Source organism: Mesorhizobium sp. B2-4-19, assembly GCF_006441315.1.
GTDB lineage: Bacteria > Pseudomonadota > Alphaproteobacteria > Rhizobiales > Rhizobiaceae > Mesorhizobium.
In genome coordinates, this window is record NZ_VFUV01000003.1 from 110,939 (window position 1) to 166,049 (window position 55,111).

55 protein-coding genes, 2 tRNA genes and 3 pseudogenes (2 of these 60 cut by a window edge) are annotated in these 55,111 nt (G+C 63.1%); 32 read left to right on the plus strand and 28 right to left on the minus strand.

What is annotated here, in order from left to right; genetic code table 11:
• Positions 1-482, minus strand: the 5' end (the start) of a protein-coding gene (locus FJ546_RS06560) for a sterol desaturase family protein (RefSeq protein ID WP_140888904.1). It extends 514 nt beyond the left edge of the window; only the first 482 of its 996 coding nucleotides appear in the window; the start codon lies at positions 480-482; its stop codon lies beyond the left edge, outside the window.
• A gap of 306 nt (positions 483-788) precedes the next feature.
• On the opposite strand from FJ546_RS06560, the gene FJ546_RS06565 reads away from it, so the two are divergent.
• The 6 genes from FJ546_RS06565 (at position 789) to FJ546_RS06590 (ending at position 7,304) form a co-directional block, all read left to right on the plus strand.
• On the plus strand, positions 789-2,093 hold the full coding sequence (locus tag FJ546_RS06565) for a M23 family metallopeptidase (RefSeq protein ID WP_140888606.1): 1,305 nt from the start codon (positions 789-791) through the stop codon (positions 2,091-2,093).
• A gap of 302 nt (positions 2,094-2,395) precedes the next feature.
• Complete coding sequence (locus FJ546_RS06570; RefSeq protein WP_140888607.1) at positions 2,396-3,559, plus strand: ROK family transcriptional regulator; 1,164 nt, start codon at positions 2,396-2,398, stop codon at positions 3,557-3,559.
• Positions 3,559-4,323: an ATP-binding cassette domain-containing protein gene (locus FJ546_RS06575; protein ID WP_019857729.1), complete on the plus strand. Its 765-nt coding sequence runs from the start codon at positions 3,559-3,561 to the stop codon at positions 4,321-4,323. Before FJ546_RS06570 ends, FJ546_RS06575 begins: the two co-directional genes overlap by 1 nt.
• A gap of 40 nt (positions 4,324-4,363) precedes the next feature.
• Positions 4,364-5,404 carry a sugar ABC transporter substrate-binding protein gene (locus FJ546_RS06580; protein WP_140888608.1) on the plus strand — a complete coding sequence of 347 codons (1,041 nt, stop codon included), beginning with the start codon at positions 4,364-4,366 and terminating at the stop codon, positions 5,402-5,404.
• A gap of 120 nt (positions 5,405-5,524) precedes the next feature.
• Positions 5,525-6,520, plus strand: a complete 996-nt coding sequence (locus FJ546_RS06585) for an ABC transporter permease (protein WP_140888609.1) — start codon at positions 5,525-5,527, stop codon at positions 6,518-6,520.
• Positions 6,521-6,533: 13 nt separating this feature from the next.
• Positions 6,534-7,304 (plus strand): SDR family oxidoreductase, encoded by a 771-nt coding sequence (locus tag FJ546_RS06590; RefSeq protein WP_140888610.1) that lies wholly within the window; start codon positions 6,534-6,536, stop codon positions 7,302-7,304.
• Between the two features lie 228 nt (positions 7,305-7,532).
• Here the strand turns inward: FJ546_RS06590 and FJ546_RS06595 are convergent, their stop codons facing one another.
• Positions 7,533-8,174, minus strand: coding sequence for an inorganic diphosphatase (locus FJ546_RS06595; protein WP_246686765.1), 642 nt, complete (start codon positions 8,172-8,174; stop codon positions 7,533-7,535).
• Between the two features lie 24 nt (positions 8,175-8,198).
• Here FJ546_RS06595 and FJ546_RS06600 point away from each other — a divergent pair, with 24 nt between their 5' ends.
• Positions 8,199-8,408 carry a hypothetical protein gene (locus FJ546_RS06600; RefSeq protein WP_140888611.1) on the plus strand — a complete coding sequence of 70 codons (210 nt, stop codon included), beginning with the start codon at positions 8,199-8,201 and terminating at the stop codon, positions 8,406-8,408.
• Positions 8,409-8,551: 143 nt separating this feature from the next.
• On the opposite strand, the gene FJ546_RS06605 is transcribed toward FJ546_RS06600, so the two are convergent.
• Positions 8,552-8,755, minus strand: coding sequence for a hypothetical protein (locus FJ546_RS06605; protein ID WP_140888612.1), 204 nt, complete (start codon positions 8,753-8,755; stop codon positions 8,552-8,554).
• 209 nt (positions 8,756-8,964) lie between these two features.
• Positions 8,965-9,040 (minus strand) — tRNA-Val (locus FJ546_RS06610).
• A 217-nt stretch (positions 9,041-9,257) separates the two neighbouring features.
• Here FJ546_RS06610 and FJ546_RS06615 point away from each other — a divergent pair.
• Together FJ546_RS06615 and FJ546_RS06620 are read left to right on the plus strand one after the other, a co-directional pair.
• Positions 9,258-9,334 (plus strand) — tRNA-Asp (locus FJ546_RS06615).
• Positions 9,335-9,709: 375 nt separating this feature from the next.
• Entirely contained in the window at positions 9,710-10,225 is a 516-nt protein-coding gene (locus FJ546_RS06620; RefSeq protein WP_246686766.1) for a hypothetical protein, read from the plus strand.
• A gap of 170 nt (positions 10,226-10,395) precedes the next feature.
• On the opposite strand, the gene rbsK is transcribed toward FJ546_RS06620, so the two are convergent.
• Genes rbsK through ugpC form a run of 3 tightly spaced genes read right to left on the minus strand, consistent with a single transcriptional unit; the run spans position 10,396 to position 12,865 of the window.
• Positions 10,396-11,325: a ribokinase gene (gene rbsK, locus FJ546_RS06625; protein WP_140888613.1), complete on the minus strand. Its 930-nt coding sequence runs from the start codon at positions 11,323-11,325 to the stop codon at positions 10,396-10,398.
• 4 nt (positions 11,326-11,329) lie between these two features.
• Positions 11,330-11,782 carry an RbsD/FucU family protein gene (locus tag FJ546_RS06630; protein ID WP_140888614.1) on the minus strand — a complete coding sequence of 151 codons (453 nt, stop codon included), beginning with the start codon at positions 11,780-11,782 and terminating at the stop codon, positions 11,330-11,332.
• A 27-nt stretch (positions 11,783-11,809) separates the two neighbouring features.
• The gene (gene ugpC, locus FJ546_RS06635) at positions 11,810-12,865 is read right to left on the minus strand and encodes a sn-glycerol-3-phosphate ABC transporter ATP-binding protein UgpC (protein WP_010915660.1); all 1,056 of its coding nucleotides are present in this window, start codon (positions 12,863-12,865) and stop codon (positions 11,810-11,812) included.
• A gap of 287 nt (positions 12,866-13,152) precedes the next feature.
• Here ugpC and FJ546_RS06640 point away from each other — a divergent pair, with 287 nt between their 5' ends.
• The 3 genes from FJ546_RS06640 (at position 13,153) to FJ546_RS06650 (ending at position 16,969) form a co-directional block, all read left to right on the plus strand.
• Positions 13,153-14,820, plus strand: a complete 1,668-nt coding sequence (locus FJ546_RS06640; RefSeq protein ID WP_140888615.1) for a sugar ABC transporter substrate-binding protein — start codon at positions 13,153-13,155, stop codon at positions 14,818-14,820.
• A gap of 89 nt (positions 14,821-14,909) precedes the next feature.
• Positions 14,910-16,040: a sugar ABC transporter permease gene (locus FJ546_RS06645; RefSeq protein WP_140888616.1), complete on the plus strand. Its 1,131-nt coding sequence runs from the start codon at positions 14,910-14,912 to the stop codon at positions 16,038-16,040.
• A gap of 11 nt (positions 16,041-16,051) precedes the next feature.
• A complete protein-coding gene (locus FJ546_RS06650; RefSeq protein WP_010915657.1) occupies positions 16,052-16,969 on the plus strand; it encodes a carbohydrate ABC transporter permease in 918 nt (305 codons plus the stop codon).
• Positions 16,970-17,029: 60 nt separating this feature from the next.
• On the opposite strand, the gene FJ546_RS06655 is transcribed toward FJ546_RS06650, so the two are convergent.
• Together FJ546_RS06655 and FJ546_RS06660 are read right to left on the minus strand one after the other, a co-directional pair.
• Positions 17,030-17,773 carry a creatininase family protein gene (locus FJ546_RS06655; RefSeq protein ID WP_140888617.1) on the minus strand — a complete coding sequence of 248 codons (744 nt, stop codon included), beginning with the start codon at positions 17,771-17,773 and terminating at the stop codon, positions 17,030-17,032.
• 3 nt (positions 17,774-17,776) lie between these two features.
• On the minus strand, positions 17,777-18,403 hold the full coding sequence (locus FJ546_RS06660; protein ID WP_246686767.1) for an SIS domain-containing protein: 627 nt from the start codon (positions 18,401-18,403) through the stop codon (positions 17,777-17,779).
• Positions 18,404-18,523: 120 nt separating this feature from the next.
• Here FJ546_RS06660 and FJ546_RS06665 point away from each other — a divergent pair, with 120 nt between their 5' ends.
• Complete coding sequence (locus FJ546_RS06665; RefSeq protein WP_140888618.1) at positions 18,524-19,546, plus strand: aldo/keto reductase; 1,023 nt, start codon at positions 18,524-18,526, stop codon at positions 19,544-19,546.
• Positions 19,547-19,622: 76 nt separating this feature from the next.
• Here the strand turns inward: FJ546_RS06665 and FJ546_RS06670 are convergent, their stop codons facing one another.
• The 4 genes from FJ546_RS06670 to clpP form a co-directional block, all read right to left on the minus strand.
• Positions 19,623-19,895 (minus strand): HU family DNA-binding protein, encoded by a 273-nt coding sequence (locus FJ546_RS06670; RefSeq protein ID WP_023674657.1) that lies wholly within the window; start codon positions 19,893-19,895, stop codon positions 19,623-19,625.
• 197 nt (positions 19,896-20,092) lie between these two features.
• Complete coding sequence (gene lon, locus FJ546_RS06675) at positions 20,093-22,504, minus strand: endopeptidase La (RefSeq protein ID WP_140888619.1); 2,412 nt, start codon at positions 22,502-22,504, stop codon at positions 20,093-20,095.
• A gap of 273 nt (positions 22,505-22,777) precedes the next feature.
• Positions 22,778-24,052 (minus strand): ATP-dependent Clp protease ATP-binding subunit ClpX, encoded by a 1,275-nt coding sequence (clpX, locus tag FJ546_RS06680; RefSeq protein ID WP_010915651.1) that lies wholly within the window; start codon positions 24,050-24,052, stop codon positions 22,778-22,780.
• Positions 24,053-24,347: 295 nt separating this feature from the next.
• Positions 24,348-24,977, minus strand: a complete 630-nt coding sequence (clpP, locus tag FJ546_RS06685; RefSeq protein WP_095770397.1) for an ATP-dependent Clp endopeptidase proteolytic subunit ClpP — start codon at positions 24,975-24,977, stop codon at positions 24,348-24,350.
• A gap of 338 nt (positions 24,978-25,315) precedes the next feature.
• Here clpP and FJ546_RS06690 point away from each other — a divergent pair, with 338 nt between their 5' ends.
• Positions 25,316-25,906: a hypothetical protein gene (locus FJ546_RS06690; RefSeq protein ID WP_140888620.1), complete on the plus strand. Its 591-nt coding sequence runs from the start codon at positions 25,316-25,318 to the stop codon at positions 25,904-25,906.
• On the opposite strand, the gene FJ546_RS06695 is transcribed toward FJ546_RS06690, so the two are convergent.
• A complete protein-coding gene (locus tag FJ546_RS06695) occupies positions 25,903-27,006 on the minus strand; it encodes an FAD-dependent oxidoreductase (protein ID WP_140888621.1) in 1,104 nt (367 codons plus the stop codon). The genes FJ546_RS06690 and FJ546_RS06695 overlap by 4 nt on opposite strands.
• Positions 27,007-27,108: 102 nt before the next feature.
• Between FJ546_RS06695 and FJ546_RS06700 the strand changes: the two genes are divergently transcribed.
• A complete protein-coding gene (locus FJ546_RS06700) occupies positions 27,109-28,359 on the plus strand; it encodes a cytochrome P450 (protein WP_140888622.1) in 1,251 nt (416 codons plus the stop codon).
• Between the two features lie 193 nt (positions 28,360-28,552).
• On the opposite strand, the gene FJ546_RS06710 is transcribed toward FJ546_RS06700, so the two are convergent.
• The 7 genes from FJ546_RS06710 to FJ546_RS06740 all read right to left on the minus strand — a co-directional run bounded on the left by FJ546_RS06710 (position 28,553) and on the right by FJ546_RS06740 (position 33,652).
• Complete coding sequence (locus FJ546_RS06710) at positions 28,553-28,897, minus strand: cupin domain-containing protein (protein WP_181167837.1); 345 nt, start codon at positions 28,895-28,897, stop codon at positions 28,553-28,555.
• A gap of 6 nt (positions 28,898-28,903) precedes the next feature.
• Positions 28,904-30,184: an O-acetylhomoserine aminocarboxypropyltransferase gene (locus tag FJ546_RS06715; RefSeq protein WP_140888625.1), complete on the minus strand. Its 1,281-nt coding sequence runs from the start codon at positions 30,182-30,184 to the stop codon at positions 28,904-28,906.
• 160 nt (positions 30,185-30,344) lie between these two features.
• Entirely contained in the window at positions 30,345-30,866 is a 522-nt protein-coding gene (locus FJ546_RS06720) for a CoA-binding protein (RefSeq protein WP_140888626.1), read from the minus strand.
• Entirely contained in the window at positions 30,863-31,618 is a 756-nt protein-coding gene (locus FJ546_RS06725) for a GNAT family N-acetyltransferase (RefSeq protein ID WP_246686768.1), read from the minus strand. Before FJ546_RS06725 ends, FJ546_RS06720 begins: the two co-directional genes overlap by 4 nt.
• 8 nt (positions 31,619-31,626) lie before the next feature.
• Positions 31,627-32,406: an AAA family ATPase gene (locus FJ546_RS06730; protein WP_140888628.1), complete on the minus strand. Its 780-nt coding sequence runs from the start codon at positions 32,404-32,406 to the stop codon at positions 31,627-31,629.
• Positions 32,406-32,828 (minus strand): VOC family protein, encoded by a 423-nt coding sequence (locus FJ546_RS06735; protein WP_140888908.1) that lies wholly within the window; start codon positions 32,826-32,828, stop codon positions 32,406-32,408. Before FJ546_RS06735 ends, FJ546_RS06730 begins: the two co-directional genes overlap by 1 nt.
• Before the next feature lie 2 nt (positions 32,829-32,830).
• Positions 32,831-33,652, minus strand: a complete 822-nt coding sequence (locus tag FJ546_RS06740; RefSeq protein WP_140888629.1) for an enoyl-CoA hydratase — start codon at positions 33,650-33,652, stop codon at positions 32,831-32,833.
• 152 nt (positions 33,653-33,804) lie between these two features.
• Here FJ546_RS06740 and FJ546_RS06745 point away from each other — a divergent pair, with 152 nt between their 5' ends.
• From FJ546_RS06745 to FJ546_RS06770, 6 genes are all read left to right on the plus strand, one after another.
• Positions 33,805-34,254 (plus strand): PaaI family thioesterase, encoded by a 450-nt coding sequence (locus FJ546_RS06745; protein WP_140888630.1) that lies wholly within the window; start codon positions 33,805-33,807, stop codon positions 34,252-34,254.
• Entirely contained in the window at positions 34,251-34,403 is a 153-nt protein-coding gene (locus FJ546_RS06750; RefSeq protein ID WP_140888909.1) for a type II toxin-antitoxin system HicA family toxin, read from the plus strand. The genes FJ546_RS06745 and FJ546_RS06750 overlap by 4 nt, the downstream gene beginning before the upstream one ends.
• Positions 34,404-34,434: 31 nt before the next feature.
• On the plus strand, positions 34,435-34,833 hold the full coding sequence (locus FJ546_RS06755; protein ID WP_140888631.1) for a type II toxin-antitoxin system HicB family antitoxin: 399 nt from the start codon (positions 34,435-34,437) through the stop codon (positions 34,831-34,833).
• Positions 34,834-35,090: 257 nt separating this feature from the next.
• Entirely contained in the window at positions 35,091-35,555 is a 465-nt protein-coding gene (rplM, locus tag FJ546_RS06760; protein WP_010915638.1) for a 50S ribosomal protein L13, read from the plus strand.
• Position 35,556: 1 nt separating this feature from the next.
• Entirely contained in the window at positions 35,557-36,039 is a 483-nt protein-coding gene (rpsI, locus tag FJ546_RS06765; protein ID WP_027028580.1) for a 30S ribosomal protein S9, read from the plus strand.
• A 652-nt stretch (positions 36,040-36,691) separates the two neighbouring features.
• Positions 36,692-37,477: a class I SAM-dependent methyltransferase gene (locus tag FJ546_RS06770; RefSeq protein ID WP_140888632.1), complete on the plus strand. Its 786-nt coding sequence runs from the start codon at positions 36,692-36,694 to the stop codon at positions 37,475-37,477.
• A 90-nt stretch (positions 37,478-37,567) separates the two neighbouring features.
• Here the strand turns inward: FJ546_RS06770 and FJ546_RS06775 are convergent.
• From FJ546_RS06775 to FJ546_RS06790, 4 genes and pseudogenes are all read right to left on the minus strand, one after another.
• Positions 37,568-37,768 (minus strand): annotated as a pseudogene (locus FJ546_RS06775) (hypothetical protein); the annotation flags it as partial.
• Positions 37,769-37,777: 9 nt separating this feature from the next.
• Positions 37,778-37,933 (minus strand): annotated as a pseudogene (locus tag FJ546_RS06780) (DNA polymerase III subunit chi); the annotation flags it as partial.
• On the minus strand, positions 37,933-38,991 hold the full coding sequence (locus FJ546_RS06785) for a glycerophosphodiester phosphodiesterase family protein (RefSeq protein WP_140888633.1): 1,059 nt from the start codon (positions 38,989-38,991) through the stop codon (positions 37,933-37,935). The gene FJ546_RS06785 and the pseudogene FJ546_RS06780, both read right to left, overlap by 1 nt.
• Positions 38,992-39,087: 96 nt before the next feature.
• Positions 39,088-40,296 carry an acyltransferase gene (locus tag FJ546_RS06790; protein WP_140888634.1) on the minus strand — a complete coding sequence of 403 codons (1,209 nt, stop codon included), beginning with the start codon at positions 40,294-40,296 and terminating at the stop codon, positions 39,088-39,090.
• 123 nt (positions 40,297-40,419) lie between these two features.
• Here FJ546_RS06790 and speB point away from each other — a divergent pair, with 123 nt between their 5' ends.
• From speB to FJ546_RS06805, 3 genes are read left to right on the plus strand one after another with little or no spacing between them, the layout of a single operon-like run.
• Complete coding sequence (gene speB / locus FJ546_RS06795; RefSeq protein ID WP_140888635.1) at positions 40,420-41,427, plus strand: agmatinase; 1,008 nt, start codon at positions 40,420-40,422, stop codon at positions 41,425-41,427.
• A gap of 29 nt (positions 41,428-41,456) precedes the next feature.
• Positions 41,457-42,383 carry an N-acetyl-gamma-glutamyl-phosphate reductase gene (gene argC, locus FJ546_RS06800; RefSeq protein WP_140888636.1) on the plus strand — a complete coding sequence of 309 codons (927 nt, stop codon included), beginning with the start codon at positions 41,457-41,459 and terminating at the stop codon, positions 42,381-42,383.
• On the plus strand, positions 42,380-43,222 hold the full coding sequence (locus tag FJ546_RS06805) for an aminoglycoside phosphotransferase family protein (protein WP_210243099.1): 843 nt from the start codon (positions 42,380-42,382) through the stop codon (positions 43,220-43,222). Before argC ends, FJ546_RS06805 begins: the two co-directional genes overlap by 4 nt.
• A 19-nt stretch (positions 43,223-43,241) precedes the next feature.
• On the opposite strand, the gene FJ546_RS06810 is transcribed toward FJ546_RS06805, so the two are convergent.
• Complete coding sequence (locus tag FJ546_RS06810; RefSeq protein ID WP_246686769.1) at positions 43,242-44,402, minus strand: COX15/CtaA family protein; 1,161 nt, start codon at positions 44,400-44,402, stop codon at positions 43,242-43,244.
• A gap of 152 nt (positions 44,403-44,554) precedes the next feature.
• On the opposite strand from FJ546_RS06810, the gene FJ546_RS06815 reads away from it, so the two are divergent.
• On the plus strand, positions 44,555-44,770 hold the full coding sequence (locus FJ546_RS06815) for a DUF2842 domain-containing protein (protein ID WP_095770414.1): 216 nt from the start codon (positions 44,555-44,557) through the stop codon (positions 44,768-44,770).
• A 62-nt stretch (positions 44,771-44,832) separates the two neighbouring features.
• Here FJ546_RS06815 and FJ546_RS06820 read toward each other — a convergent pair whose 3' ends face one another.
• The gene (locus FJ546_RS06820; protein ID WP_140888638.1) at positions 44,833-45,891 is read right to left on the minus strand and encodes a polysaccharide deacetylase family protein; all 1,059 of its coding nucleotides are present in this window, start codon (positions 45,889-45,891) and stop codon (positions 44,833-44,835) included.
• 90 nt (positions 45,892-45,981) lie between these two features.
• Here FJ546_RS06820 and FJ546_RS06825 point away from each other — a divergent pair, with 90 nt between their 5' ends.
• The 3 genes and pseudogenes from FJ546_RS06825 (at position 45,982) to FJ546_RS06835 (ending at position 48,403) form a co-directional block, all read left to right on the plus strand.
• Positions 45,982-47,211 (plus strand): GNAT family N-acetyltransferase, encoded by a 1,230-nt coding sequence (locus FJ546_RS06825; RefSeq protein WP_140888639.1) that lies wholly within the window; start codon positions 45,982-45,984, stop codon positions 47,209-47,211.
• A gap of 5 nt (positions 47,212-47,216) precedes the next feature.
• Positions 47,217-47,561, plus strand: a pseudogene (locus FJ546_RS06830) (aspartate/glutamate racemase family protein); the annotation flags it as partial.
• Between the two features lie 5 nt (positions 47,562-47,566).
• A complete protein-coding gene (locus FJ546_RS06835; RefSeq protein WP_140888640.1) occupies positions 47,567-48,403 on the plus strand; it encodes a GNAT family N-acetyltransferase in 837 nt (278 codons plus the stop codon).
• Between the two features lie 29 nt (positions 48,404-48,432).
• On the opposite strand, the gene FJ546_RS06840 is transcribed toward FJ546_RS06835, so the two are convergent.
• Positions 48,433-50,715: an exopolysaccharide transport family protein gene (locus FJ546_RS06840; protein WP_140888641.1), complete on the minus strand. Its 2,283-nt coding sequence runs from the start codon at positions 50,713-50,715 to the stop codon at positions 48,433-48,435.
• A gap of 255 nt (positions 50,716-50,970) precedes the next feature.
• On the opposite strand from FJ546_RS06840, the gene FJ546_RS06845 reads away from it, so the two are divergent.
• The 4 genes from FJ546_RS06845 to FJ546_RS06860 form a co-directional block, all read left to right on the plus strand.
• Complete coding sequence (locus tag FJ546_RS06845) at positions 50,971-51,534, plus strand: polysaccharide biosynthesis/export family protein (protein WP_027046744.1); 564 nt, start codon at positions 50,971-50,973, stop codon at positions 51,532-51,534.
• Positions 51,535-51,544: 10 nt separating this feature from the next.
• Entirely contained in the window at positions 51,545-52,675 is a 1,131-nt protein-coding gene (locus FJ546_RS06850; RefSeq protein WP_140888642.1) for a glycosyltransferase family 4 protein, read from the plus strand.
• Between the two features lie 89 nt (positions 52,676-52,764).
• Complete coding sequence (locus tag FJ546_RS06855; RefSeq protein ID WP_140888643.1) at positions 52,765-54,300, plus strand: undecaprenyl-phosphate glucose phosphotransferase; 1,536 nt, start codon at positions 52,765-52,767, stop codon at positions 54,298-54,300.
• Positions 54,297-55,111: the 5' portion of an O-antigen ligase family protein gene (locus tag FJ546_RS06860; RefSeq protein ID WP_140888644.1), read on the plus strand. It continues 457 nt past the right edge of the window; 815 of the gene's 1,272 nt are visible here — the first part of the coding sequence; it begins with the start codon at positions 54,297-54,299; its stop codon lies off the right edge, out of view. The genes FJ546_RS06855 and FJ546_RS06860 overlap by 4 nt, the downstream gene beginning before the upstream one ends.

A 55,111-nucleotide genomic window follows, 5' to 3' on the forward strand; every position in this document is an offset into this window, starting at 1 on the left:
ATCACCTCGGCCGAGTGATGCACCTTGTGCAATTCCCAGAGCACCGGATAGCGGTGCTGGGCGACGTGATAGAGGTAATAGGAAATATCGTAGGCGAGCAGCATGGTGATGGTGAAGATCAGCACCGTCACCGGGCCTGCCGGTCCCTCGACCAGCGGCGGCTGGAACTGGAAGAGTGTCGAAAACAGCCAGTTGGTTGCGTAGCCCACCGCCGAGACGAAGACTATTCCGGCGGGCAGCATCAGGAAGGGCATCAGGGCCTTCTTCGTGACCCAGAACAGCAGGTCGGCCCTCGCCGAGGGATGGGTGATGACCTCGTGCGGGATGACGAACTCGAAGAACTCCTTCCAGCTCTTCTCCTCGACCGTGCGCCAATAGGCGACGAGCGCGCTGACAAAAGCAGTCAGCAGCAAAAGCCCGGTCGCCAGCAAACTGGTGCCCGAGATCTTGTCGAGGATCTTGCCAGCCAGATCGCCCAGCATTCCTACCGCCATAGTGAATCCCAAACCCCGGTACTGCTTCTAATCGAAAACCGTCAATTAAAAGCAATCGAAGACAGTTAAGGAAACCTAGACCTTGATCGCGACCGACAGGCCGCTCGGCTGGCAGGAGATTGGCGCTCATCGCCAATGATTCACGGCATTACGCGCGCTTCCTTGGCCATCTTCATACAACCCTATGCGCGCGCCGCGTGCTTTCGGCATCGGGCGATCGGCCCGGCAAGCCTTTGTTAACCCTAATAATGTGTAATCAAGCTGTCGTGGTGTCGTAAACGAAAGCTTGGTCCCGTGAACGCAACCGGTCAGTCCGCAGTCTTCGGCAGGCGCAAGGAACCGCACACGGTCATCATCGCCCGCGGCAACGAGATCAGGCATTTCACGATCCGGCCCTGGCTGGCGGCATTCATCGGCTCGGCACTCGCCGCCATTGCCATCGGCTACCTCCTGGCCACCTCCTATCTCGTGCTGCGCGACGACCTGATCGGCGCCACCACCGCGCGCCAGGCGCGCATGCAGCAGGCCTACGAAGACCGCATCTCGGCGCTCCGCGCCCAGGTCGACCGCATCACCAGCCGCCAGTTGCTCGACCAGCAGTTGATGGAAAACAAGGTCAGCGAACTGATTGAACGCCAGACACAGCTCAGCCAGCGCCACGGCCGTCTCGGACCATTGCTCGATCGCGCCGAGAACGAGGTGGGAGCAGCGCCCGCCGAGGACCCGGCCGCGGCCGCCAAACCGGACAAGCACGCCGAGGTGACCGGCAGCATCAGCCAGCCCGCGCGGAATTATGCGGTCGCAAGCCTTGGCGCCGACCTGGGTGCTGCCGATACCAGGCCGTTCTCCTTGTGGTCGACCCGCACCGATCCGCTGCCTAGCGATACAGCCGCCGATCGTGCCGACAAGCTGTTCGTCTCGATCAACCAGTCGCTGAAATCCATCGAAAACGAACAACTCACACGCATCAGCACGCTTGCGGACAATGCCTACAAGAGCGCCGATGCCATCCAGCAGGTGCTGCAGGCGGCCGGACTGCCGGTCGACAGCGATTTCGGCAAGAACGAAAGCGATGTCGGCGGCCCGCTGATCCCGCTCGACAGTTCGATGATCTTCGACAGCAAGGTCAAGGAACTGGACGAAGCCCTGGACACGCTCGACCAGTTGAAGAAGGAGGCGCGCCAGCTGCCGCTTGCCAACCCCGCCCCTGGCCACCCCGTCACCAGCCCGTTCGGCGTGCGCACCGATCCCATCCTCGGCACCGCAGCACTGCATTCGGGCATGGATTTCAGGGCGCCCATCGGCACGGCGGCCAAGGTCACGGCGCCCGGCATCGTCACCAAGGCCGGCTGGAACGGTGGCTATGGCCGCATGGTGGAGGTCGACCACGGCAACGGCTTTGCCACCCGCTACGGGCATCTCAGCGAAATCGACGTGACCGTGGGCGAGAAGCTGGACGCGGGCGCCATCATCGGCAAGACCGGCAGCAGCGGCCGCTCGACGGGCCCGCATCTGCACTATGAAGTGCGCCACAATGGCGAAGCGATCGATCCCTTGCGCTTCCTCACCGTCGGCAAGAAGGTGGCCCAGTACCTCTGAGGCGCGCCAGTCCTGACCTGATTGGCACATACCTCTCGAATGGATCTTCCCGCTTTGATTTCGAGGTGAGTGATCGCCATTCCGTGCGGCCTTTCGGCCGCCTGTTTCGCCTCTTGGGCCTTCCCAGCAGACGCATCATCCCACGCGCCGGCAAGGCGACTGGGTCCACGGCCTTAGGCCCCAGTCTAGCCCGGTGCGGCTTGCAGCCTTCCCGGTGTGATGTTGCTCCCGAATTATTTTTGAATTCCATTTGACTAAATAAATCTTTGGTGCGAACCTTGCGTCAATCGGGAGCGCAAGGCATGGCATTGCGGGGGACCAATCAGGAGTTCGGGAGGCCGTACAACCGGCGCATCGTGCTTGAGTCCATCCGCCTGCATGGGCCGATCGCCCGCGGCGAAATCGCCAGCCGCGTCGGCCTGACCGTCCAGACCGTATCGACCATCGTTCGCGAACTGGAAGACCAGGGCTACATCCTCTCCCTGCGCGAGGAGCCCAGGGGGCGCGGCCTGCCGCCGGCGACGCTGCGCATCAATCCCGAGGGCGGCTATGCCGTCGGCATCCATATCACCCCACTCGGTATCGATGCCGCTTTGATCAATCTGAGCGGCGACGTGATCGAGAGCATTTACCGCGAGGCCCCGAGCGCGACGCCCGACCATGCCTTCGAGCTGATCGGTGCGATGGTGATTGAATTGACTGGACTACGGGCCGGCGGACGGGTGCTTGGGGTCGGCCTGGCCCTGCCCGGACCGTTCGGCGTCGAATCCATGAGCTTCGTCGGCCCGACGACCATGACCGGCTGGAAGGATGTGGCGCTGCGCGAGCGGCTGGCAGCCTCGACCGGACTGCCGGCCTTCTTCGAAACCGATATGGTTGCGGCGGCCATGGGCGAGCGGCTCTACGGCCTCGGCGCCCAATTCTCCGACTATTACTATCTCTATTTCGGTGTCGGCCTCGGCGGCGTCATGGTTCACGACGGCTCCGTGCAGCGCGGCGCCTGGGGCAATGCCGGCGAGGTCGGACACATCCCTGTCGTTCCGGGCGGCGAGGCCTGTCCCTGCGGCAACCGGGGCTGCCTCGAAAGATACCTCTCGCTCGAGGCGCTTCGGCGCTGGAACGGCACAGAGGCCGACTGGGTCGCGGAAGTCGCGCCGATCTTCCACAATGCCGTCGCCGTCATCGAGAACCTGTTCGACCCCGAAACGGTCATCCTCGGCGGGCTGGCGTCCACCGACCTGCTCGAACGGCTGGCCGGTTCGACCGGCGGCCTGCTCAACTCCGTCTCGGCGCGCAAGGACCGCATCGCGCCTCGGCTGATGGTCGCGCGCGGCGGGCAACATTCGGTGCTGCGCGGCGCCGCCGCGCTTGCGGTCTCGGGAGTGCTGTCGCCGCGCTTCGGCCAGATGTTCGCCGCCGAGCGTGAGCGCGGCCGCGATCCTCTGACGGCCAAGGAGGTTGCCTGATGAGCGAACCGCTGCTGGTGCTCGACAACGTCACCAAGAACTATGGCGCGATCGAAGCACTGAAGGGGATCAGCTTCTCCATCGGCAAGGGCGAGGTCGTGGCGTTGCTGGGTGACAACGGCGCCGGCAAATCCACGCTGGTCAAGATCATATCAGGCGGACTGGAGCCGACCTCGGGCCGCATGCTGTTCGAAGGCAAGGAGTTTCTCGCGAGGTCGCCGGCCGAGGCCAAGGCGGCGGGCATCGAAACCGTCTACCAGGACCTGTCGCTCTGCACCAATGTCGACGTGGTGGCGAATTTCTTCATGGGCCGCGAGATCACCAGGAAGGTGCTCGGCATTCCGGTGCTCGACGAGCGCGCCATGGAGGCCGTCGTCTCCAAGGCGCTGGCCAGCGCCGGCACCCGCATTCCGTCGCTGCGCACCAATGTCGAGCATCTCTCGGGCGGCCAGCGGCAAGCCATCGAACTCAACCGTTTTGTCCACTGGGGCGGCAAGCTGGTGCTGCTCGACGAGCCTTTCGCGGCGCTGGGCGTCGAGCAGACGCGGCGCGGTCTCGACATGATCCGCCAGGTGGCGAGCCAGGGTATCGGCGTCGTCATCATCACCCACATCATGCAGCAGGCTTTTCAGGTCGCCGACCGGATCGTGGTGATCCGGCAAGGCGTCGTGGCGGGTGATGTCGCCAGAAACAAGACAAGTCCCGATGCGGTGATCAACATGATCACCGGGGAGACGCTTGCCGGTGCCGGACCGGCGGGCTGAGGGATACAAAGAGGGGTCCGGCTCAACAGGAGCGAACGACATGAAGCGAATACTTCTTGCTGTCTTCGGTATCCTGGCACTGGCCGTTGCCACGCTCACGCCGGCATTCGCCCAGTCCAAGGGGACCGTCTACTATCTGGTGCCGACATTGCTCGATGAGTTCCAGACCGGCTCGGTCACCGCGCTGGAGCTGTTCTTGAAGCAGGTCGGCTACGACACAAAGACGCTGAACGCCGACAACAAGACCGACGCGCAGCAATCGCAGATGAACGACGTCATCGCGCTGAAGCCGGCGGCGATCATCCTGGCGGCGGTCGACTTCAATGCGTTGAAGCCGTCGATCGAGGCCGCGCGCGCCGCCGGCATCCCGGTGGTCGAGTTCGACCGCCAGATCACCTCGACGCCTTCCGACTTCACCTCGGTGGCGGGTACCGTCGAGATCGGCCATATCGCCGCGGACCAGGCCGAAAAACTGCTGAAAGCCAAGAACGGCTCCGTGAAGGGCAAGGTGCTGCAGGTGCTCGGCGATCCCGGCGATCCCTATACGCTCGACATCCAGAAGGGTTTCGAGGAGAAGATGAAGGCGTTCCCGGACGTCAAGATCATCTCGCTGCCGGCCATGCAGTGGGAGGCCAGCAATGCCGGCACCATCGTCGCCGATCAGATGCTGGCAAACCCAGACATCGACCTGATCTTCAGCCATGCCGCGCATCTCTCGGTCGCCGCCGTCGCCTCGATCGAGGCCGCCGGCAAGAAGCCGGGCGACGTCATGCTGATGAGCTCGAACGGCGCTCCGGTCGGCCTCGACCTGATCCGCAAGGGCTGGCTCAATGTCGAAGTCGAACAGCCGCTCTACGCACAGGCCGCGGCCGTCGCCATGTTCATGGACAAGGTCGTCAAGAAGCAGGAGATCAAGCCCGGCGACTATGACGTGCTTGGCCTGAAGTCGGTCGTGACCAAGGAAGCCTGGGGTCCGAACATCAAGATCCCGGGTGCGGCCATCACCAAGGAAAACGTCGACAATCCGGCCTTCTGGGGCAACCAGAAGCCGCCGACGGACACCGTCAAATCGGTCGAATAGACCGACGCGTAAGCCGCTCCGGGCCACTCTGGTCCGGAGCCACTCCGCCGCAATTCCAATCCGCGCAAGATCGTCACCGAAAATCGAATTTTCGGGGTCATGCGCCAGCCGGATCAGTCCATGACCCTCCGCACCCGCCAAGCCCTGGAGTTCGCCCTCGACAACCTCGTCTGGTTCATGTTGGTCTTCGTGCTGGTGGTCTTTTCCATCTTCATCCCGAACTATTTCCAGCTCGGCATCTTCGCCAACATCATCGAGGCATCGAGCGTACTCGGCGTCATGTCGATCGGCCTGGCTCTGGTCATCATCGCCGGCCACATGGATCTGTCGGTCGAATCCGTCGCCGCACTCAGCGCCATGGCGGTCGGCATCCTGTTCTGCTCGTCAGGCATCGGCCTTGGCGTTCAACTGCATCCCGAATGGCTGATGGTCCCGGTGTCGCTGCTGCTGGCGCTGACCGTGGGCGGCCTGATCGGCGCCTTCAACGGGTTTCTGGTCGTCAGGGTCAAGATGAGCGCCTTCATCATCACGCTGGCGTCCTACATCTGGGTGCGCGGCCTGGTGCTGGTGATTTCGGGCGGCCGCTCGGCGCAGGATCTTGCACCGGCGATCCGCTGGTTCGGCATCCAGCGGCTGATCGGCCTGCCGCTCACCGCCTGGATCGCCATCGCCTGTTTTGTCGTCTTCTCGCTGATCATGGCCAAGACACCGTTTGGCAGGCACCTGGTGATGATCGGCGGCAACGAGACGGCGACCTTCCGGGCCGGTATCCGGGTGAACCGAAACCTCGTCATCGCCTTCGTGCTTGCCGGCGCCATTGCCGGCCTTGCCGGTTGGCTGCTGGCGATCCGCACCTCGGGCGCCACCGCAAATCTCGGCGTCGGCCTTCTGTTCAACGCCTTTGCCGCGGTCGTCATCGGCGGCGTCAGCCTGAAGGGCGGTGTCGGCACCTTGCCCGGCGTCTACGCCGGCGTGCTTCTGCTCTCGGCCATCAACACGGCGATCAATCTCATGGGACTACCGGCCAATTTCACCCAGGTCATCCACGGACTGCTGGTATTGGCGGCCGTGCTGCTCGACGCATTCAAGCAAACCATTCGCCAGAGACTGGCATGACAGGACCGCTCGCATGGCTGGACGATTGAAAGACAAGGTGGCGCTGATCATCGGCGGCGCGCGCGGCATCGGCAAGGGCATCGCACTGCGCTTTGCCGAAGAAGGCGCAATGCTGGTGCTGGCCGACAGCGAGGCTGAGTCCGGGCAAGCGACCGCGGATGAACTCGGTGTCCCCTTCATCGGCACCGACATTTCGCAAACGCGCGACGCCGAGGCCGCGGTGGCATTGGCGCTGAAGCAATACGCCCGCCTCGACATCATCATACAGAATGCCGGGATCTATCCCTGGCAATTGATCGAGAACACCAGCACCGACGACTGGGATCGCGTGATGGCCGTCAATCTGCGCGGCACCTTCAATGCCACCCGCGCAGCCCTGGTGCCGATGAAGGCGCAGCGCTCCGGACGCATGCTCTACACCTCCTCCATCACCGGGCCGCATGTCACCAGCCCCGGCCACGGCCATTATTCGGCGACAAAGGCAGGCATCAACGGCTTCATCCGGGCAGCGGCGCTGGAATTCTCCGGCTACGGCATCACCGTCAACGGTGTCGAACCCGGCAACATCCTGACCGAAGCCATCCAGCAGCATCGCGGCGCCGCCTATATCAAGAACATGGAGGATTCGATCCCGCTCGGCCGGCTCGGCAGTCCGCGCGATGTCGCCAATGCCTTCCTGTTCCTTGCCTCGGACGACGCCAACTACATCACCGGCACGACCATTGTCGTCGATGGCGGGCAATTGCTGCCCGAGGGCAAGGATTTCCGCATGGTGCCGCCTTGAGAAATCAGGTCTTCGGGCGACGCGGGAAAGATCAACTCAAAGGAGGCGCCAGGACGCTCGCCTGCCGTGGCCTGCAACCTCAGATCCATCAAAAAACCCGCCACGGGAGCGGCCCGCGGCGGGCTTTTGGAGTGGCTACATCCCGGGGGAATCGACCGCTGCTGGTTGTACTGTGTACCGCGTCACCATTTCAGCCTATGGTGTGATCGCGGAAGAAGGGGCCAGCCATCACCTGTTGTCGCGCCGAAAAGCCCTCGCACCCTTGCCGAGCGACCTGGCAGCCTCCTCGGCATCCCGCCAGCCTTTCAGCTTGATCGTCTTGCCCGTGCCCAGCACGGAGGACAAAAAGAACTGCTCGATCTCCCGACGCAAATCCTGCGGCAAATGGTCGGCAGCGACGGGCTTGTCCGGCGCATCCTCCTTACGCGGGCAGAAAATATAACGATCGTTGCGGATGACCGCCCCATCCGGGTCTTTCTGCTTCACCCGCAATGCACCGAGCAGATCGCATTTGATGACCACGCCGGGTGCTGTCGCGGCCTGATGGATCACCATCCCGTCGAGCGGATCACCATCCTCCCCGACGGTGGAAGGTACGAACCCCCAATCATAAGGGTATGTGTTGCCGATCGGCAGCGGCCTTGAATATTGAAAGACGCCCGTCTTGGCGTCGTAGGCGAGCTTGGCGGCTGCTCCGCGCGGCGTTTCGACGACAACGCGAAACAGCTTCCGCGACTTGGCAGGGAGTTTCAGAAAGTTTGTCATGGCTCGTGCATCCAGTGCCCAGATCGCAGTAGCACGCGTGAACAGGCAAAAGGTTCCCGCGTGGCCAACCGACGAACGGAACCTGGCGCCGATACAAATGTTCAATATTGGCGTGGAAGGGAGGGTTTGATGGCTAAGGTTTCGCCGCATACGCTGAAAGGTATCGGCTATGTGGTCTCGACGGTAAGCGTCATTTTGCTGGCGGTGGTCAGCTGGAAAAGTGCCTCGCAAGACCCGGTGCTTGCGGCATGCCTGCTTGGTGGCGCCGCGACATCGATCGGGGGCATGTGCTGCCGCTGGACATCCTATGCTATCGAAAAGCGGCAGAAAAAAATGTAGCGCGCCGGCCTTGTTCAGTCGACCTCGCGGGCAGCCTTGGCCCTGGTTGCGCGCCGCGTAAACAAGGACACTGAAATGGCTCATTGCAGGCGCGCCGATACGCAAACAGCATCCTGCCCAAGCTGCGCAGCCGAGCTTGGCCTTCACTCCATAACGATATCAAGCAAAGCTGCCTTCTTCGTGACGAGGGCTTTCAGATCCGCGTCAGAACGGTCGGTTCCCGTTCTTTGACGAAGCACTTCGATAAATTCGGCCATCGATAGAAAGGCAGGGGCGTCATGCTCTGCGAGCATCGTATCGACCGCCTTGGCCACGTCGACGGTATCCGGTCCAACTGTCGTCTTCATTTGCCACCTCCGCGCAAGATCGCCTTAGCGGTCAAGAAACCTCGAAGCCCTGCTAACGTTCCCATCGGCGAAATCGCAACTTGCGAAAAGCCTGTTTGCGGGAAGACGGCAGGGTCGGGAGAACGGGCGGGAGACCGCATTGCATTGGATATTGAAAACACGCCCGGACGAGCCTTGGGGCCAAATCGCATTTTCAAGACGACGTGGGATGGTGGGCGATGACGGGCTCGAACCGCCGACATCTTCGGTGTAAACGAAGCGCTCTACCAACTGAGCTAATCGCCCGCTCCGGCGCGGACCTTTAAGCGGTCGGGACCGGCTTCGCAAGGCCAAATGAACAGGTGACGCCCTGTCCGCAGGCCCGATTTGCGAACAAAACGCCGGCTGTCAAAAAACCTTCTCCAGTTTGTTGTTATGATGGTTTGGTGCGCTTGACACCCGGTGGCGAACCCCTTATCCAGCGCCCCAACGACGAACACGGCTGACACGTGCTCGTCAATGCGCGGGTGTAGCTCAGTTGGTTAGAGTGCCGGCCTGTCACGCCGGAGGTCGCGGGTTCGAGCCCCGTCACTCGCGCCATTTCCCTCAAGGATCGCAATCCTTGGCACAGGGAAATGCCGACATGAATTGTCAGAATCCACTTTCAGAAATGAAGTGCCAAGGCGCGGGCTTTTGCGCCCTATCGCTGTCGATGAGCATTCGTCGCCGCCGCGCGAATCGTTGGCGGCAGACTGTTTCGCAGCCGGCTTCAAAAATTCAGCCACGCCCGCGCGGCAATCTGGCAAACGCGACGCCACTCCAATAGGCTGAAAAGCAGCTCCTGGAACGACTCGGGCTTGAGCCGCGTTTTGACGTTGTGAATCCCACTTGCGGATCTGCCCATAAAGCGCTGGATTCATTTCGCAGGTAGCGGAGTTGCACTAGCAGGCTGCCTGAACGGCATGGAGGACTATCGTGTCAATCGCACCAAACATTCCTATGCGCACATTATTCACGCTCATGTACCTGGGCGGCGCGACGATGGTCGCCACCGCCCTTTTCCCGGCGACCGCGTCGGCCGACCGGTTGCAGCAATGCGCGCGCGAGGGCGGACTCTGCCGTCTGCCGTATCCCGCCGAAGTGGTCTACGGCGCCCGGGGCCGCACGACCTCGCGCTATTTCGAGCGAGACGCGGTGCCGTGTTCAAATCGCGTTTTTGGCGACCCGGCGCCGGGTGCCGCAAAGTCGTGTTTCATCGTGATGCGCGGCCGGGACCAGTCGGATGACAATTACGACGAACCCCGCCGCGAGAGATGGGCAGCCTGTGCCGATGAAGGCGATTACTGCGATTTCTATGGCCGCAAGGTGGTCAGGTACGGGGCACGCGGCCAATTCACGCAGGACGTGTTCCGCAACGGCGTCCAATGCGACAATGATACGTTCGGCGATCCCGCTCCCGGTCGCGGAAAGCGCTGCTACGTCAGGCAATAGCTGATCGGGCTATCGCCGGATGGACATCCAGGGCAGTTTGTCGTTTCACGGACGCGGCGAACTGCCCTAACACTTTGTTTTGGCGCAATTTCCAGGGGAAAGCGCTACGCACATTTCGTGGGATTGCCCGGGGATTGGAGCAGCCTGATGGTCTGGCTGCCCCGCGTGCCTCACCCCTTCGCCAGCAATGCCTCGACCTCTTGCAGCGTCGGCATCGACGGCGCGGTGCCGGGTCGCGTCACCGAGATGCCGGCGACGGCGCAGGCGAAGCGCACCGCCTGCAGCGGCTCCACGCCTCGCGACAGCGCCGCGGCGAAGCCGCCGTTGAAGGCGTCGCCCGCGCCGGTGGTTTCGACCACCGGCCCGGCGCTGATGGCGGGGACATGCTCGGAGCGTCCCTTCGAGTGCAGAAGCGCGCCCTTGTCGCCGAGCGTGACGATGACCATGCCTACGCCCTTTTCGAGCAGCTTGCCGGCGGCGGCCCGCGCCTCATCGACCGAAGAGACCTTCAGTCCGGTCAATTCCTCCGTCTCGGTCTCGTTCGGCGTGAGATAGTCGCAGAGCGCGTAGATTCGGTCGGGAAGCTTTGTCGCGGGAGCAGGGTTCAGGATGGTCGTCACCCCTGCCCCGCGCGCGATCTCCAGCGCCCGCATCGCGGCATCGATCGGCTGTTCGAGCTGGGTTACGAAGACGCCGGCACCACGAATCAAGGCGGCATTGGCCTCGATATCGGCCGGCGAGATCAACATGGCCGCACCCGGGCTGACGATGATGGCGTTGTTGCCGCTTCCCTCCTCGACGAAGATGTAGGCAGCGCCTGTATAGCTGTCCGGCGTGTCGATGACGGCGCTTTTCACGCCGGCATCCTGCCAGGTCCGCTTGGCCATGTCGGCGAAGGCATCTACGCCAAGGCGGGTCAGGAAAGTGATGTCGGCGCCGAGCTTGCCTGCGGCCACCGCCTGATTCGATCCCTTGCCGCCCGGGCCCAGCTTGAACGAATTGCCGAGGATCGTCTCGCCCATGCGCGGCTGGCGATCGGCGCGATAGGCGGTATCGGCGACGAAGACGCCCAATATGACGACAGGCTTTACGGCTGCCATATCGCTACTCCGCATCCGGCGGTATGACGCCCTTGCGGAAGGCGAAGCAACCGTAAAAACGGCGTTCGCCGGTCTGGATGACGCAATAGGCCTGCTTGGCACGCTCGTAGAAGGCGTAGCGCTCGACCGGCAGCATCGGCCAGGACTTGCCCTCGGCGGCGTCGATTTCCTTTTGCACTTCCCTCTGCACGGACGGAATCTCGTCCGGCTTGCCGACGATTTCCATGCGCGCGGCCGCGTCGTCGACGAACGTATCCAGCGGATAAAGCGACAGCACTGCCTTCACTACTTCCGCGGCCGACGCATCGATGCGCAGCAGCCGGCCGAGTGCCGTCTGGCGCGCAACCGAATCGGAGGGGAAGTTGGTGTCGGCGATGATCAGGTCATCGCCATGGCCCATCGCCCGCAATGCCTGGAGCACGTCGGCATTGAGCAGCGGATTGATGCCTTTGAGCATGATGGTCCTCGTGAAGTCCGTTTGAGATCAGAGACGCTTGCCGGTCTCGGCATCGAAAAGATGAATCTGGTCGAGCCTGGGCTTCAGGGTCAACGTGTCGCCGGGCTTGAAGTCGTGGCGCTCGCGAAACAACGCCACCATCTCGCGGTCGCCAAAGCGCAGGAACACAAGCGTTTCCGAGCCGGTCGGTTCGACCACCGAAATCTTCGCCGGCACGCCATCGGGATGAATTTCCAGATGCTCCGGGCGCACGCCATAGACGACGGCCTGCCCGTCCTGCGCGGCATTGTCGGCAATCGGAAACAATGTGCCTGATATGTCGACGCCGGGCTTGTCGCCCTTGCGCACAACACCCTTGAGCAGGTTCATCGACGGCGAGCCGATGAAGCCGGCGACGAAGAGATTGGCCGGCCGGTCGAACAACTCCAGCGGCGCGCCGACCTGCTCGATGCGGCCGTCGCGCATGACGACGATCTTGTCGGCCATGGTCATGGCCTCGATCTGGTCGTGGGTGACGTAGATCGTGGTGGTCTTCAGCCGCTGGTGCAATTCCTTGATCTCGGTGCGCATCTGCACGCGCAGCTTGGCGTCGAGGTTCGAGAGCGGCTCATCGAACAGGAACACCTGTGGATTGCGGACGATGGCGCGGCCCATCGCGACGCGCTGGCGCTGGCCGCCGGAGAGCTGCCGGGGATAGCGCTTCAGATAGGGGTTGAGGTCGAGGATGTCGGCGGCGCGCTTGACCCGCTCGGCGACCACGGCCGGATCGGTTTTCCGCAGCTTGAGGGCAAAGGCCATGTTCTGCTCGACCGTCTTGTGCGGGTAGAGCGCGTAGTTCTGGAACACCATGGCGATGTCGCGCTTTGCCGGCGGCAAATGGTTGACGACGCGGTCGCCGATGGCGATCGTGCCGCCGGAAACGGTCTCCAGCCCGGCCACCATCCTGAGCAGCGTGGACTTGCCGCAACCCGAGGGGCCGACCAGCACCACGAACTGTCCGTCAGCGATGTCGACGCTGACTTCGTGCAGAACCTTGACGGTACCAAACGCCTTGGCCACCTTGCTGATTGCGACTTGAGCCATCTCTCCCCCATCGGCTCCAACTGGCCGTAGGCGCAGAAGCTAACCAACGCGCCCTGCCAGGGCAAGTCGGTCTCTTATAGACAAAAACCGTTCTCGTTGACACGGCGTTTGGTTGCGAGAATAGTGGTCGGCGCTGGTCCAAATGTCGGCACCGATCCGCAATCGGAACCTAAAATCGACGCAGGGTGGGGTCCTGCCTAATTCGTATCCGAGCCGGTAGCACCGTTGTGCTTCAGCGTCCGACAGGCGGCCACATACATTCACACTGATTCTGGGAGGAATAGTCGATGAGAACAGGTCTTTACGATAGGCTGGTCCGTGCCGGCGCCACACGGCGCGACGTCTTGAAGGGTGCCGCCAGCATGGCCGCGATCGCGGCGGCATCCGGCGCCGGGCTCGGCGCCTTGACGCGTCCAGCGTCCGCCGCAAGCGAATTGCGGTCGAAGATCCTGCAGATTCCCGGCGTTGGCAAAGGTCAGCCGACCGATGCTGATTTCCAGAAGGTCGGCGAACTCTGCCTCGAGGCGACCAAGGCCAATGTCAAGCAAGGCGAATTCGCCGGCGTTGAGTTGACCTTCATGGGCCTCAACAACCAGAACCTGCACAATGTGCTGTTCCGCGGCTTCCTGAAGCCGTGGGAGGCCTATACCGGCGCCAAGATCAGCTGGATCGACCTGGCGCAGGCCGACTACAACGCCCGGCTGCAGCAATCGATCGCCACCGGCACCGTCGACTTCGACATCATCGAAATGGGCGCGCCCTTCGAAGGCGATGTCTGCGGCAAGGGCCTGACCTCGGAGATGCCCGACTGGGTCAAGAAGCAGATCGATTTCGACGATCTGGTCAACTATCTGAAGCCGCCGGTCGGCACCTGGGACGGCAAGCAGTATCGCGTCACCATCGACGGCGACACGCACAATTTCAACTACCGCACCGACGTGTTCGCCGATGCCGACCTCGCCAAGCAGTGGAAGGATGGCGGCGGTAAAGGCGAATGGGGCGTACCGAAGACCTGGCAGCAGGTGCAGGCCGTCACCAAGTTCCTCAAGGGCAAAAAATTCAAGGGCCAAGACGTTTACGGCTATCTCGACGCGCCCAAGCCATGGGGCGGTTTCGGCTTCTATTTCCTCGGCAGCCGCGCCACCGCCTACGCCAAGCATCCCGACGACAAGGCCTGGCTGTTCGACGCCGACACGATGAAGCCGCGCATCAACAATCCGGCCTGGGTGCGCGCCATCCAGGACGTGATCGACGCGCTGCCGTCGGAACCGGCGGACCAGATCAACGCCGACCCGAACACCACCGGCTTCCAGCAGTTCCTGGCCGGCACCGGTTCGATGATCCCCTGGTGGGGCGACATCGGCTCCAACGTCAAGACCAACGATTCGTCGGTTATCGGCGACGTCACCGGCTTCTCGATCCTGCCGGGTTCGGACGATGTCTACAATTCCAAGACCGGCAAATGGGAGAAGCTCGCCAGCGGGCCGAACTATTCGCCGAACTGCGCCTATCTGGGCTGGGGCGTCTACGTCATGGCCCGCGTCGACAAGGACGAGAAGAAGAAAAAGGCGGCATGGTCCGCCGCCGCTCATCTCGGCGGCAAGGACCTGTCGATCTGGACGGCGATGTACCCGTCCGGCTTCCAGCCCTACCGCAATTCGCATTTCGACATTCCGGAATGGGTGGCGGCAGGCTACGACGAGGCCTTCATCACCTCGTATCTGAAGTCGGAAGGCGACAGCTACAACCATCCGAACGCGGCGATCGAGCCACGCATCCCCGGCATCTTCCAATATTACAGCGCCGCCGAGGACATTCTCGCCAACACTTTCGCCGGCAAGATGAAGGCACAGGAAGGCGCCGATGCCATCGCCGCCGCCTGGGAAAAGCTCACCGACCAGATCGGCCGCGAAAAGCAGATCAAGCTCTACAAGGCCTCGCTCGGCCTGGCCTGATCGCAGCGTGAACCCAAGGTCCGGCGACGAAAGCCGCCGGACCCTGAATTGACCGGCACCGCCGGTCGCGAAGTGCCTACTGCAACTGGATGAGACGCGTGGCTGACCAGATTTTGCCCACCAATGATTGGCCGGCAAACGCCGTCCCATCCGACCTGATACCGCCAGGCCGCAAACGCTTGGGCTGGGCGGTGATGGCCGCTGCGACGCTCGGCCTGCTGGCCACGATCCTGGTCCAGATCCTCTACAAGAGCGAGGTCGACACGATCGGCTTCGAGACATGGCGTCCCGTGGTCTATGCCTATGTGCTGTGGGGCGTGGCACTCGGCATCGGCCAGGTGCTGACGCGTGGCGAGGACGGCCAGCGCGCGCTGTTCCTGCTGCCGGCGCTGCTGTTCACCATCGCCATGGTGATCTTCCCGACACTGTTCGGCTTCTACATCGCGCTCACCGACTGGAACCTCTCCTCCTTCAGCGGCCGCAGGTTCAACGGGCTCGACAATTTCTGGCAGATGCTGGGCGATCCCTACTATCGCAATGCGCTGTTCAACATGGTGCTCTATGTGCTTGCCGTGCTGGTCGAATATGTCATAGCCTTCGGGCTGGCGCTGCTGCTCAACGCGCAGATCCGGGCGCGCAAATTCTTCCGCGTCGTCTTCCTGATGCCGCTGATGCTGTCGCCGGTCGCAGTGTCGTGGATGATCGGCAAATCGCTGATGGAGTACCGGTTCGGACCGGCGGCAACACTGGCGCGCCATCTCGGCTGGGACAATCCCGCCTTCTTTTCCGATCCCATCATCGCCCGCATATCGATCATGATACTGGATGCCTGGACCTTCATCCCGTTCATGATGATCATGCTGCTCGCCGGCCTGCAGGCGATGTCGCGCGAGGTGCTGGAGGCCGCGCGCGTCGACGGCGCGACCACCTGGCAGACCTTCTGGCAGGTCACGTTCCCGCTGATGTTGCCGGTTTCGGTGACGGCGGTGATCCTGCGCATCATCTTCAAGCTGAAGCTGGCCGACATCATCATCACGGTGACCTCGGGCGGCCCCGGCGGCGCCACCGATTCCGTCTCCAGCTTCATCTACCGCGAATACCGCGACCGCTCCAATGTCGGCTACGGCACCATGCTGGCGATGGCCTATCTGGTCATCATCGTCGTGTTCGTGACCTGGCTGTTGAAGCTTGCCAGCCGCTTCGTGCGCAACGTCAATTGAGTGGCCGGATCATGAGCGTTCAGACCACCGAATACACCGTCTCCGAAATCCGCTCTCCGGCGAGCTTCATCACTAGCCGCGTCTTCATCTATGGCGCGCTGGTGTTCTGGGCCTTGATCTGCCTGTTCCCGATCTACTGGACGATAACGACCTCGTTCAAATCGGCGGTCGATGTCACGCAAGGCCATCTGATCCCCTTCGTCGACTTCCAACCGGACTGGAAAGGCTGGCGTTCGCTCGGGCTGTCGCCGGATTCGATCTTCCAGACCTCCACGGTGCGCGATGAGTTCTTCAAGCGCTTCATGAACTCGGTCATCACCTCGGTCGGCGCATCGAGCCTCGCCATCGTCATCGGCAGCCTCGCCGCCTACGGCCTCACGCGCTACCGCTACAAGTTCGCCTGGTTCAAGAACGAGGACATCTCCTTCTTCTTCCTGTCGCAGTTGATCCTGCCGCCCGTGGTGCTCGCCCTGCCCTTCCTGGTGCTCTACCGCGAAGTCGGCCTGCTCGACACGCGCATCGGGCTGGTCCTGCTCTACACGCTGATGGTGCTGCCGATCGTCATCTGGATCATGCGCGACCAGTTCAACTCCATCCCGGTCGAACTGGAAGAAGCAGCGCTCGTCGACGGCCTGTCGATCTGGGGGGCGTTCTTCCGCATCGTCATGCCGATCGCGCTGCCGGGCATGGTTGCCGCCTTCATCCTGGCAATGGTGCTGTGCTGGAACGAATATTTCTTCGCTGCCCTTCTGACCTCGACCGATGCCAAGACCATTCCTGTCATGGTGGCGAGCCAGACCGGCTCGCAAGGCATCAACTGGTGGTCGATGGCAGCCCTTGCCACCGCCGCGATCGCGCCGCTGGCGGTCATCGGCATCGCGCTGGAACGCTATCTCATCATGGGCATGACGGCGGGAGCCGTGAAGTAGGCCGCCCTGTCTTCCCTTCTCCCGTGCAAAGCCCTCACAAGAGGAGAAGGTCGAACCGCGCTAGGCCTTCAGGATAGCGCGCAGGTGATCCATGATCATGGCGACGCCCTTGTTCCCAAGTTCCGCCGATGCATCCTTGGCGCTCGCCGTGTACCAGCCGGTATTGTCGGCGAAGCGGGCGGCGTCGACCGCCTCCGGACACAGCGCCAGCATCAGTGACGTCTCGCCGATGCCGGCATGGTCGAACGGATACTTGCCATTCATGGCGGCCGGCATCAGCGGATGCACCTGCACCCAGTTGAAGAAATTTTCACCGGCGGCGTGTCCGGCATAATAGTCGGCCATGTCCTTCGAGCCCCACCAGCCCTCGCCGCGCTGCTTCTCGAGGAAGCGGAAGATCGCCTGGCGGCCGGCGGTCTTGAAGGCGAGATCGGTCGGCATGCCGGCGGCGAAATTCTCGGTCTGGTGGTGGATGATGGCGTGGATGTTGCGGAAACCGATGCGCAGCAGGCTGTAGAACAGTTCCTCGCCGAACGGCGCCAACTGGTTGCCGCCGACCTGCACCGAGCCCGAACCTTCCGGCGGCGCCACTGCGTAGCTCGCGGCACCGTAGTAGAAGGGCGGCAGGATGACGACATCCCCCTCCTTCTCGAACAGTTCCAGCGTCTTGATGACGGCCAGCGTATCCATGCCGACGGCCATGTGCTCGCCATGGTACTCGAGCACGCCGAGCGGCAGGGCGACCGGCCAATTCTCGGCAATCGCCTTGCGGATCTGGTGCGGCAGCATCAGTTCATAGTGCATGATCTATTCCATATTGGTGTGGCGGGCACGCATGGCCTGGGGCGAAGCACCGGTCAGGGATTTGAGCTTCAGCACCATCACCTCGAACAGCAGGAACAGCGCACCTTCGAACACCGAGCCCATCGGCAGGACCGAAGTCCTTTGCGGCCCCTGGTCATTGGCCATGGTCTGGGCCGGAATGAGCAGCGTGGCATCGGCCAACCCCGCCGCGCTGCCGCCGGCCTGGGCGGTCAGCAGCAGATTGGTCGCGCCGACATCGCGCGCGACGCGCATCAAGGTCAGCACCGTCGAGGTTTCTCCCGGTCCGGAACTGGCCAGGAAGACGTCACCAGGCCCCAAGGGCGGCGTGGTCATGTCGCCGACCACCGAGACCGGCAGGCCGAGATGATAGAGCCGCATGGCGAAACCCTTGACCTGCAAGGCCTCGCGGCCGCAGCCATAGACGGCGATCTGCCTGGCTTCGGCCAGCAGCTTGCAGGCCGCGTCGATCTGGCTGTCATCCACGCGCGCCAGCACGCCGCCGAGTTCGTCGAGCGCGGTCTTGAACAGATTTTCGTCCCGGTCGCTCACGACAAAACCACCCTCGAAATCCTGCTCGGACTTTTTCACGAACAGCTTGATTTCGTCCATGCTAGCAACCGCGAAAATGCGTGTCCAACGCCGCGCAGCGCTTTTGCCTGGTCGCAGGCATGATAGTGTCATGTCAGATAAATCAGCTCACACAGATCAACCCCGGGAAAATTGCAGGACATGAAGACACGGCATTTCGACCGCATCGGCAATGGCGGCCTCACCTTTACGGAGCTCGGCTTCGGCACGGCACCGCTCGGCAATCTCTACCGCGCCGTTTCGGACGAGGATGCCACGGCCACGCTCGACGCCGCCTGGGCGACCGGCTGCCGTTACTACGACACCGCGCCGCTCTACGGGCTTGGCCTGTCGGAAACACGCCTCAACCCCTTCCTGCGCGGCAAAAAGCGCGACGACTATGTGCTGTCGAGCAAGGTCGGCCGCCTCATGCGCGCCTGCCCGCCGGAGCAGCGCACGGGCATCGGCAAGTTCTTCGACACGCCATCACGCCAGGAGGTCTACGACTACAGCTATGACGGCGTCATGCGTTCGTTCGAGGCCTCGCTCGAGCGACTTGGCGTCGACAGGATCGACATACTGTTCGTGCACGATGTCGACATCTTCACCCATGGCAGCAAGGAGGCGTCCGACCGGCGCATCGAAGAATTCATGCGCTTGGGCTACTACGGACTCCTGTCGCTGCGCGACCAGGGCGCGATCAAGGCGTTCGGCGGCGGCATCAACGAATGGCAGGTTGCCCAGACATTGGCCGAGCGCGGCGATTTCGACCTGTTCCTGCTGGCTGGGCGCTACACGCTGCTGGAGCAGGAGGCGCTGACATCCTTCCTGCCGCTCTGCCAGAAGCGCGGCATCGGTATCGTCCTTGGCGGCCCCTACAATTCCGGCATCCTGGCGACAGGACCGAAGCCCGGCGCCTACTACAACTATTCCGAGGCGCCGAAGGACATTCTCGAGCGGGTCGCCGGCATCGAGGCTGTCTGCAACCGCCATGGCGTCAGGCTGATCGAGGCGGCGCTGCAGTTTCCGCTGCTGCATCCCTCGGTCGTCTCGGTGATCCCCGGAGGCCAGCGGCCGAGCGAAGTCGAAAGCAACCGGGCACTGCTCGACGCGAAACTGCCGGCAGCACTGTGGGCCGACCTCAAGAAGGAGGGCTTGATGCGCGACGACGCGCCGACCGCATAGGAGCGTTGCCGCCCCCAATTCGGGTCCAGAAAAGCCGGGCAAGCCCGGCTTTTCTGTCTCTAAAAAGAAAAAACGCTTAGTTGACTGCGTCCTTCAGGCCTTTGCCGGCCGAGAACTTCGGCACGGTGCGTGCCGGGATCTTCACTTCGGCGCCGGTCTGCGGGTTGCGGCCGGTCGAGGCCGCACGCTGTGACACGGTGAAATTGCCAAAGCCGACAAGCCGGACATCGCCGCCCTTCTTCAGTTCGCCGGTGATGACGGAAAATACCGCATCGACCGCCGACTGCGCGTCACCCTTCGAAATGCTCGCGGCGTCGGCGACAGCGGACACCAGTTCGTTCTTGTTCATAAAAATTCCCTTCCATGAGAACACCGGAACTAACGACTCATCCGGCAGGAAACGGACTTTAGAAAGAAGCGTTGCCGCAACCAAGTCGAAAAGCCTGGAAAAAATGGAAAAAAGCCCGGAAATCCGGGGTTTTTCACATGAAAAAGCCGGGCGCGAGGCCCGGCTTTCCGTTTGTGCACTGCAACCTTAGAAGAAATCTAATGTGCGAGCGACTTTCCAGCATCGTCGGCACTGTCGGTCGTGGCCGGCGGATTGACCGGTTCGACCCATTCGATCGGCTCCGGCATACGCACCAGTGCGTGGCGCAACACCTCACCGACGCGCGAGACCGGAATGATCTCCATGCCGTTCTTCACATTGTCCGGAATCTCCGCCAGATCCTTGGCATTGTCTTCCGGGATCAGCACCTTCTTGATGCCGCCGCGCAGAGCGGCGAGCAGCTTCTCCTTGAGGCCGCCGATCGGCAAGATGCGGCCGCGAAGCGTGATCTCGCCAGTCATCGCCACATCGGCCCGGACCGGAATGCCCGTCAGCACCGACACAATGGCTGTAGCCATGGCCGCACCAGCGGACGGACCATCCTTCGGCGTGGCGCCTTCCGGCAAGTGCACGTGGATGTCGCGCTTGTCGAACAGCGGCGGCTCGATGCCGAAATCGAGAGCTCTCGAGCGGACATAGGAGGCCGCCGCCGAGATCGATTCCTTCATCACGTCGCGCAGATTGCCGGTCACCGTCATGCGGCCCTTGCCGGGCATCATGACACCTTCGACCGTCAGCAATTCGCCGCCGACTTCCGTCCAGGCAAGACCGGTGACGACACCGACCTGATCGTCGGCCTCGACCTGACCGAAGCGATAGCGCTGGACACCGAGGTAGTCGGCGAGGTTCGCCGCCGTGATGCTCACCGTCTTCTTCTTCGTCTTCAGGATCTCGGTCACGGCCTTGCGCCCGAGCTTCATCAGCTCGCGCTCCAGGCTTCTGACACCCGCTTCACGAGTGTAGGTCTGGATGATGGCGCGGATCGCATCCTCGCCGACGGAGAACTCCTTCGGCTGCAGCGCGTGATCGCGGATCACCTTGGGCATCAGGTGCCGCTTGGCGATCTCGATCTTTTCGTCCTCGGTGTAACCGGCGATACGGATGATCTCCATGCGGTCCATCAAGGGCGCAGGGATGTTCAGCGTATTGGCCGTCGTCACGAACATCACGCTCGACAGGTCGTACTCGACCTCGAGGTAATGGTCCATGAACGTCGAGTTCTGTTCGGGATCGAGCACCTCGAGCAGCGCCGACGATGGATCACCACGGAAGTCCTGGCCCATCTTGTCGATCTCGTCGAGCAGGAAGAGCGGGTTGGACTTCTTCGCCTTCTTCATCGACTGGATGACCTTGCCGGGCATCGAACCGATATAGGTGCGCCGATGGCCACGGATTTCGGCTTCGTCACGCACGCCGCCGAGCGCCATGCGGATGAATTCGCGACCGGTTGCCTTGGCGATCGACTTGCCGAGCGAGGTCTTGCCGACACCGGGAGGGCCGACGAGGCACAGGATCGGCCCCTTCAGCTTCTTCTGACGGCTCTGCACGGCCAGATACTCGACGATGCGGTCCTTGACCTTGTCGAGACCGAAGTGATCGGTGTCGAGCACGTTCTGGGCGTAGGCCAGGTCCTGCTTGACCTTGGAGTTCTTGCCCCACGGGATCGACAGCAGCCAATCGAGGTAGTTGCGCACGACGGTCGATTCCGCCGACATCGGCGACATCGTCCGCAGCTTCTTCAACTCGGCTTCCGCCTTTTCGCGGGCCTCCTTGGAGAGCTTGGTCTTCTTGATGCGCGCCTCGATCTCGGCGGCCTCGTCGCGGCCGTCCTCGCCCTCGCCGAGCTCCTTCTGGATCGCCTTCATCTGCTCGTTGAGGTAGTATTCGCGCTGCGTCTTCTCCATCTGGCGCTTGACGCGCGAACGGATGCGCTTCTCCACCTGCAGGACGGAGATTTCGGCTTCCATGAAGCCCATCGCCTTTTCCAGCCGCTCCTTGACCGAGAGCGTGGCCAGCATTTCCTGCTTTTCAGGGATCTTGATGGCGAGATGCGAGGCAACCGTATCGGCGAGCTTGGAATAGTCGTCGATCTGGCTGGCGGCACCCACCACTTCAGGCGAGATCTTCTTGTTCAGCTTGACGTAGTTCTCGAAGTCGGTGACGACCGAGCGGGCCAGCGCCTCAACCTCGACCTCTTCCTCTTCCGGCTCGACCAACGCGGTGGCGCGGGCCTCATGGAAATCGGGACGTTCGGTGAACGAAACGATCTTGGCACGCGAAGCACCCTCGACCAGCACCTTGACGGTGCCGTCGGGCAGCTTCAGCAATTGCAGCACATTGGCGAGCGTGCCGATGTCGAAGATCGCATCGGGCTCGGGATCGTCATCGGCAGCATTCATCTGGGTGGCAAGCAGGATCTGCTTTTCCTGACCCATCACCTCTTCCAGCGCCTTGATCGACTTTTCGCGCCCGACAAAGAGCGGAACGATCATGTGCGGGAACACCACGATGTCGCGCAGTGGGAGGACTGCGAAGACGCCGTCGCTGGGAGCCTTTGATATTTTGGCCATTGTCCAACCTTTCATGTCGCGGTCGCCATCAGGCCAACCGCGAATCTTATATTAACGACCGGGGATCGTTCCGCCTACCACCGTTTGTGACGGGAGTTTTACAGCACAGAAATCGGGCACCTCGGCCTTCTCGTGTTAGGTGGATGCAAGCAGGGCAAAGATCAAGAGTTAACATCGCCTGCACTCCATTCCATCACCGAGGTCGCGTGCCCTACACAGCAAAACGGCGCCGCGACGGCGCCGTTCCACAAAAATATGCGGTGAAGTGCCATGTCAGGCGCTGACGTTGCCCTTCTTTTCCTTTTGTTCGGAATAGATGTAGAGCGGCCGGGCGCTGCCGGTCACCACTTCTTCCGAAATCACCACTTCGCGGACGCCTTCGAGCGCCGGCAGTTCGAACATGGTGTCGAGCAGGATCGCTTCCATGATCGAACGCAGGCCGCGCGCGCCGGTCTTGCGCTCGATGGCGCGCTTGGCGATGGCCGACAGGGCGTTCTCGTGGAAGGTCAGGTCGACATTTTCCATCTCGAACAGCCGCTGGTACTGCTTGACCAGCGCGTTCTTCGGCTCGGTCAGGATCTGGATCAGCGCCGGCTCGTCGAGGTCCTCCAGCGTCGCCAGGACGGGCAGACGGCCGACGAACTCCGGAATGAGGCCGAACTTCAGCAGATCCTCGGGCTCGACCTGGCGGAAGATGTCACCGGTGCGGCGGTCCTCCGGCGAGGCGACCGTGGCGCCGAAACCGATCGAGGTCTTGCGGCCGCGATCCGAGATGATCTTGTCCAGGCCGGCAAAGGCGCCGCCGCAGATGAACAGGATGTTGGCGGTGTCGACCTGCAGGAATTCCTGCTGCGGATGCTTGCGGCCGCCCTGCGGCGGCACGGAAGCGACGGTGCCTTCCATGATCTTCAGCAGCGCCTGCTGCACGCCCTCGCCCGACACGTCGCGGGTTATCGAAGGATTGTCGGACTTGCGTGAAATCTTGTCGATCTCGTCGATGTAGACGATGCCGCGCTGGGCCCGCTCGACATTGTAGTCGGCCGACTGCAGGAGCTTCAGGATGATGTTCTCGACGTCCTCGCCGACATAACCGGCTTCGGTCAGCGTCGTGGCGTCGGCCATGGTGAAGGGCACGTCGATGATACGGGCCAGCGTCTGCGCGAGCAGCGTCTTGCCGCAACCGGTCGGGCCGATCAGCAGGATGTTGGACTTGGCCAGCTCGACATCGTTGTTCTTGCCGGCATGCGCGAGGCGCTTGTAGTGGTTGTGAACGGCCACCGACAGCACGCGCTTGGCGTAGGGTTGGCCGATGACATAGTCGTCGAGAACCTTGAGGATCTCCTGCGGTGTCGGCACGCCCTCGCGCGACTTCACCATCGAGGTCTTGTTCTCCTCGCGGATGATGTCCATGCAGAGTTCGACGCATTCGTCGCAGATGAAGACCGTCGGACCGGCGATCAGCTTGCGCACCTCATGCTGGCTTTTGCCGCAAAACGAGCAATAAAGCGTGTTCTTCGAGTCACCGCTGTTGTTGCCGACCTTGCTCATTTTCCTGTCCTTTCATCGCCGCCCGCCGATGGTCTGGCTGAAAGGGCGCATACTCTATTTATCGCGGGAATCCGCCGCCGCCAGTGTCCCGGCTCCCGCAACGTATTCCGTACGAAACACAAATCAGAAAACGTGGCAATGATTCGCAGCAACCCCACACAAAGCTAAGCCGTCGAAAATCAACATAGCCTTAACGTAGGCAATCCCGACCGTCGAGGGAACAGCCAATTGTGGCCGAAATGCCGCAAGACGCGCCAAAAGCGCGTGATGGTGTCATCCAACTGCCACCAAGCCCTTATGCCACGGCGCTCTCAACCGGCTCGCGCGACGAAATGACCTTGTCGATGAGGCCGAAATCCTTGGCTTCGTCGGCGGTCATGAAATGGTCGCGGTCGAGCGTGCGTTCGATCTCCTCGTAGCTCTTGCCGGTGTGCTTGACATAGACCTCGTTGAGACGGCGCTTCAGCTTGACGATATCCATGGCATGGCGCTCGATGTCGGAGGCTTGGCCCTGGAAGCCGCCGGACGGCTGGTGAACCATGATGCGGGCGTTCGGCGTGGCGAAGCGCATGTCCTTATGGCCGGCGGTCAAAAGCAGCGACCCCATCGAGGCTGCCTGGCCGATGCAGAGCGTCGACACGGCCGGCTTGATGAACTGCATGGTGTCGTAGATCGCCATGCCCGAAGTGACCACGCCACCCGGCGAATTGATGTAGAGGTTGATTTCCTTCTTCGGATTTTCGGCTTCGAGGAACAGGAGCTGCGCGCAGACCAGCGTCGCCATGCCGTCCTCGACCGGACCGGTGATGAAAATGATGCGCTCCTTGAGGAGGCGCGAGAAGATGTCGTAGGCCCGCTCGCCGCGATTGGTCTGTTCGACCACCATCGGAACGAGGTTCATGTAGGTTTCGACGGGGTTTTTCATCAGTTGTCTCTTATCTCGCGGTGGGATTCCGGCGCCGGGAATGCTGGCAGATCGGGCAGAATCGGTTCTGGATCGTTGTTCCGTAGATAGGATGCCGGCTCATCCTTGTGCAAGGCCGACCCGTCCTAGCCATCTGGGTAAGTCGAATCAAGCTTTACGGCCAAGGATTCGCATCGCTGACGCCTGCGCCGGTCCAGGGCAGACGCTACCGGCCCGCAACGTAGCAGTTTCTTAACCGCGTCACTTAACGAAATGCGCCAAAACCGCTTTTCCGAGCGGCGTCTTTCCCTACAATTCAACGTTGAACTTTTGCCTGCAGTTCAAACAGGGGGAGTGTCATGTTCAGGAGAAGCGCATCCTTCGCCATCGCCGGGCTGGCCATGCTCGGCACGACTTCGCAGACGGCGGCCGGCGGCCGCGCGGTGGAATGCTACGAACCGGTCCGCACGCCTGACCTCTACGACACGGTCTATGAAGACGTGATGGTCAGCCCGCCGGGCCAACAGGTCGACTATACCCCGCCCATCTACGGCTCACGCGAACGCGTCGTGATGACCGCTCCGGCGCAGGTGACCTACGACATCGTGCCCGCCGTCACCCGCACCGCCTACCACACGGTGAGGGTCGACGACGGCGGCTATTCCTGGGAATGGCGCGTCATCCATGGCCGCAAGGTGCTGTGCAAGGTCTGGCACAAGGCACGCTATGAACGTGTCGCCGAGACGGTGGTGATCCAGCCTGAACGCACGCGGCGGGTCGTCATCCCGGCGCAATATGACAGGATCGCCGAGGAAGTCCTGGTGCAGCCGGAGCAAAGGCGCGTCATCGACGTCCCTGCCTCCTACCAGACCGTCGCGCGGCGCGTACTGGTCCGCGAAGGCTCGTCGGGCTGGCGGCGCGTGCATATTCCGAGGCACTGCCAGGATTAGGCCACTTCCGCCCGGAGCCACGCCTTCAGGCCGGCGATGTCGCCATCGCCAACGGCGGCGGCTACGCGCCTGCCGACCGCGGCACCGAACTTGTAGCCATGGCCCGAGCAGGCCGAGACGACAAGGCACTTGCCCTTCGCATGCGCCATGAATTTCTCATCGGCGGTGAAGGTGTAGGCGCAGGTGACCACCTCGGACACCTCATACTCCTGGATGCGGGCGATCGGCGGCGAAAACAGGTTGCGGATCGCCTCCCCCTCGCCCGACACAGGCTGACGGTTCCAGTCGGCGTCGCTGGTCGGCACCCTGTGCAGACCAGAGCCGAATTTCATGCCGGCACCGCCGGAGGGCGGAATGACGTAGCCATCGACAGCGCCGCCGACGTCGAGGACGACCGGTGCCGCCTCCCAGACCGCCTTCAGGTCGGCCGGCGGTTCGACATAGGCAAGGGCTGTCCGATAGGTCTTCAACTCGCCGTCCAGTTCCGGAAACAGTTTCAGCACCCAGGCGCCGGCAGCGACGACGATGCGGTCGGCCTGCATGGCTTCGCCGCTCTCGAGCACGATGCGGCCAGTTTCGGAGTCGATCGCGGTCACCTTGCTGTGTTCGTAGACATTGGCGCCGTTGGTGCGCAGCCAGGCGGCAAGGCCGGAAGCGATCTTGCGGCAGTGGAGCGCGCCGCCCTCCGGCGAATAACAGGCATAGCGGAACGTGCCCGGCTCGAGGAAAGGCCAGCGCTTGACCGCAGCGTCGGGCTCGAACAATTCGAACGGAAAATTCCCCTCTTCCAGGCCCTCGCGGTATTCCTCGGCTTCGTCGCCCGGTTCGCGCGAAATGCAGACGAATCCGCGCGCATCGAGGTGGCTTTCGCCGAGATCGGCCCACATCTCGTCCCAGGCCCCATAGGCTTCGGTGATCAGCCGGCCGTAGCCGGTTCCGGCACGGTAGGCGCGGCGGATGATGCGGTGATGGTCGCCGGACGCGGCCAGCGGGTTGGGGATCAGCCCCTGCTCGACGATCGACACGCTGTGGCCAGCCTTGACCAGCGACCACGCCGTGGATAGCCCGGCAATCCCCGCGCCGACAACGATCACGTTCATTCGCTCAGACCTTCCGCGCGTATTGGCTGGCTCAATTCATCGGAGTGCGGGCGCCAACATACGGTCTGGAATGCGGCTGGCAAGCCGCGCTATGGGTCTGGCATGACCAATACGACGCTCCCCTATCTGGCCTTTGATCCAGCCACTCTCCGGTTGCGGCTCGACCCGCACGAGCCGGCTTTCTTCCTGAACCCGTGTAAGGCTTACGCCTTCCTGCACGGCGTCTCGAACGCCTTCTTCTGGGAGGAATTCGGCTTCTGGTGCTTTGGCGGCTTCGACGATGTCAACCGACTGCTGCGCGACCGCCGCTTCGGCCGCCAGAACCCGGCCGGCATTCCCGACAGCCGTGGTGTCGGCCAGGACCGCAGCCATCTCAAGGCGTTCGACGGCATTGAAGCCAACTCCATGCTCGAATTGGAACCGCCGGTGCACACGCGGCTGAGAACCTTGGTCAACCGGGCCTTCGTCTCGCGCCAGGTCGAGCGGCTGCGGCCACGGGTCGAGGCGCTCGCCAACGAACTGATCGACCGTTTTGACCCGGCCGGGCCGGTCGACCTTTTGCCTGCCTTCGCTTCTCCCCTGCCGATCACCATCATCGCCGAAATGCTCGGGGTACCGGTCAAGATGGGCCCGCAACTTCTCGACTGGTCCCATCAAATGGTCGCCATGTACATCCATGGCCGCACGCGCGAGACCGAGGAGACGGCCAACCGCGCCGCGGGCGAATTTGCCGATTTCCTGCGCGGCTGCGTCACCGAGCGGCGCCAGAATCCCGGCGACGACCTCCTGTCGCTGCTGATCTCGGCGCAGGAGGACGGCCAGAGGCTGTCCGAGGACGAAATGGTGTCCTCGGCCATCCTGCTGCTCAATGCCGGCCATGAAGCGACCGTGCATCAGACCGGCAACGCGGTGCGTTCGATCCTGGCGCAAGGCGGCGATCCCAGCCGCTTCTTCACCTCGGCGGAAGCGACCGCCGCGACCGTCGAGGAATGCCTGCGCTTCGACGCGCCGCTGCACATGTTCACGCGCTACGCATACAAGGAAATCGAGATTGCACCCGGCATCGTCGTGCAGCCGGGCCAGACCATCGGGCTTTTGCTCGGCATGGCCAATCATGATCCGCACGCTTTTGCCGAACCGCAGGCCTTCCGGCCGGACCGGAGCGACCAGAAGAACGTGTCCTTCGGCGCCGGCATCCATTTCTGCATCGGCGCGCCGCTGGCCCGGCTCGAACTGCAGGTGTCGTTGAGGACTTTGTTCGAGCGGCACCCGCGGCTGCATCTTGCCGAAACCCCGCGCTTCCGCGACACTTACCACTTCCATGGGCTGGAATCGCTCACCGTCGGCTTCTGAACGATCGCGGACCTGGGGCTGCGCGATGAGGCTTTTTTGGAGACCGGCGACGGCGTTCGCATTGGCGTTGCTGTGCGCCTGCCTGGGGACCACAGCACGCGCCCACGCCGATATCGAAGTCCAGGACGCCGATCCGCTGACGGCGCATGACAAAGCGTCGGAAGCCCGCCTCAGCCAGTTTCCGGCGAAGTGATCACAGCTTGATCACATACTCCTTGCGAGTCGTTTCAAGCACTTCCCAGCTGCCCTTGAAGCCCGGCCTCAGCACGAAACTGTCACCGGCCTTGACGGTGCGCGCTTCGCCCCCGTCTTCCGCGATCACCGAAACGCCGGACAGGATGTGGCAGAACTCCCATTCGTCATAGACGATGCGCCATTTGCCGGGGGTCGATTCCCAGATGCCCGCATAAAGGCCGCCGTCCCGCTCCTCGACGTTCCAGGTGCGGAATTTTGGATCGCCCGAGATCAGGCGATCCGGCGCGGGCGCGCCGGATTCGGGTTCGACGCTCTTGGTGTCGACGGAAAGGAAAGCGGCCATCAGCAATCAGACCTTGGCGAGTGCCTGTTCGAGATCGGCGACGATATCGCTGACATCCTCGATGCCGATCGAAAGCCGCACGGTGTCCGGGCCGGCGCCGGCCTTGACCTTCTGCTCGTCGGAGAGCTGACGGTGCGTGGTCGACGCCGGATGGATGACCAGCGACTTGGTGTCGCCGACATTGGCCAGATGAGAAAAAAGTTCCAGCGCCTCGACGAATTTGACGCCGGCCTCGTAGCCACCCTTGAGCCCGAAGGTGAACACGGCGCCTGCGCCGAGCGGCGAGTATTTCTTCTGCAGCGCATTGTTCTTGTCGCTGGGCAGGCCGGGGTAGTTCACCCAGGCGACCTTGGGGTGGTTGGACAGCCAGCCGGCGACCGTGACCGCATTGTCGCAATGACGCTGCATGCGCAGCGGCAAGGTTTCCAGGCCGGTCAGGATAAGGAAGGCGTTGAAGGGCGAGATCGCCGGGCCGAGATCGCGCAGGCCAAGCACGCGCGCGGCGATGGCGAAGGCGAAATTGCCGAAAGTCTCGTGCAGGACGAGGCCGCCATATTCGGGGCGCGGTTCCGACAGCATCGGGTATTTGCCCGACTTCGACCAGTCGAAGGTGCCCCCGTCGACGATGACGCCGCCTATCGAATTGCCATGGCCGCCGATGAATTTGGTCAGCGAGTGGACCACGATGTCGGCGCCATGCTCGATCGGGCGGATCAGATAGGGCGAGGCCAGCGTGTTGTCGACGATCAGCGGCAGACCGTGCTTGCGGGCGATGTCGCCGATCTTCTCGATGTCGACGAAAGTGCCGCCCGGATTGGCCAGGCTCTCGATGAAGATCGCCTTGGTCTTGTCGTCGATCTGGCTTTCGAAGGTCGAGATGTCGTTGGTGTCGGCCCAACGGACTTCCCAGCCGTAATTCTTGAAGGCATGGCCGAACTGGTTGATCGAACCGCCATAGAGCCTTGTCGCGGCGACGAAATTGTCGCCCGGCTGCATCAGATTGTGGAACACGATGACCTGCGCGGCGTGGCCGGATGCGACCGCAAGGGCGGCAGTGCCACCCTCGAGTGCCGCAACGCGCTCTTCAAGCACGGCCTGCGTCGGGTTCATGATACGGGTATAGATGTTGCCAAACGCCTTCAGGCCGAACAGGGACGCGGCGTGGTCGGCATCATCGAAGACGAAGGAGGTCGTCTGGTAGATCGGCGTGGCGCGCGCGCCGGTGGCCGGATCTGGCTTGGCGCCGGCATGGACGGCGAGCGTGTTGAAACCGGGCGTACGGGTCACTTAGAACCTCCCTCAAGAACGTCTCAGAATTCGCCGGGCATTCTTGGCGAAGCCCGGCTCGGAATGCAAAGAAGAAAATACCCTTCGGCGTGGGACCTTCGGCCAAGCCGCAGGAAAATACGGCGCTAACCGGAAAAATTTTGCGCTTCTCGCTCGCGGCCTATTTCTGGCGCACACCGAAACTCTGAAACCCCTGGCGCATCAGCGGTTTTTTGGACGACAGCACGCCGGAATTGACGCCGGTCCAGCCGATCTCGCCAGAGAGCTTGCCGTATTCGATCTTGGGGCAGCGATTCATCACCACCTTGATGCCGGCGGCTTCGGCGCGCGCGGCGGCCTCGTCATGGCGCACGCCGAGCTGCATCCAGATGACTTTCGGCAAGGGATCGAGCCGCAACACCTCGTCGACAATGCCCGGCACGGCGGTCGCGGCGCGGAAGATGTCGACCATATCGATCGGCTCCGGAATATCGGCCAGCCTGGCATAGGTCATCCGGCCGAGGATTTCCTTGCCGGCCTGCCCAGGATTGACCGGCAACACCGAAAAGCCCTTGGCCAGCAGGTATTTCAGGACGAAATAGCTCGGCCTGACGTCATTGGCCGACGCGCCGACCATGGCGATGGTCTTCACCGAATTGAGGATGCCGGCGATGTAGGTGTTGTCGTAGGCATCGTGGTTCATGCGGCAATCGCCTTCCTGCGGTAGTGATAGCGGTAGAGTTCGCGGCTGAAGCCAAGTGAGGCGTAAAGCGCGCGGGCCGGCGTGTTGTCGGCGACGACCTGCAGAGATGCCGCCGACGCACCTGCCCGCCGCGCCCAGCCGATCAGGCCGCCAACCGTCCTGCGGCCCAAGCCATGCCGCCTGAATCTGGCATCGGTTTCGACCGACTCCACCACAAGCAGCGCATCGCGGATGACGCCATAGGCCAAGGCGGCAATTTCATTGTCGCGCTCGCACGACACGAACGCCTTTTCGGCTGATATCAGGCCCGTCATCTGGCGAAAGACGCCGCGATCGGTGTCGTCATAGGCACCCATGCGAAACCGCGCAGCGAACCAATCCTCGCCTGGCATCGGCGAAACCGTGACATGTTCGTCGTGAAGCTCGGCCAAATCGCCGATTCCCGCATGGAGATGGATCGTCCCGCCTTCCATCTGGTAGCCGCGGCCGACGAGCGCGGCTTCGAGTTCATCGGCGATGTCGGCTACGCGGAACAGCGGCGCCTGGCCGTGACCGGCATAAAAGAACTCGGCGGCATCAATCACCGCGTCAGGCGCGCCGCGCTTGCCGCGCAAGGGATTGGCGGAATTCGCACGCCGGATCCTGCCGCCGGAACGTCTCAGCAGCCAACCGTCGACGACCGTCTCCGTGGCCGCCGGCCAGGCTTCGCGGCACGCCACTTCCATCCGCCAATTGAGATCGTCGTCAGCCATGCGCACCGTCAAGCGTCTTCCCGCAGCGCTTCCTCCATAAACATGTCAGGGTTGCTACAGAAGTCGCGCATCATGCGAAAATGATCGGTGTCGGTGAAATCGGTCGGGTCGAGCCCGAACCGGCTGATGCGGAACAGCCGCGCGTCGGGACAGGCCATCAACAATGGCGAGTGCGTGGCCATGATCACCTGCGCGGTGCCGGACTGGTCCATGCGCCGCAGCATCTTCAGCAGTTCGATCTGGCGCGACGGCGAAAGCGCGCTTTCCGGCTCGTCGAGGATGTAGATGCCTTGCCTGCGGCAGCGTTCCTCGAAGAAACGAATAAAGCCCTCGCCATGCGACCAGGACAGGAAATCCGGCGGCGGCGGCTTGAACGGGTCCTCCAGAGCCGCCTGGTCGAGATAACGAGCCACCGAATAGAAGGATTCTGCGCGAAAGAACCAGCCGGCGGTTACCTTCGGCAGCCACTGGCCCCGAAATGTGCTGGCCAGCACAGCGCCGCTCTTGTCGATGGCGATTGAATGGTCGACCGGGCGGTAGCCCTTGCCGCCGCCGGCCTCGTCATAGCCGGCCAAAGCGCCAATCGCTTCGAGCAGCGTCGATTTGCCGGTGCCGTTCTCACCGACGATGATGGTGATCGGCGTGGTGAATTCGAGTTCGAATTCGCGGCCGCGAAACAGCGGCAGGTTCCAGGGGTACTTTTCCCAGTCGGACACTCGTTCCGGATCGAGCAGGATACGCTTGAGGTATGGCGCCTTGAGCCGCGTCAGTTGTTTACGATACGCCATCACCCAGGCAGCGAAATCGTGCCGTCCGCCGCGATCGGAAAGGCCGGATTGTGCGCGACTTCCCAGACATGCCCGTCCGCATCGGCGAAATAGCCATACCAGCCACCCCAGAAGGCGCGGCCTGGCGGCTTGACGATGCGGCCGCCGGCCTTTTCCGCCTTGGCGAGCATCTCGTCGACTTCGGCGTCGGAGCGGGTGTTGTAGGCGAGGTAGACGGCGGACGGCGCCTTGGCGAATGCGATGCCGGAATCCGCCTCGGCGCTCGCGCGTGGGAACAGGCCGAGAATGACGCCGCCCATCTGGAAGAAGGCGACACCGTCGGTGATGCCGGCATGCCGTTTCAGCCCCATGGCTTCGTAGAAGCGCACGGCGCGGTGGAGATCATCCGTTGCAATCGTGACGATGGAGATGCGCGGCTCCATGGCTACTGGTCCGTCCATTCCGGCTTACGCTTGCCGATGAAGGCACCGATGCCTTCTTCCGCGTTGCGCGCCAGCATGTTTTCGACCATGACGCGGCCGGTATAGGCATAGGCGTCCGCCAGGCCCATTTCGGCCTGCGCGTAAAAGGCCTCCTTGCCGGTCTTGACCACCAAAGATGATTTGGAAGCAATGGTTTGCGCGTATTTGGTAACGATCTGATTCAGGTATTCGCGCGGCACGACGCGATTGACCAGGCCGAATTCCTTGGCGGTTGCCGCGTCGATCGTCTCGCCGGTCAACAGCATCTCCATCGCCTGCTTGCGCGAGACGTTGCGCGACAGCGCCACCATCGGCGTCGAGCAGAACAGGCCGATATTGACGCCCGGCGTGCAGAAGGTCGCCTCATGCGAGGCGATCGCCAGATCGCAGCTGGCGACGAGCTGCAGGCCGGCGGCGGTCGCCAGGCCGTCGACTTCGGCGATGACCGGCACGGGATGGCGCACGATCGCCTGCATCAGTTGGGCGCAAGCGGCGAATGTCTCTTCGAAGAAAGCCTTGCCGCGATCGGCATCGGCGCGGCGCGCGGTCATTTCCTTGAGATCGTGGCCGGCGCAGAACACTTTTCCGGCCGCCGACAGGATGATGACGCGAACCGCCTTGTCGGCCTTGGCGCGGTCGAGTTCGGCCGTCAGCGCCGCCATCACCGCAAGCGACAAAGCGTTGGCGGGCGGATTGGCGAGCGTGAGGCGCAGCACGCCCTTGTCCAGTCTGGTCGTGACCGGCCCCTCGACAGCGACAGGCTTGATGGCAAGGATTTCGGCCATGGCTGGGTCTCCGCGATTCCGTCGGCTTATGGACTATCTAATATCGGATTGGCCTTCGTCCAACACCCTTCGCTTACGCCAGAAGGCCGAAGGTGTTGCCAGGAATGCCTTGCCGCGCTCATACAGGCTTGGCGTAAAAGCGAGAGACCGACATGCCTGCCCAGACCAATCTCAAGCCGGTGCTGACCGCAGCTCAAGTCAATGTGCTGATGGAAACCGTCTATCCCCAGCTCAACGAGCAGTTCAAATATTTTGAGGCGATCGACGTGTTTCCGGGCGGCTGCACCGTGCGGCTGAATGCCGGCGAGCGGCATTTGCGTCCGGGCGGCACCGTATCCGGTCCGTCGCTGTTCACGCTGGCCGACATTGGCGGCTATGTCTGCGTGCTTTCCCATGCCGGGCCGGATGCGCTGTCCGTGACGGTCAACCTCGACATCAACTTCGTGCGCAAGGCCGAGGCTGGGCCGATCGATGGCCATTGCCGCATCCTGAAGCTCGGAAAGAGCCTGATGGTGTTCGACATCGACATCGTTGCCGGCCCGGAGGGACAAACGATCGCGCACGCCACGGGCACCTATTCGATTCCGCCGAAGCGGCCATAAAGCGCCTTAAGGAGGACGGGCTCGAGCTGGTTTCGATACGCGGCTCACACCACAAATTCCGGAAGGGCGAGATCGTGCTCATTGTTCCGCATCCCGAGAAAGACCTGCCTACCGGCACTGCTCGCGCAATCGCCAAGCAAGCTGGTTGATCGGATAGGCAGAATTGCGCCGGAGACCTCAATGAAGAGCTATTTCGCCTTGGTCGACAAAGACCCCGACAGCGCGTTCGGTATTCGCTTTCCCGACATTCCCGGCTGCTTTTCGGCCGCCGATGCGGCCGAGGACATCGTACCCAATGCGGTTGAAGCCTTGCAATTGTGGGCGGAGGATATGCCGGTTCCAGAGCCGTCCGGCCACGAGGCGATTGTCGCTCTTCCCGATATACGCAGCGCGCTTGCCGTGGGCGGTTATCTGGTCTCGGTGCCGCTCATCGACAATGACAGCGCGGTCGTGAGGGCGAATGTGACTTTCGAGCGCGGCGTCCTGCGGGCGATCGACGCCGCCGCGCGCCAGCGCGGCATTACGCGATCCGCGTTTCTTTCCAGCGCAGCTCGCAAGGAAATCGAGGCAAAACACTGAGGCGGACCAGGAACATAGGCGCCGGCAGATGTGGTAAAATAGTACCTTTTATGCAAGCATCTGTTTTTGCTTGTCTTTCTCCGAAATTTGCTTTTTCACTTGTCTTGACGCGATCCCTCCCCTCGCCTATAAGCCCTCACGAAGCAGCGGCCCGCAAAGGCCGCCGTTTTGTTATTGGCGGCGGGCAAGCGCCTCATCGCCAATCCAAGCAACAAGAAACGCCTTCTCTTTGAAGGTCAAAACCGAGAGCAGAAAACATGACAACCTTTTCGCAGAAGCCTGCGGATGTGGTGAAGAAGTGGATCCTGATCGACGCCGAGGGTCTCGTCGTCGGCCGTCTCGCCACTGTCATCGCCAATCATCTTCGCGGCAAGCACAAGCCGACCTTCACCCCGCATGTCGACGACGGCGACAATGTCATCGTCATCAATGCCGACAAGGTGGTGTTCACCGGCAAGAAGTTCACCGACAAGGTCTATTACTGGCACACCGGCCACCCCGGCGGCATCAAGGAGCGCACCGCGCGCCAGCTGCTCGAGGGCCGTTTCCCCGAGCGTGTCGTCGAGAAGGCAGTTGAGCGCATGGTCCCGCGTGGCCCGCTCGGCCGTCGCCAGATGAAGAACCTGCGCGTCTATGCAGGCGCCGAGCATCCGCATGTCGCCCAGCAGCCAGAAGTCCTCGACGTGGCCAAGCTGAATTCCAAGAACAAGAAGGTCGCATAAGATGGCTGAGCTTTCCTCGCTCGCAGAACTGGGCGCCGCCACGGGCAACACCAATACCCAGCCGGCAGCCCCCGTCCACGTCCAGAAGCTCGACAAGTCGGGCCGCGCCTATGCCACCGGCAAGCGCAAGAACGCCATTGCGCGCGTCTGGGTGAAGCCGGGTTCCGGCAAGATCGTCGTCAACGACAAGGAATTCGCGACCTATTTCGCGCGTCCGGTCCTGCAGATGATCCTCAACCAGCCGATCATCGCCTCCAACCGTTCGGGCCAGTACGACATCGTCGCCACCGTCGTCGGCGGCGGCCTCTCCGGCCAAGCCGGTGCGGTGCGTCACGGCATCTCCAAGGCGCTGACCTACTACGAGCCGGCGCTGCGCGCCGTGCTCAAGAAGGGCGGCTTCCTGACCCGCGACAGCCGCGTCGTCGAGCGCAAGAAGTACGGCAAGGCGAAGGCCCGCCGCAGCTTCCAGTTCTCGAAGCGCTAAGCGTTCCGCAGTTTTGGACAATCGAAAAAGGCCGCCTCCGGGCGGCCTTTTTGCTTGTGCATCCCTATCCGGCGGAATGATCCGCGTCGCGGATGAACAGGAAGGCGCAGAGCGCCGCGCCGGCCACCGCAAGCGCCGAGGCGAGGAAGGCAATCTGCATGCCCTGGATCGTGCCCAACGCCAAAGGCGGAGCTGAACAGCGCGACACCAATCGCCCCGCCCGACTGGCGCACTGTATTGAGCACGCCCGAGGCTGTTCCCGACATCGCCGTCGGCACGGACGACAGCAGCGCCGTGGTCATGGCGGGCGCGGCGAGACCAATGGCGACCGGCAGGAACAGCAGCCGCCACAGAAGGCGCCGGTCAGCGAAAACAGCGTCAGCATGACAAGCCCTTGCCCGGTCCAGTCGATCGGCGGCTTCCCGGCAATTCGCGCCGCCTCATGCCCCCTCCCCAATAGCATATGACAACACTGTAGCCGTCCGGGCGCGGCATTCGATAGATGCAAGCCGTGTTGCACATCCGGAAAATGTCAGGCTCGGCAAATTTGCTGAGGCCCGTCGCGCGCGGCGCGGCACCATGCTACGAAACGGGGACCGACCTTTTCGGTCCAAAGGATATTTGGATAGGTAATTCTTAGGGAAGGTCACAGATGTCACCCGAACCGATCAAATTCACCGACGGCGCGGCTTACGAGCGCTTCATGGCTCCCTGGAGCCGATCCGCCGGGGCTTTGTTCCTCGACTGGCTGGCGCCGGGCTCCGGACGGGCCTGGGTTGATGTCGGTGCCGGCAACGGCGCGTTCACTGAGCTCATTCTAGCGAAGTCCGCCCCTTCGTCCGTTTGCGCGATCGATCCCTCCGACGCGCAGATTGCGACTGCTCGGCAAAAAATCTCGGCGAAGCAGGTCGAGCTGTCGATTGGCGATGCGATGGCCCTTCCCTACGACGCCAACCGTTTCGACGTCGCGGTGATGGCGCTGGTGCTGTTCTTCGTCCCCGACCCGCGCAAGGGCGCCTCGGAAATGCTCCGCGTCACCAAGCCCGGCGGCATTGTCGCGTCCTACACCTGGGACGTCATGCGCGGCGGCACCCCTACGCAGCATTTGTGGGAGGAGATGGACGCGATGGGCAAACCGGCCGCACGTCCGCCGAGCGCGGAGGTCTCGCGTTTCGCGGCGCTGAAGGCGCTTTGGGCGGAGCTCGGCATCCGCGATGTCGAGACGCGCGAGCTTGTGGTCGAACGCGCCTTCGCTGACTTCGACGATTATTGGCTATCCATGGTCGTGAGCAGCCCGAGCGGAATCGTCGGGAAGCTGTCGGATGCGGAGAGCGCGGAGCTGAAACGCCGACTAAAGGACAGACTGCCGGCAAGCGCCACGGGAGCGATCACGGTTCACGCCTGGTCGACGGCGATCAAGGGGCGAAAGGCCGCTTAATGCGCGGCGCCTTACGTCGCCGCTTTCTTCTTCCTTCTTCGCCTTCGGCTTGGCCGGCTTCGGCGCAACCGGCGCTTCCGGCGTGCGCTAGATCGAGGACAGGCGGCCGGACGTGAACGTGTAGATGCCCGCACGCGGGCCGGTCGTCCAGGTGACCACGGCGACGCGCCGGCCGGCACCGTCACTGGAGAGATTGACGTTCGAGGGAGCGCCGATGCCGCGCACCACGTCGCATTCGGTGTGGCCGAGCCCGACCGCGCCGCCCATGGCCGCGGGCGCCGTCGTCGATGCAAACGACCGCTAATTCCGCCGCTGCCACCGGCCCCGTTCGTCGGCCTGCCAATAGGTGACCTCAAATCCGCGCGTCTTGCAATCCGTCCAGGTGCTGCGGCCCAAGGCAAGTGCGTCCGGATCGTCGCTGTTGAACAGCAGCACCATGCGCTCGTAGCTCTGGCTCAATTGATGCTGGCGGTCGCGGCGGGCTCGATGCGTTTACCCGTCCCGGCATAAGGCACGCGGTAACCGTTCGCCGCCAGCCAGTCGATTGCCGCCTTCGGTTCGTCGGTCTGGATGATGGTGGCGCCGCGATCGGCCCAGAAACCCCAGGCTTCGCGCGGCAGGCTGGCCTGGACCGCCAGTTCGTCGCCACGGCCGCCAGCGAGGAACCCACCCGGCTTGTTGACGATGGCGTAGGTGTCGGCCCAGATGTGCCAGTTGCCCCGCACCGCGGCCGCGCGCATGCGGGTGCTGAACAGCGGTCCACCGGTTTCGGTCAGCGTCTCGGCGCCGGCCCGCCAGTTGATCAGCTCGATCGCGCGCGGCGAGAAGGCTTGGTCGACCGTCCCGGCGAAACCGGCGTCATGGACCGCGTCATCGGCGATGATCGGCATGAACTGGACGCCGCCGCCGATCGCGGCCATGGCCGCCTTCACCGTGGCGATCCTGGTCTGGTTCCAGAGGTTCTCCTTGACGATGACCTGGTCGGCCATGCCGAGATCGCGCGCCACCGTGATCATGCCCGGGAGGTCACCGACTTCGAGCTTGTTGTCGAGATTGATGAGGATCCTGTCCCTGGTCGCCAGCAGCATCTCGCGCAGCGTCGAAACCCTCTCGTCGGTGACGGCGCGGGTGCCCTCGATCACCAAGCGGCAGGTCTTCAGTTCGGCCAGCGTGTATTTCGCCACCTCGCCCCTGCAGGTCGTGGTGCGGTCGAGCCAGCTGTCATGCATGACGACGAACTCACCGTCCTTCGAGCGCCTGATGTCGACCTCGACAATCTCGGCGCCCATGGCGATCGAGCCTTCGACGGCGGCGAGCGAATTTTCCGCATAGAGCGTCTTGCCGGCCTGCATGCTGCCTGCGCGATGGGCGGCCACCATGACATGGTCGCGCCACTGGTTGGCATGCTCGAAGCGGTCGAGAACCTGCCTAGCGCGACTTTCGCCCGCAATGGCCTGACCGGAGACGGCCGCAAGGGTCATGCAAAGCAAAAGGCTCAGCCAGATCGTCCGCATCCAGAATCGCTCCTTGCCGGATCGAAGCCGGGATAGGCGATGCCCGTGACATCCGGGTGAACGAAGCCGGCTAGCGGATGGTCGCGATATCTGGCGTCAGATGCGTCTCGAGAGCCGGCGGAACCATGCCATCGCCGGCATTTCAATGAAACGCCAGGTGATCCACGATGCGGCGATGGTGGCGACGAGCATGACGACGATTGCCACCGTTCCGGCCCAGCCGGTGCCGAAGCCCGTCGCCGGCGAGCCGCGCAGCACGATGTCGCCGACGAGGCCGAGGCCAAGCTTGTGCTCGACGAGCCCGGCAACGTTGATCAGGCGCGCCTGCACGAAGATGTGGACCATGTAGATGGAATAGGACAGCGCGCCGAGCGTCAGCATGAACGGCGCCCGCAGCAAGGCGGAAATCCAGCCGCCCTCATGGGCAAAGAGAAACAGCGCCAGCGCGAACACCAGGGGTGCCGCGATGCCGAAATCATTGCTGCCCGCCAGTGAGACGAAAAGCACGATGACCGCCACCATGACGATTTCGGCAAGGGTCCAGCTCAGCCGCGGGCCGCTTCTGGCGAGGAGTTGTCGCGCCCCTGCAATGGAATCATGTTGAAACCAGGCCAGCAGGGCGCCGAGCGAGAAGCCGTAGAGGCAGCGGATGAAGCCGAAATCGTAGGACACATCCATATGATGCGTGGAGAAGCCAAGCAGAAAAAGCGGCGCGGTGATGGCGGCTGCGACAAGCCATATCCAGGCACGCGCACCGGCGATGAAGACCACGCCGGCGAACAGCAGGTAGGCGAAGAACTCCGCCGAAATGCTCCAGCTTGGCGCATTCCAGGTCAGGTGATCCTCGAAGCCCATCCCTTGGAGCAGGAGCAGATTGGCAAGCAGGCTCTTCAAATCGAAACCGCCGGTGAAGGGGGCAGCGCCGGTGCCATGCAGTTGCGGCAGCATCAGGCGCAGCAGTTCAAAGCCCGCAAAGGCGGCGAGCATGATGAGATGCAGCGGATAGATGCGGCCGAACCGCACCAGCGCGAAGCGGGCGACCTCTGCCGGCTGGCTCAGCCGATCGGCATAGCCGCCAGCGATGACGAAGCCGGAAAGGACGAAGAAGAAATCGACGAAAAGATAGGACGAACCGATGAAGGCGCTCTGCGAGATCGCGGAAGCGGTCGGGAAATGAAACAGCGCCACAAGCAGCGCGCAGATGCCGCGCCACGAATCGAGAACCTGGAAGCGCTCGCCGGCTATCGTGCCGGCATGGGTCGACACCACGGCATCGGACGGATTAAGAAACGCGGCCTGCGTCATGATGATACAAATCCTGTCTTGCCGTGGCACCCGGGCGGCGCCGTTTCGTCTCCCCAAGCTGTGACTGGCATCTTCCATGCCGGTTCTGTAGTTGTTGCACCCCGATGAAAACGAGGACCAGTAATGGCGACCAAGAACATCGACCATGCCTTCACCGCCCGCTCCAAAACGGGCGGCGCCCTTGAGCCGACCTATTCCGGCGCGCTGTCGTTCATGCGGCGCAAATACACCAAGGACGTGAAGGGCGTGGACGCAGTGGTCTGGGGCATTCCCTTCGACGCCGCCGTCACCAACCGGCCCGGCGCCCGTTTCGGGCCGCAGGCGATTCGCCGCGCATCGGCGATCCTCGACAATGACCCGCAATATCCGTTCTCGCGCGATCTGTTCGAACACCTCGCGGTCGTCGATTACGGCGACTGCCTGCTCGATTCCGGCAACCACCAGAAAACGCCGGGCACGATCGAGCGCGAAGCGGCGAAGATCCTGAAATCAGGCGCCTTTCTTTTGACGCTGGGCGGCGACCATTTCGTCACCTGGCCGCTCCTCAAGGCACATGCGGCCATCCACGGACCGCTTGCCCTGGTGCAGTTCGACGCTCATCAGGACACGTGGGAGGACGACGGCAAACGCATCGACCACGGATCCTTTGTCGGCCGCGCGGTCAAGGAAGGCATCATCGATCCCGACCGTTCGATCCAGATCGGCATCCGCACCCACGCCCCTGATACCTTCGGCATCAAGATCCTCCACGGCCACGAAATCGAGGAAATGCGGGCCTCCGACATTGCCTACGCCATCGTCGACCGCACAGGCGGCAAGAAGACCTACCTCACCTTCGACATCGACTGCCTCGACCCGGCCTATGCGCCCGGAACCGGAACGCCGGTGGCCGGCGGGCCGTCCTCGGCGAAGATCCTGTCGACGCTGCGCCAGCTCAACCAGGTCGATATTGTCGGCGCCGATGTCGTGGAGGTTGCGCCGGCCTATGATCACGCCGATATAACGGCGATCGCCGGCTCGATGGTGGCCATGCAGTATCTCGGCCTGCTGGCCGAACGAAAGGCACGGCAGGAAGAGATGAACAACGGCAATCCCAACGGTGCCGCGGTGAATCACGGTAACGGCATATAGTCTCGGAATATCAGGGAATTGATCAGGTCATGAAACCGAAAATCTTCATCGACGGCGAGCACGGTACCACCGGCCTGCAGATCCGGGCGCTGCTTGCCGAGCGAGGCGACCTGGAAATCATTTCCATCCCCACCGAGCGCCGCAAGGAAGCGGCGGCGCGCGCCGAATTCCTCAATGCCGCCGATATCGCGATCCTGTGCCTGCCGGACGATGCGGCGAAGGAGAGCGTCTCGCTGATCGCCAACGATACCACCAAGGTCATCGATGCATCGACCGCGCATCGCGTCGCCGAGGGCTGGGCCTATGGCTTCGCCGAGATGGACAAGGATCAGGCCAAAACCATCGCGTCGGCCAAGCGCGTCGCCAATCCCGGCTGCTGGCCGCAGGGACCGATCGCAACGCTGAGGCCACTGGTCACGTCAGGCCTGCTGCCGGCGGATTTCCCGATCACCGTCAACGGCATTTCCGGCTATTCGGGCGGCGGACGCCCGATGATCGAGGACTATGTCGCCAAGGGCGAGGACGCCTCGGAGTTCCTGCCCTATGGCCTGACCCTGCAGCACAAGCATGTGCCGGAACTGCGGGCCTATGCAAAACTGTCGCATGACCCGATCATGCAGCCGGCGGTCGGCAATTTCGCCCAGGGCATGATCACCGTGGTGCCGCTGCAGCTCGGCGGCCTCGAGCATGTGCCGACAGGCGCGGAGCTTCATGCCGCCATTGCCGACCATTTCGCCGCCATCAAGGGCGGCGTGGTCGAGGTGGCGCCCTATGCACATCTGGAGCGCATGACGGAGATCGATCCCGAGATCTACAACGGCACCAACCGCATGAAGGTCTACGTCTTTGCCAACGACAAACGCGCGCAGGCGCTGCTGCTGGCGGTCTATGACAATCTCGGCAAGGGTGCCTCGGGTGCAGCCGTCCAGAACATGGACCTGATGCTCGGGCTTTGATGGACGCACCAGCCTTCCCGGCGCGTTGGAAAGTCAGCGCGCCCGAACTCATTGCCGAGACCTTTTCGAGCCGCATTTGGCAGGTTGTTCGCGACGACGGCTCGCCGGCCGTCGTCAAGGCGCTCAAGCCTTTCGACGATGTCGCCGACGAGCTGCGCGGCGAGCATTTCCTCGCCTGGCGGCGCGGCGAAGGCGCGGTGCGCCTGCTTGGCCGCGATGGCCACCGCATGTTGCTCGAATATGGCGGCGACACCCTGCTTACGCGGGTTCTCGATGAACAGGGCGACAATGCCGCAACCGCGATCGCGGCCGAGGTGATGACGAAACTGTTTTCGCCATCACGACACCCCTACCCGCCCGCGTTGCAGCCGCTCAGGGAGAGGTACGCCAGCCTGTTCAGGAAAGCCGCAACCGACAAAGACGCGGGTCATGCCAGTATCTATGTCGAGGCTGCGTCGATCGCCGGACGGCTGCTGGATAATCCACACGATATCAGGCCCTTGCATGGCGATCTCCACCACGACAACATCCTGCACGGGCCGCGCGGCTGGCTGGTGATCGATCCGAAAGGCGTGCTCGGCGATCCCGGCTTCGACGCCGCCAACATGTTCTACAACCCGCTCGACCGCGACGCGCTCTGCCTCGATCCCCAGCGGATCGCGCACATGGCCGAAGTCTTTGCCAAGACGCTGGGGCAGTCGCCTGCAGCGATACTGGACCATGCCATCGCCTATGGCTGCCTGTCCGCGGCCTGGCACCACGAGGACAACAATGCGGTCGAGGAGAACCGCGAACTGTCGATCGCCGAGGCGATCCTGGCGGTGCGGCTCACCTTTTGAGCGCCGCAGTCACATCGCGTTAGACGTAGCGGGGCAGTTCGATTGCAATGTAGACTATTGCAGCTGCCAAGAGACCATAGAGAATGTATCTGCGTTTCATCGGTGGCCGTGTCGGCAGTGGATAGGCGCCCTTGGTGCCGCGCCAATGCGCGGCGGCAAAGCCCAATACGATCAAAGCAAATGCCTGATGCGTCAGTGCCATATGCAGCGGCACCTGCATCAGCAGCGTGCCGATGCCGATAGAGGCCTGCACCAGCACCAGCACAAACAACAGCATCGCGCGGCGGGCATGGGTCGAGCCGGGCAGCCGCCGACGCGTGGCGATCATGTGCCAGAGCGCGACGGCGAAGACCGTATAGGCGCCGAGCCGGTGGACGAACTGCACCGTCTTCGGACTTTCGAAGAAGTTGCGCCATGCCGGCTCGAGGATCAGCAGGTCGCCGGGGATGATCTTGCCGTCCATCAGCGGCCAGGTGTTGTAGCTCAGACCGGCGTCGAGCCCGGCGACCAGGCCGCCGAGATAGATCTGGACCAGCGCCAGGAACACGATGATGCCGGCCAGACGCTGCGTCGAGCGATCGGCGGCGGGCTCCGAGTGCGGCGCCAGCCCTCGCGCGACGACCATGGTGGCGGTGAAGATCAGCGCCGCCAGCGTCAGGTGCGTCGCCAGCCGGTACTGGCTCACGGACACACGGTCGACCAGGCCTGAGGCCACCATCCACCAGCCGATGGCGCCCTGCAGGCCGCCGAGAAACAGAATGCCGACCAACTTTGGCCCCAGGCCGCGCTCGATACGGCGGCTCCCCCAGAAGACCAGCAGCGGCAAGGCGAAAACCAAGCCGACGCTGCGCGCCAAGAGACGGTGTGCCCACTCCCACCAGAAGATCGACTTGAACGCCTCGATGCTCATGCCCTTGTTGAGCTCGGTGTATTGCGGGATCTGCTGGTAGCGCTGGAATTCTTCCTGCCACTCGGCGTCGTTGAGCGGCGGGATGACGCCGTGGATCGGCTGCCATTCGGTGATCGACAGGCCGGACTCCGTAAGCCGCGTGGCGCCGCCGACCACCATCAGGGCAAACAGCACCAGAAGCACGACATAAAGCCAGCCGCGCACAAGCGCGCGGTTGTGCAGGTCGCGGTCGCGGGCGACGTATGGCGCGGCGGCTGATATGGCAGCCATGATCTTGTCCCGTCCGGTTGAGGTGGCGGATTGGTGGACCATCGCATTCGTGCTTGCAAGACCATGCAGCGCGGCACGCCGTCGCGCCCGATGTCGCGGGTTGCGCCTGTCCTGCGTTCGGCCTAAGCGGTAGCGATCAACGAGGCCGAGCCATGCCCATTCGCCTGAAAAAGCTGATCGGAATGTTCCTGCTGGTGGCACTGGTCATCATCTATGCCCTGGTCGCATCGATCTTCGCCGTCGCCCGTCTGTCGGAATCGGGTGCGCTGGTGCACTTCCTGTTCTTCCTGTTCAGCGGCCTGCTCTGGGTGCTGCCGGCGATGGGCATCATCAAGTGGTTGATGCTGGAACCGCGGGCGAAGCGCTGAAACGGTTTCAGAGGCATACTCGGCTGGATCAACGCGCACGGCGGATTGACGGCAAACGCCGGTCAGATGGTGACGACCATCTTGCCGGCATTGGCGAGCGGCGTCGTCACGCCCGACAGCATGGTGCGGATATGGGCGAGGTTCTGGTAGCGGCCATTGATCGAAATGCGCGGCAAGGCATGCAGGAAGCCGGCATGTTCGGCGCGCAGCACGCCATGGCGGGTCGTCACGGCGGAGACATAGCCGGCGTCGCGGGCAAAGCCGACCTCTCGGCAACCGACCGCGCTTGCATAGCCATAGGGATAGGCGAAATGGAGTGGTTCGCTGCCAAGCTCTGCTCGCAACATGTCCTTCACAGCGTCGATCTCGCGCCGAGCATCGGCCTCGGAAAGCCGCTTCAGATTGCTGTGGTTGATCGTATGGGCGCCGATCGTGACCAGCGGATGCGCGGCGACGGTGCGGAGCTCATCCCAGTTCATCAGCGTCCGCAGGCGCGAGGCATCCGCGTCGACGCCATTTGAACTGGCGAGATCGCGCAGCACGGTGCGCAGATCTTCCTCGCGAACCTCGGTGGCGAGGTAGGCGTGCAACCGGGTTATGGCCTGGTATTTCCGGGCCGGGGTCCCGCAATCGATCACCGCCGGACCATTCGAGGTCGACAAAGTCAGGCGGTCGGACGCGTTGACGATATCCTCGGCCACATCCCACCACAGATCGGCGGTGCCGTCGATCAGCCCCGGCGCCACATAGATGGTAATCGGCGCGCCGTGCTTCTCCAGCACCGGCAGGGCCTCGGTCATGTTGTCGCGATAGGCATCGTCGGCGGTGATGGTGGCGAACCGGCCGCCCTTGCCGCCTGCCTTGATGCGCTCCACGGCCTCGTCCATCGAGACGAAAACATAGCCGTCCGCCTTCATGTCGGCGATCACGGCGTCAAGGAAACGGGGCGCGATGTTGAGGTGCCGGTTGACGCTGTCGGGTTTTTCCGGTGTCGCCGTCACGCGGTGCAACATCAGGATGGCGCCGATGCCGCCGACAAACGGCCTGGCCAGCGGTGCGAGGCCGGTATAGCGGGCGACGTTGAGCGCCAGTTTCCGGATTGCCTCCCCACCGTCGATCATTCATTCACCTTTTGCGCCTAGGCTGATCCAAGCACGGAATACGCCTGAGCGCCCCCCAAATCGGGATCAATACGCCTTAAGGATTGAGGTATGATTGACGCAATGGCGTCATTTGACGGCAATCGGCTCGCGGCGACCGAGGCTTCGCCACGCGCCCTGCCGAAGGATGCCGCCGGGCCATCGGTCTCCGTGGCAGGCGCAGAGGGGCTTGCCGCTTATGCAGGGTTCTGCCGCTCGGCGCTTTATGCACCGGCACAGGGCGCGACATGGATCCTGAACTGGGCCGCGCAGTTCGAGCCCGATCTGTTCGTGGCGACGCTCACTCTCGGAGGCAAGCCGGTCTTCGCGCTGGCGCTGGAAGTTGTCAGCCAGGGGCCGTTCCGGGTCGCCCGTTTCATGGGCGGCCGCCATGCCAATGGCAATTTCGCGGCCGCTGACCCGCAATGGCTCGCCAAGGCGGAAAGCGCGACCGTCGGCTCAGTGTTTTGGGCCATCGCCAAGGCTCGGCCCGACATCGATCTCATCGCGCTGGAACGATTGCTGCCCGATCTCGATGGCATCGCCAATCCGCTCGCATCGCTCGATCATTTCGCCAGCCCCAATCTTTCGCTGGCCGTCGACCTTGGCGGGGGCTTCGATGCGCTGCTGCTGCGCGCCAGCGGCAAGCGCAAACGCAAGAAACATCGCTCGCAGATGCGCAAATTCGACGCCGTCGGCAGCCATCGGCGCATCGAGGGGCGCAGCCCGGACGAGGTGGGGCGATTGCTCGACGCCTTCTTCGAGATGAAGGCGCTCCGCTTTCGCAAGATGGGCATTGCCAATGTCTTCGGCGGCGACCAGACACGCGCCTTCTTCCGGGCGCTGTTCACGCAGGCCCTGGCCGAGGACACGCCCTCTTTCGTGCTGCATGGCTTGGAGGTCGCCGGCAAGCTGCGCGCCATCACCGGGTCGAGCCGCTGCGGCAAGCGCCTGATCTGCGAGTTCGGCGCGATCGCCGAGGATGATCTCGCGCACAGCAGTCCCGGCGATTTCCTGTTCTTCGACAACATCCAGGAAGCCTGCGAGACGGGTTTCGCCATCTATGATTTCTCCGTCGGCGACGAACCCTACAAGCGGCAGTGGTGCGATGTCGAAACCAGGCATTTCGAGGTGCTGGTCCCGCTGACGCTGAAGGGCCGAGCGCTGGCGCAGACGCTTCGCCAGGGCGCACGGCTGAAGGCTTTCGTCAAGAACAGCCCGACGATCTGGAAACTGACCAAGATGCTGCGCCGCAAGGCAGCCGGACAGGCAACGCACGCCGTCACGGACGACGAAAACTAGCCGCGGGACGGGCGCGTGTGCGGGCAGCCGACATTCCGGTGCTGGCGCTCGAGGATCCGGCATCGGAAGTGGTTGGCAAGCTGCGCGACGAGATCGCCCGGGCCGTGGAGCAGGATCGTGCCGAGGCGATCGTGCTTGGCTGCGCCGGCATGGCGGACCTTGCGCAGCAGTTGCAGGCGGATTTCGGACTGCCTGTCATCGACGGTGTCGGCGCCGCGATCAAGCAGGCCGAAGCGCTCATCGCACTCGGCCTTTCGACATCGAAGCGCGGCGCCTACGCCAGCCCGCTGGTCAAGCCCTATCGCGGTATGCTGAAATCGTTCTCGCCCGGAGCTGTCGCCGCGGAGTGAGCACCATGAATCGAACCATCCGCACGCTGTCGCTGGGGGAACTGACCGACCTCGTCGACTGGGCGGCTGCGGAGGGCTGGAATCCCGGCCTCGAAGACGCGGCGATGTTCCAGGCGGCGGACCCGGAGGGTTTCATCGGTGCCTTTGTCGGGGATGAAATGGTCGCCGCGATCTCGGCGGTGGCCTATGGACAGGATTTCGGTTTCATCGGCCTCTACATCTGCCGCCCGGACATGCGCGGCAAGGGCCACGGCAAGGCCGTGTGGACCGCGGGCATGGACAGGCTGTCCGGGCGTACCATCGGCCTCGATGGCGTCGAGGAGCAGCAGGCCAACTACCGGAGCAAGGGGTTCGAGCCGGTCTACGAGACCATCCGCTACAGCGGACGCCCCGCGATGCTGCCCGCTGGCGCCGAGCGGCCTCGTATCGTGACCGCGCAGCCGGCGCCCGACATCATCGCCTATGATTCCCTTTGCTTTCCCGCGCCCCGGCGGGCCTTCCTGCAGCGATGGCTGCAACCGCCACATCATGCCGTAACGGCGATCACTTCGCGGGGAACGGCCGGCTATGCGGTGGCGCGAGCCTGCCGAAGCGGCTTCAAGATCGGCCCGCTCTTCGCCGACGACAAGCAGACCGCGCTTGAATTGCTCGGGGAACTGGCGGGCGCGTGCGAGGGTGGCGAATTGAACATCGACGTGCCCGCCACCCAGGTGGATTTCATCGCGGCGCTCGGGGCGGCCGGTTTCGCACCGACCTTCAGCACCGCCCGCATGTACAAGGGCGCGCCGCCGAAGCTCGATGCCAAGAGGGTGTTCGGCGTGACGACGCTGGAGCTGGGATAGGTAGGGGGGCGCCGCTGAACGCGGTTTTTTCAGGCCGCGGAGCGCCGTCCCGGAGTGCCCGGCGGCTCGTGGCCAATCGGTGTCACCAGCGTCAGGTCGGGGTAGCCGCTCTCGATCAGATTGACCGCGGCCCTGGTGACCTCGTCGTCCGGTTCGAGCATGGACAGGAACACCTCCGTGGCATCGGCCCCGAGACGGCTGATGCCTTGCGCGTCGGCCGGCCCGCATTCGACCACCACCAGATCATAGGCGGTGGTCAGTGACTGCATGATGATCGGCAGCCGGTCGGCGGCGCGCATGGCGCGGACCGGATCGGCGGTGCCGACGGGAATGACGTGGCAGTCCGAATAGAGATCGGCATGGATGACGTCGCTGAACTGCGCCTGCGAGGCGAGCAGATCGGTGATCCCCGGGAAGAGCCCGCAGTCCAGCATCGGCCGCGAGGCGGCACCCGAGGCGGTGAGATCGAGCAGCAGGACGCGCAGGCCGGCGTCGGACACTTCGCGCGCCACCAGGATCGCCGACGCGGCTGCCTCGTCGCCTTCGGGCGAAACGAATATGGCGCGGGCGGCTCCGCTGGCAATCAGCTTTTCCGCGGCCTTCTCGATGTCGATTTCACCCAGCACCGAGCGCGGCCGCTGTACTTCTACAACCGGCTCCGGCCCGGCGACCGATTCGACTTCGGCGACAGGCTCTGCCTTGGCGGCAGGCTCGGGCTCGGCAACGGGCCGCGGTTGCGCCACCATCGCCGGTTCCGCGGCCGCTTCGGGCCATTGCGCCTCGGCGCCACGATCGGCGAACCCGCCGGCGACAGCCGGCTCCAGGCGGGCAGATGGCTCAGGGGCATCCGGCTGCTGGCGCGCCGTTGCCGGCATGGCCACTTCGTCGATCGGCGCAAAACGGGCGCCTGGAGCCGGGCGCATGGCGCGGCCCGAGAAGAGTTCGCGCAACAGCGTGAATATGGCCGCCAGCAGAAGCGAAGCCGCCGCAGCTGCCCCAACGATCGGCCCAACCTTGGGGAAGTATGGCTCGGAGGGCACGGAAGCCGGTGAGGCGACGCGGGCGTCGACCGGCACATAATTGCGGTCCTGACGCGAAGCTGCCTCGCGGTAATTGGTCAGATAGAGCTCGAGCTGCTGGCGCTTGGCGGCGGCGTCGCGCTGCAGCGCGTCGAGATCGACCTGCTGCTCGCCGGCCTGCGCCGAAGCCGCCTTCAGTTGGTTGACGTCGGCGACGAGCTGGCTTTCGCGCGCCTTGGCGGCGTCGGCCTGCATCACCAGGCCCTTCATGATCTTCTGGGCTTCGCTGCGTATCTGCGCGTCGAGATCGGCGAGCTGTGACTTTGCAGCGCGAACGCGCGGGTGGTTGTCGAGCATCGTCGTCGACAGGTCGGCGATGGTGGCGCGCAGCTCGGCCTGCCGCTCCCGCAAACGCTGGATCAGGTCGGACGACAGCACTTCCGGCAGCGTATCCAGCGAGCCGCCATTCTGCAGCGCCTTGCGCACGCTGTCGGCGGTGCCTTCGGCCGCGGCGCGGTTGGCCCGCACCCGCGACAATTCGGTCGACAGCTCGGCCAGCTGCTGGGTTGCCAGGGTGGCATTGTTGCCGCCCATCAGCAGGTCGGACTGCGCGCGATAGGCTGCGACCTTGGCCTCGGCATCCCTGACCTGCTTCGACAGGTCGGCGATCTCGGGCGCCAGAAAGTCGGCGGCGGCGGTGTTCGATTCGCTCTTGGCCGCGCCCTGCCCCGCAATATAGGCAGCGGCAATAGCATCAGGGATGGCGGCGGCGAGCTTGGGATCCTCGGAGGAGAACTCGATGGCGATGATGCGGGTCTTTTCAACGCCGAAGACGTTGAGCTTCTCGCGCATCTTCTTCAACACGCGTTCGTCGGCCGGAACATCCATCGGATCGTTCTTCAGCCCAAGCAGGATCAGCACGCGGCTGACCGCCGACATGTTGATCGTTTCGTCGAACTCACGCAGCCGCGCCAGGCCGAGTTTCTGCGCCACCTGTTTGAGGATTTCGTTGGACGAAATGATCTGGACCTGGGTGGCGACGCCTTGTTCGTCCAGGATCGGCTTGTCGCCATCATTGTTGCTGCCGGCCGGCCGGGTGTAGACGGATTCGCGCGGGGCGATTTCCACCTGCGTCTGGGCCTTGTAGTGCTTGGTCGCGAACGAAGCGAACGCAAACGCCAGACCAGTCACCGCCAGAACGAAGAGCAATATGCGCAGCCAGTTCCTCGCCAGGCTGGCGAAGAGCTGCCTGAGGTCAACGTCGACATCTGCGGCCGCGGACTGAACGGACATGCATCCCTACTCCGAAACTGGGTCAGGATGCACCGTAAACAACTATGGTAACTCAGCCGTTAAGATCGCGGTAATACTCCATTAGGAATACTGACTGCGCCCAAGAAAAACGATAAAAATGGCAAAACCCCTGCTTCGTGCAGCGCTATCGGCGAGCTCCTTTACCGGCCATTAACCCTAACAGGATGATAACGGACGCGATCCCAGATGTTTGCTGCGACGCCGCAGCGGCCAGTCGAAGGTACGTATCCGGTCATGAAAAGCACTGCTTCCCTCTTTCACGCTCTGCTTGCCGTATCGATGCTTGCCGGCTGCTCCAGCTACCGCCCGACGCCGGCAGCCTTCCACGAGGTCCTCGACCAACCTTACCGTCTCGGCGCCGGCGACCGTGTCCGCGTCACGGTGTTCGAGCAGGATGGCCTGACCAACACCTACAGCGTCGACCAGTCCGGCTACCTCTCCTTCCCGCTCGTCGGCGCCATTCCGGCGCGTGGCCACACCGCGCAGCAGATGGAAAAGGAGATCGCCGACAAATTGCGGCAAGGCTATCTGCGCGACCCCGACGTCTCGGTCGAGATCGATCGCTACCGGCCGATCTTCGTCATGGGCGAAGTGGGTGCCGCCGGTCAGTATTCCTATGTGCCCGGCTTGACCGTGCAGAAGGCCATCGCCATTGCCGGCGGTTTCTCGCCACGCGCCAACCAGGAAAGCGTCGACATCACCCGCGACATCAACGGCAAGGTGATGACCGGCCGCGTGGTGACATCCGATCCTCTGCTGCCCGGAGATACCGTCTACGTCCGCGAACGCCTGTTCTGACAGACACCACGTGGCGGACAAGCTCAGGATCGTCCACTGCTTTCGTTCACCGGTCGGAGGAATTTTCCGGCATGTGCGCGACCTGACCGAAGCCCAGGTCGCCGCCGGCCATGTGGTCGGCATCGTCTGCGATTCGACCACCGGCGGCGAATTCGAGGAGCGCCTGTTCGAGCAGATGAAGGACATGCTGGCGCTCGGCATCCATCGCACGCCAATGCAGCGCCATGTCGGCCCGGGCGATCTCGCCTCGGCCCGGCGCACCTACAGGATCATCAAGGAATTGCAGCCGGACGTGTTGCATGGGCACGGCGCCAAGGGTGGCGCCTATGCCCGTCTGTTCGGCTCATTGTTGCGGGTATCAAGGTCTCGCGTAGCCCGCCTTTATTCGCCGCATGGCGGCTCCCTCCACTATGATGAAACGACAGCCACGGGGAAGCTGTTCTTCGCGCTGGAGCGCTCCATGGCGCACTTCACCGATTGCCTGCTGTTCGTCTCGGACTACGAGCGGCGAACCTATCGCAGGAAGGTGGGCGAGCCGCCGATCCCCAATACACTGGTCTACAACGGACTGCGCGCCGCCGAATTCGAGCCGGTACTCATCGGGCCCGATGCGGCGGATCTGCTCTATATCGGCATGATGCGCGACCTGAAGGGGCCAGACATCTTTATCGACGCCCTGGCCGCCGCCGGCCCGCGGCTTGGCCGCGCGCTGAGCGCGGTGATGGTCGGCGACGGCGACGACCTGCCGCGCTACCACGCGCAGGTAAAGCGCCTGGGACTTCAAGGCCATGTCCGCTTCCTGTCGCCAATGCCGGCCAGGGAAGCCTTCGCACTTGCCGAACTCGTCGTCGTTCCATCCCGCGCGGAAGCCATGCCCTATATCGTGCTGGAAACACTTGCCGCGGCAAGACCAATGATCGCCACCTCCGTCGGCGGCATACCGGAGATCTTCGGTTCCGGCTCCCCTGCCCTGATCCGCCCCGATGCGGCCGAACTGGCCGGCAAGATGAGCGAGGCGCTGGCCGACCTTGCCGCTTATGGCGCCCTGATGCCCGATGGCTCCGGCCTCAGGGCGCGCTTTGGCGCCGACGTGATGGCCGCCGAAATCGAGAAGGCCTATTTCGCCGCGCTCGGCAGGTAACGCCTGAGCCTTTCCAAAGCCACGCGTTGTTTCAAGGGTTTCTTAGCTCTCTTTTGCTATTCACCCGGGGGAAGCTTGCGGACTGTTCCATGAATGAGATCGATCCCGCGCACCGCTTTTCACCCGAAGCGGTGCGTAAATTCGACCGACCGACCGATGGCGATGCGCCCGGCGGCATGAACGACGTCGCCCGGCAGGTCGCGTCGCAATACCGGCGCGATACGATGTCGCCGATCATGGTCAGCGGCGTCCTGCGCATGGTTGAATTCGGGGTGCTGTTCCTCTCGGGGCTCTGCGTCTATTTCTACTTTGTCGGGTTCTTCAATTATCTCGCCTGGCAATATCCGGTGACGATCGCCGCCGCGTCGTTCCTGGCCGTGGTGCTGCTCGACGTCACCGACTGCTACCAGGTGATCTCGTTAATGCGGCCGATCGCCAATTTCGGCCGCATCCTGCTGGTCTGGGCCGGCGCCTTCGCGCTGATGGCGTTGACAGCCTTCGCCATGAAGATGTCGGAAGATTATTCGCGGCTTTTGTTCGGCACCTGGTTCGTCGTCGGTTTCGTCCTGCTGTTCGGCCTCAGGCTGGTCATGTCGAGACTGATCCGGCGCTGGGCGCGCGACGGCCGCATGGAGCGGCGCGCCGTCATCGTCGGCGGCGGCAAGGCGGCGGAAATCCTGATCCGCTCTGTCGAAAAGCAGCCTTACAACGATATCCGCATCTGCGGCATCTTCGATGACCGCTCCGACAAGCGCTCGCCGCCGATCGTTGCCGGCTATCCCAAGCTCGGCACAATTTCGGAATTGATCGAGTTCGCCCGCATCGCCCGCATCGACATGCTGATCGTGTCGCTGCCGCTGACCGCTGAAACGCGCGTGCTGCAGCTGTTGAAGAAGCTGTGGGTGCTGCCGGTCGACATCCGGCTTTCGGCGCATTCCAACGCGCTGCAGTTCCGTCCGCGCGCCTATTCCTTCATCGGCTCGGTGCCGATGCTCGACATTTTCGACAAGCCGATCAACGACTGGGATTCGGTCGCCAAGCGCACTTTCGACATCGTTTTCTCGCTGATCGGCATCATCGTCTTCTCGCCGGTGATGCTGGCGACCGCGATCGCCATCAAGCTCGACAGCAAGGGGCCGGTGCTGTTCAAGCAAAAGCGCCACGGCTTCAACAATGAGATCATCGAGGTCTACAAGTTCCGCTCGATGTACACGGACCGGTCGGATCCGACCGCCAAGCAGACCGTGACCAAGAACGATCCGCGCGTCACCCGTGTCGGCCGCTTCATCCGCAAGACCTCGATCGACGAACTGCCGCAGTTCGTCAATTCGCTGCTGGGCTCGCTGTCGCTGATCGGCCCGCGCCCGCATGCGATCGCCGCGCAGTCGCACAACCTTCTCTACAACGAGGTGGTCGACGGCTATTTCGCTCGCCACAAGGTCAAGCCCGGCGTCACCGGCTGGGCGCAGATCAACGGCTGGCGCGGCGAGATGGACACCAACGAGAAGATCCGCATGCGGACGGAGTACGACCTCTACTATATCGAGAACTGGTCGCTGCTGTTCGATCTCAGAATCTTGTTCCTGACGCCGATCCGGCTGCTCAACACGGAAAACGCCTATTGAGCGCGATTTCCCATGAACTGCCGCAGGCCGCGGTCAACGCCAAGCTGACCGCCCTGATTTCCTCCAGTGCGGTGGTGGTCGGCATCCTTCTGTCCGGCTTCGTCATCAGCGAGCCGGCGCCTTACGAAATCTACATGGCCGGGCTGATCGCGATCTGGGCGCTCTTCGGCCTGCGGATTTCTCGCGTGGCCATGCCGCTGCTGGTGCTGCTGGTGACGATGAACATCGGCGGCATGATCTCCATGACGCAGATGGCGGACCTCGCCTTCACGCCGCTCTATCTCTCGGTGTCATTGTTTCTCGCCTTCAGCGCGGTGTTCTTCGCTTCGGTGACAGCCACGCAACCAGGCCTCTACCGGATGATCTTCAACGCCTATGTCGTCTCGGCGGTGGCGACCTCGCTGCTCGGCATAGCCGGCTATTTCCATGCCTTCCCCGGCGCGGAGATATTCACCAAATACGACCGCGCCGCCGGCGCCTTCCAGGATCCGAACGTCTTCGGCCCGTACCTGGTGCTGCCCGGCATCTATCTGCTCTATCTGATCCTGACAGGTTCGGTCACGCGCATGCCGCTGCTGGCGGTGCCGCTGCTGATCATCGCATTGGGCATCTTCTTCTCCTTCTCGCGCGGCGCGTGGGGCATGTTCGCCGTGTCGGCGGTACTGCTCACCGGCTGCCTGTTCCTGCAGAGCGCCAGCGGCAAGTTCCGGCTGCGCGTGGTGATCATGACCATCGCCGCGCTGTCGATGCTGACGATCGCCATCATCGTCATCCTGCAATTGCCCGGCGTGGCGGAGATGTTCTCCAGCCG

Excerpts from the sequence above, each read along its gene's own strand:
- FJ546_RS06570 (WP_140888607.1), top strand. The coding sequence starts at position 2,396 with ATGGCATTGCGGGGGACCAATCAGGAGTTCGGGAGGCCGTACAACCGG.
- FJ546_RS06575 (WP_019857729.1), top strand. The coding sequence starts at position 3,559 with ATGAGCGAACCGCTGCTGGTGCTCGACAACGTCACCAAGAACTATGGC.
- FJ546_RS06580 (WP_140888608.1), top strand. The coding sequence starts at position 4,364 with ATGAAGCGAATACTTCTTGCTGTCTTCGGTATCCTGGCACTGGCCGTT.
- FJ546_RS06585 (WP_140888609.1), top strand. The coding sequence starts at position 5,525 with ATGACCCTCCGCACCCGCCAAGCCCTGGAGTTCGCCCTCGACAACCTC.
- FJ546_RS06590 (WP_140888610.1), top strand. The coding sequence starts at position 6,534 with ATGGCTGGACGATTGAAAGACAAGGTGGCGCTGATCATCGGCGGCGCG.
- FJ546_RS06600 (WP_140888611.1), top strand. The coding sequence starts at position 8,199 with ATGGCTAAGGTTTCGCCGCATACGCTGAAAGGTATCGGCTATGTGGTC.
- FJ546_RS06605 (WP_140888612.1), bottom strand. The coding sequence starts at position 8,755 with ATGAAGACGACAGTTGGACCGGATACCGTCGACGTGGCCAAGGCGGTC.
- rbsK (WP_140888613.1), bottom strand. The coding sequence starts at position 11,325 with ATGGCAGCCGTAAAGCCTGTCGTCATATTGGGCGTCTTCGTCGCCGAT.
- FJ546_RS06630 (WP_140888614.1), bottom strand. The coding sequence starts at position 11,782 with ATGCTCAAAGGCATCAATCCGCTGCTCAATGCCGACGTGCTCCAGGCA.
- ugpC (WP_010915660.1), bottom strand. The coding sequence starts at position 12,865 with ATGGCTCAAGTCGCAATCAGCAAGGTGGCCAAGGCGTTTGGTACCGTC.
- FJ546_RS06640 (WP_140888615.1), top strand. The coding sequence starts at position 13,153 with ATGAGAACAGGTCTTTACGATAGGCTGGTCCGTGCCGGCGCCACACGG.
- FJ546_RS06645 (WP_140888616.1), top strand. The coding sequence starts at position 14,910 with ATGAGACGCGTGGCTGACCAGATTTTGCCCACCAATGATTGGCCGGCA.
- FJ546_RS06650 (WP_010915657.1), top strand. The coding sequence starts at position 16,052 with ATGAGCGTTCAGACCACCGAATACACCGTCTCCGAAATCCGCTCTCCG.
- FJ546_RS06655 (WP_140888617.1), bottom strand. The coding sequence starts at position 17,773 with ATGCACTATGAACTGATGCTGCCGCACCAGATCCGCAAGGCGATTGCC.
- FJ546_RS06660 (WP_246686767.1), bottom strand. The coding sequence starts at position 18,403 with ATGGACGAAATCAAGCTGTTCGTGAAAAAGTCCGAGCAGGATTTCGAG.
- FJ546_RS06665 (WP_140888618.1), top strand. The coding sequence starts at position 18,524 with ATGAAGACACGGCATTTCGACCGCATCGGCAATGGCGGCCTCACCTTT.
- FJ546_RS06670 (WP_023674657.1), bottom strand. The coding sequence starts at position 19,895 with ATGAACAAGAACGAACTGGTGTCCGCTGTCGCCGACGCCGCGAGCATT.
- lon (WP_140888619.1), bottom strand. The coding sequence starts at position 22,504 with ATGGCCAAAATATCAAAGGCTCCCAGCGACGGCGTCTTCGCAGTCCTC.
- clpX (WP_010915651.1), bottom strand. The coding sequence starts at position 24,052 with ATGAGCAAGGTCGGCAACAACAGCGGTGACTCGAAGAACACGCTTTAT.
- clpP (WP_095770397.1), bottom strand. The coding sequence starts at position 24,977 with ATGAAAAACCCCGTCGAAACCTACATGAACCTCGTTCCGATGGTGGTC.
- FJ546_RS06690 (WP_140888620.1), top strand. The coding sequence starts at position 25,316 with ATGTTCAGGAGAAGCGCATCCTTCGCCATCGCCGGGCTGGCCATGCTC.
- FJ546_RS06695 (WP_140888621.1), bottom strand. The coding sequence starts at position 27,006 with ATGAACGTGATCGTTGTCGGCGCGGGGATTGCCGGGCTATCCACGGCG.
- FJ546_RS06700 (WP_140888622.1), top strand. The coding sequence starts at position 27,109 with ATGACCAATACGACGCTCCCCTATCTGGCCTTTGATCCAGCCACTCTC.
- FJ546_RS06710 (WP_181167837.1), bottom strand. The coding sequence starts at position 28,897 with ATGGCCGCTTTCCTTTCCGTCGACACCAAGAGCGTCGAACCCGAATCC.
- FJ546_RS06720 (WP_140888626.1), bottom strand. The coding sequence starts at position 30,866 with ATGAACCACGATGCCTACGACAACACCTACATCGCCGGCATCCTCAAT.
- FJ546_RS06725 (WP_246686768.1), bottom strand. The coding sequence starts at position 31,618 with ATGGCTGACGACGATCTCAATTGGCGGATGGAAGTGGCGTGCCGCGAA.
- FJ546_RS06730 (WP_140888628.1), bottom strand. The coding sequence starts at position 32,406 with ATGGCGTATCGTAAACAACTGACGCGGCTCAAGGCGCCATACCTCAAG.
- FJ546_RS06735 (WP_140888908.1), bottom strand. The coding sequence starts at position 32,828 with ATGGAGCCGCGCATCTCCATCGTCACGATTGCAACGGATGATCTCCAC.
- FJ546_RS06740 (WP_140888629.1), bottom strand. The coding sequence starts at position 33,652 with ATGGCCGAAATCCTTGCCATCAAGCCTGTCGCTGTCGAGGGGCCGGTC.
- FJ546_RS06745 (WP_140888630.1), top strand. The coding sequence starts at position 33,805 with ATGCCTGCCCAGACCAATCTCAAGCCGGTGCTGACCGCAGCTCAAGTC.
- FJ546_RS06755 (WP_140888631.1), top strand. The coding sequence starts at position 34,435 with ATGAAGAGCTATTTCGCCTTGGTCGACAAAGACCCCGACAGCGCGTTC.
- rplM (WP_010915638.1), top strand. The coding sequence starts at position 35,091 with ATGACAACCTTTTCGCAGAAGCCTGCGGATGTGGTGAAGAAGTGGATC.
- rpsI (WP_027028580.1), top strand. The coding sequence starts at position 35,557 with ATGGCTGAGCTTTCCTCGCTCGCAGAACTGGGCGCCGCCACGGGCAAC.
- FJ546_RS06770 (WP_140888632.1), top strand. The coding sequence starts at position 36,692 with ATGTCACCCGAACCGATCAAATTCACCGACGGCGCGGCTTACGAGCGC.
- FJ546_RS06785 (WP_140888633.1), bottom strand. The coding sequence starts at position 38,991 with ATGCGGACGATCTGGCTGAGCCTTTTGCTTTGCATGACCCTTGCGGCC.
- FJ546_RS06790 (WP_140888634.1), bottom strand. The coding sequence starts at position 40,296 with ATGACGCAGGCCGCGTTTCTTAATCCGTCCGATGCCGTGGTGTCGACC.
- speB (WP_140888635.1), top strand. The coding sequence starts at position 40,420 with ATGGCGACCAAGAACATCGACCATGCCTTCACCGCCCGCTCCAAAACG.
- argC (WP_140888636.1), top strand. The coding sequence starts at position 41,457 with ATGAAACCGAAAATCTTCATCGACGGCGAGCACGGTACCACCGGCCTG.
- FJ546_RS06810 (WP_246686769.1), bottom strand. The coding sequence starts at position 44,402 with ATGGCTGCCATATCAGCCGCCGCGCCATACGTCGCCCGCGACCGCGAC.
- FJ546_RS06815 (WP_095770414.1), top strand. The coding sequence starts at position 44,555 with ATGCCCATTCGCCTGAAAAAGCTGATCGGAATGTTCCTGCTGGTGGCA.
- FJ546_RS06820 (WP_140888638.1), bottom strand. The coding sequence starts at position 45,891 with ATGATCGACGGTGGGGAGGCAATCCGGAAACTGGCGCTCAACGTCGCC.
- FJ546_RS06825 (WP_140888639.1), top strand. The coding sequence starts at position 45,982 with ATGATTGACGCAATGGCGTCATTTGACGGCAATCGGCTCGCGGCGACC.
- FJ546_RS06835 (WP_140888640.1), top strand. The coding sequence starts at position 47,567 with ATGAATCGAACCATCCGCACGCTGTCGCTGGGGGAACTGACCGACCTC.
- FJ546_RS06840 (WP_140888641.1), bottom strand. The coding sequence starts at position 50,715 with ATGTCCGTTCAGTCCGCGGCCGCAGATGTCGACGTTGACCTCAGGCAG.
- FJ546_RS06845 (WP_027046744.1), top strand. The coding sequence starts at position 50,971 with ATGAAAAGCACTGCTTCCCTCTTTCACGCTCTGCTTGCCGTATCGATG.
- FJ546_RS06855 (WP_140888643.1), top strand. The coding sequence starts at position 52,765 with ATGAATGAGATCGATCCCGCGCACCGCTTTTCACCCGAAGCGGTGCGT.